Below are 57671 nucleotides of genomic sequence, written 5' to 3' on the forward strand. Positions count from 1 at the left end.
TATCGGCCAGTTGGTCAAAACCCCAGAGCGGCACCTCCGCGAAGGTCAAAATGCCGCGTTCATCCAGGTAATCCAGTGCTTCCTTCGGCAGGGGCAGATGTGTCAGACGGGCCATCGTGGTACCCAGTTCTTTCAGCTTGTCAATGTCTTCTTTGATGCGCCAGAGCGGAATCGTATTGCCCGTAGTTCGGTCGTCCGGCACCAGATTAAACCCCATTGGCCGGATGGATTCCCCGTTGAGTTTGACCGTGTACTTTTTGTTATCAACCTCAATTTTACGCAAACCGAAGCGGTCAACTAGTGGTTCGTCACTACCTATCGTCACGGCAGAGGTATACAGAAACGGATCGTCAAAATGCCAGAGGTGAACCAGTTTGCCGGTTAGATTTGTGCTAACCATAACCTCTTGCGTCTGTTTTGGAGGCATCGTTGCCGTAAACGGTATTTTCTGTTGATAACCGTTCGGCGCCGACAGCGATACCTCTCCCTGAACCGTACCGGGTGTCGTCCCGTGGTTTTGCAAGCGTACCTTAATGCGCACCGTAGCCGTTCGTTTGGCCAGGTCAACGACCGGGGTGATGTGCTGCCGGACAATCCGTACAGCTTCGGTTACTTCGAGCGTAACCGGACGTCGAATGCCGCCCCAGTTCCAGATGGCCCCTCGCCGAAATGTGTTGTCAGCGCATACCACAATGGTATTGGGACCGCTGTAGTCAAGCAGCGACGTAACGTCGAACTCAACCGGCAGATAGCCGCTGTTGTTGGTGCCAAGCAGTTGGCCATTCAGCCAGACTTTACTGTCGTGGTAAATGGCTTCGAAACACAAGCGTATGGTTTTGCCTTTCAGATTGGCTGGCACCGTCAGTGTTTTTCGGTACCAGCCTTTGCCCACGTAATGCGCGTATTCATTTCGTAGATCCCAGTTTCCGGGCACCGGTAAGGAATCCCACGCGGCCGTGTCGTAAGCCGGTCTGAACCACCCAACCGATTCGCCCCGCCCGTTCGGGTCGGTGTGGAAGGACCAATTGCCGTTAAGAGACAGGCTGTTTTGCCCGAAAGCGATTGAGTTGATGAGCAGCAGCAGGAGTACGATTCTATTCATAATGGCTTAGGTGCTGGCTTAATGATTGACCACATCCTGGGCCGCCCGCCAAGAAATTAGCGCGGACGGCAGGGCACAACCGAAACGCCGACTGTTGATCTTGCTCCGGTTGTGGCCCACGGCAGTACGATCACTTGTTTTTTGTCAGCGTTGTTAAATAAGCCGCCAAATCGGCCAGTTCAGGGGCAGGCATTGTTTCGTGCAGGCCGTTGGGCATCAACGAGCCATCCAACTGCTTGATTGTCTTCACGTCGGCCATTTTATACGATTGCACGACGCCACCGGGGAACTTCATCTGCAAATCCGTCTCGGTTCTGCTTGAGACTATACCCGTTGTCGTACTGCCGTCTTTGAATGTTACCTCCCAACCCTCATAGCCGAAGCTGATGCCTGCGTCGGGATATAAAATAGCCAGATAAAGGCCCTCTTTCGGTAATTTTGAGCCGATTTCGGTCAGCTTCGGGCCAAAGTCCATGCCTGTCTCGCCGACCATGTGGCAGATGGAGCAGTTGTTTTTATACACCGTTAAACCGCGAGTAGCCTCTCCATTGAGTGCCAGCAAGTCGGTCATGGTGGGCATCTTTCCGGCCGAGGTCGTGGTACCTCCGTCTAAAAACCGGGCGGCTTCAGTGCGAATGGTTTTGCGCCACGCCCCAGCTACCCCCTGCACAGCCACGGCCTTGTAGTCGCCTTTAATCTGCCCCGATTTAAGCAGGTAAATTACTAAATCCTCCCCTTTTTCGCTACCACCAAGAAAACGGGTGGCCTCTTTCCGAAGCAGGAGCGGGCGCTTTTCGTCCAGCGCCACACCGCTGAGCATCTCCAGCGAGGTTTTGCTGCCAATCGTCCGTATCGACGTCAGCGCAGCTTTTGCCGCGTCAACATCGGGGCCGTTGATAGTCTGCCAAAGTAAATCAGCACCATTCAGGGCTAGTAATTGCCTGGCAGCCTGCTGACCCAGACTTTCGTACGGTTTCGCCAGGGCCAACTGGCGCAGCCGGACATGCTCAGTGGTTGGCTCGTAGCGGGCGACCAGTTCGAGGTATTCGGCCGTCCCGTAGGTTTGCTCCATCAGTTTCGTCAAGGCCGATGAAGCCGTTGGGCTGCTTTTCACAAAGGCTGGGTCGAGATGGTTCAGGGCCAGCCTGGTCACCGCGTCGTTGTTATGGCTGGTTATCAGGTTCAGCAACGCCTGCGATTTCTCTTCCCTGCCGGGGTTAAAATCAAACGCCCGGAAGTAGCGCAGTCGGCTGCTGAGCGGTTGGGTGTCATCGCCCGCCAGGTTAGCCAGCATCGGTATGGCTGCGGCCGTGCGTGCCCGCCAGACAATGTCCCGCCCCCAGGCAGTAGCCAGTGGGCTGTTTTTCAACTGCTTCAGATACGCCGGAAAATACGCATCCCAGTTGCCGTCGGCTCCGATACCGAGGGCTTCCAGATACCAGCGGTCAGCACCATCGTGCAGGGCGGCCAACTGTGCCCATAGCCCCGGTGCTTCGGGCGAGGCAGCATGACGTAGCGCAATGGCACATTCCCGACGTACCTGGGCATCGTTCAACCCGCTGTTCCGGTCGTTGAGGAGCTGCTTCACCGCCGACAACGTTGCCGCAGCGCCCATCTGCCGTGCGGCCCGCAGCGCCGTAATGCGCAGGTTTGGGTCGTTATCAGTCAGCGCTTCTGTAACATAACGTTGCCCTTTACCGTCCGGCAGTTTACTCAACAGCCAAAGGGCGCGGGCTTTCTGGCGCGAATCCGTACTTTGCTTATAAAATTTTGCCAGCGGCTTTTCTGCTTTGGTGCCAAGGGAATGCAGTGCCTGCCATCCCGCGAACCGAACGTCCATATTCGGGCTTTGCAGGGCCGCCAGGGCACCTCCAACCGAGGCCACCTCCACGATTGGGGCGGAATAGGGCGTTTTAGGCGGGGCAACCCGGTACATGCGGCCCTTGTTTAAATCGCCAACCTGATGACCGCCCACAGCGGGGTCATACCAGTCGGCGACTATAAGCGAGCCGTCCGGTGCGACGCAGACATCGGCCGGCCGGAACCACTGGTCACGCACGCCTTCCAGTATGTTCACAATACTGGCTTTATAGCCTGCGCCGTCGTTCTGGACCGGATAGGATCGCACCACGTTTAGCCCGGCATCGCAGTGGATGACCTGATTGCGGAATACCTCAGGCAGTAGCTGGCCTTCGTAGACAACAAGGCCCGTAGGCGACCCCGCACCGGTTTGCAATACGTTTGGCACCACGCCGGGATCGTTCAGATGCCAATGGCGTTTGGGGATCTCGGTTTCGAGGTTGGTGCGGTTGGCTTGCCAGCCTGCGCCGGTCATCTCGTCGGTGTACCCATAGTTGCCGTACTCCATCACATAGTTGATGCGTACGCCCCGGTTCCCATCGTCGTCGTTGTCGCTCTGCCACAACGTACCGTACGAGTCCACCGCTACTTCGTAGTTATTGCGGAAGTTCTGGCCCAGCACTTCCACGTTAGTGCCGCCCGGATCGCAGCGAAAAACGATGCCCTGCCTGAAGTTTTGTTTGTTGATCACCTTGCCGGTGGCCACGTCGATTACCGGTTTGCCGGTCTTATCGTTCAACTGCCCGCCTTCGTTGCCAAAATTGAAGTACCATTTACCATCCGGCCCGAACACAAAGGTGTGCATCCCGTGGTCGTGCTGCTCCCCGCCGATACCGGTAAAGAGCAGTTCCTTGCGGTCGGCCTTGTCGTCACCGTTGTCGTCTGTCAAAACCCAGACGTTAGGACTATCCGAAACGATCACCTGATTCCCCTGAACCCAGATGCCCAGGGGAGATTCGATGCTGGGATCCTGGTAAAACGTCTTCGATACGTCGGCCTTGCCGTCCTTATCGGTATCTTCCAGAATCACGATGCGGTCGCCCTCCTTACGGGTGGCGTTCCCCGTGATGGCCGGACGGTAATTGTAGGCTTCACAAACCCAGACCCGCCCCCGCGCATCGACGTCAATATTGGTGGGGTTGGTGAGCATGGGCTCGGCGGCAAAGAGCGTAGCCTCCAGTCCCGGCGCTACGTTCAGGCTGGCCACGCCGTTTTTAGGGTCGTGCTTGTCGTCATCGTTCAACTGGCCGAAGTATCGGTTCAGAAAGGGTTCGGAAGGACCCGTACGCTGATAAGCACTCAGCAGCAGTACAAGGGCTATTACGTGAGGAACAGATTTTAGGTTAATCTTACGTAGACGCTTCATTCTACCCGAAAACATAGTCAACTAAATTTATGTGATAACTTAAGTGCCGCTAGGCTCCCGGTAGCAGGCCAGAGCCTGGCCTACCAGCCCGGATTCTGCTGCAGTTTTGTGTTCTTGATCAGCTCATCCTGCTGAATGGGAATCAGGTAATCCTTGGCTCTGAATACCCGGTCTTCCACTTTGAAGCGGGTGAACGTTTTGCCATCCTGACTGATGCGTGTGCCGTAGATCGGCGCGCCAATTACCTGCTCAGCCAGTTTCCAGCGCCGGAGGTCGAAAAAGCGGTGCTCTTCAAACGCCAACTCGACCACCCGTTCCCGCCGAATCCGCTCCCGCATATCCGCTTTCGACAAACCGGCTGGCAGAGCTGGCATTTTCACTCTGGCCCGCAACGTATTGACCGCATCATATACGCTTGCGTCGGGGCCAACCGCTTCGTTCTGTGCTTCGGCGTAGTTCAGCAACACTTCGCCGAGCCACAGCAGAATCCAGTTGTTGTAGCCGTTGGTTGGGTTCTTCAGAAACGCTTCATCGATATACTTACGGAGGTAATAGCCCGTCGTGGTGGCACAACGCCCATCAGCAACAGACCAGTCGGCAGAGACTCACCCTGGACAAGCCTGGAAACTGATTGCCGAAACGGGGAGAGCTACGACTCGCCGAAAAGAAAGCCTGAGCAGTCAATACATAAAAAAGGGTTATATTTTATACTGGAATCGCTCAACAAAAGTCGGAAAAGCGAAGCCGATGGCCGTTCACTGGGTTTGCAAACTGTTGTCCTCAGTTTACATTAGGCACATTTTTGAGGGTTTACCTCCTTTTTTCATGAAGTACCATGGCTAATTCCAAAACCATCACCGTTTCATACGAGTGTTGGTAATGCGCATCAGTCAAACGATGGAGTTGCAATAGTTGCCCAGCCTCCCTCCTGCCCTTTCTCAAAAGTAACAGGTATCGACTCATTTGTGACAGCCCTTTCAAGCGATGATGCCGACCTTTGATTCATTCAAACGGACACAAAAACCAAACGTCATACGCCATGAAAACGCTCATCAAATCCTTGCTCGTTGCTTTTACCCTGACTGTCATTACCTTTTCTGCCTCGATAGCTGAAAGCCATAAACCCATTGGAAAGCCCAAGAATGCAGCCACATTCAAAAGCAGCATGTACACCAATAACGAAGGCAAAGTTCAGATTGCCATCAAGAAACAAACCGGTGGTACGGTTGAAGTACGGTTGACCAATAGTGCGGGGAAAGAGTTCTTCGTTCAGCAAGTTGGCAAACGCCAGGAAGCCGCCCGGCTAAGTCTGGATGTCAGTGCCCTGCCCGACGGCGTTTATCAGGTAACCATTTCCAATGGCATCGAGACCACCACCCAGGAATTGACCCTGGCCACCCAGCAGCCTAACGTTGCAGCCCGATTTGTCGCGGTTAAGAACTAGACGGTCAACTCAACTACTTCTGAAAATCTATCCCGCCTGAAACCGGCTTTTTACTGGCATTCTTATGAAGAGTTTATTTCTATTTTTGTAACCAGACTAAGCAAGTGATTACGGAATTACAAAGAAATCAATAGCGTTTTCCAACACCTCCTCTTGCCAGTACTCCCGTTTGAGAAAAGGACGGATACCAATTGCTTTTTCGAGTTCCTCACGCATAATCGTTTCTACAAAGGCTTCATTTTCCACCGTGGTGACGATCGAATCGTGAATGGTAAAAATTGGCAGATCGGGTCGTTCCTGGGCAATACGACGGGCGATGCGATTGAGGAAGATTTCAGATTCGAGGTTCTGGAGCAACAACGACAGCGTTCGGTGCTGATGCGACTTGATGAGTTCAAACAGCCGCATCACACTCGGAAACAAGTCCCGAAAGATTTCCTTTCGTTTTTGCATCAAGCGGCTGGTGGTCTCATTCTCTGAGAAGAAAACGGTGAATACCGTTTTTTTCATCAGTTCCCGGGTTAGCTTGGTTTTGCCCGTCGCCTTGACGGCTTCCTGAAGCAAATACTCGTAGACGGTTCCCTGTTTTACCTGCTCAATCAACAATTGCCAATCATTATTCCCACGGTTGACCCCCACTGATTCAACTATCTCGTTACCAGACTCGTACATAGGGAGAGAGGCCCCTGTGGCTGTGGAATTGGTGATTGATTCTATTGGAGCTCGCCAAAGTCTGTCCAGTTCAGCTATGAAGTCCAAATCGCGCTGGGTCATATTTTCGGTGTTCAACATTCTGCGTCCAGCCTGAGGCTGGACGATAGCAGGACTTAAAGAAGCAGTATTGGCTGCCAGTAAATACCGAATGTCCTTGATTAACGGCTCCACTAACGACTGTACATTGGGGGCTAAGTCTCGCAGAGCGATTCGGCCATCCGTATGCTTTACTTCGTAAAAGGATGGTTCAATCAGGCGAACGGATAAATAAATCTGGGAGGAACTCAGGTCGATACTGACGAGCGACTGCCCCTGGTAGGCCAGCGCATGCCGTAAATCACTTTTGAGGTTGGTTAGCACCGTATGGAGTCGATGACCACTGTCATCGACGGTAAAATAGTGATCACCCCGACGGATTCGATCAATTGATTGGTAAAGATTGGCGTGGCGGCAATACAGCTTCTCACGTTGGGTTTTCGGGTTTAAGCTCTTCGTTTTCGCCCTCTTGCGTTTGGGTTTCGATAAAAGGATCTGTTGGCCATTTGCCAGGAAAGCCTCAGCGTATGGATAACCCAATTCGGCCTTTATTTTCAGTCCACTCGCGACGGTTAAAATAGGCCGAAAGACATTTACGGACATGATGTTAAATGAACTGCTGGTCAGTAAGGAGGCTGTGGCTGCTATGCTGGGCCATACGACAACGGACCACGTAAAACACTATGGCCGCGTTGATGAACGGCGCATTGCCAGCGAAGTGAAGTGGTAAGGGGTACTTAATAGTTTTAGGATGCCCGGTCACATTGGCCGGGTATCCTGATATTCATTCTTCCCGATTCAATTGAAACGAGTCAATTAATCCCGGTCAATCAACTACCGTTTTCCGTACTTTGAATGATTGACCAGGTTTATATTCACTATTGAGATATCAGAAGTTAGCTAAAGTCATTTTTTTAATCCCACGTTTACTGGACTCATAAACTTATTATAATGACAACTTTATAAACCTGATCAAATGTCATTTAGCATCTACCAAACATTTTATTGATTCTTGAAGGATGTCTTGATTTTCCGGTTTCAAGGAAACAGCGAACCGATGAAGTTTATAGTCCGTCATGCGGTGAGCGGTTAGGAGTTCTAAATCATTTTGTGACAAACTTATAGCTATATGATAAACTTTTTGGGGATCATTTTGAACGCTGGAATTAGTTACACTTCCTGCTAATTCTGTCTGGTTCCTTTCAATTTTGGCTCCATTTTCAAATTTGAGAGTTAATGAAAAGGTGTCAGGAAGCTTTGATTTGCCTAACACCTCCAATCTAAGTAAGTATCTCGTATTGCTGTGATAAATGGATTTTATGGCTTCAAACGACTGATTTTGCGGCATAGTTCGAAAGCTGAGAATACCATCCTTTTTGTTTTCATTTCGGACAAGCAGATTGCTACAGTGCTGAGCTGTAGCCGTTAAATAAATAAAGGATAGGATGCTGGTAAGGGTGAAAGACTTAAGTAGGAGTGTCATAGCTATGAGAGTTAGGATAAATAGAAAGTTAATTTAGAAAAATATTTTCTACAATCTACTGTAAACAAAACGTCCGAAATGAAAACGAAAAAGTTGAAGCTGACCAAAGAGGAACGATCCGCAATTCTGAAAGAGAAGATCGCTAAGATTAATAGTGGACTGTACGGTTACGATAGAAATATGAATCTGGTACTGTTGTCGGAAAATCCCAAAGCGGTACCCGCAAAAGTCAACATCTAACAATCACACGTTTTATAGACTCCAATAATTCCAACATTAACTTCTTTCTTCGGTTGCCGGTCTTCAATTATGATGACCAAACGAATGGTTGGCAGGTAGCAGTCGAAGACCTGATTTTTCAGCTAAGACAAAAAGCCAAATTAATGAGTGAACTAGCGAGTCAGTCTATAAAAATACTTTACGGTATCCGGCTTCGTATCGACTACTGGAAGATAGGCCGAAGCTTCCATCGTTCGATTTTCGCCCTTTCCTGAAAGCTTAAAAAATCGCTTTCGATTATAAAAGTAAAAGACCGTAATTGTCATGTTTTTTGAACGAGCTACTGGTGCAGGAGATCGTAACCACGTATCAGTAAAAAGGAGAGAATCATTTCGAAATAGTTTATCATAGTTATCTGATCCATCGTTTCCGATTTCCACGACCTCTGAATACCCAATTTGAGAGCCTACTTTTGTGCCAGATGGCGACACGACCCGTTCGAGTTCCCATCTACCAAATAAATATTGGCTAATAGGTCCTTCTGCATCAAATCCATTGTCTTTTTTGCAGCCACTGGGTAACCAAAGTAGGAGCAATAAAAGTGCTACGGTACCGAAAGGATGTCTCATCGCTCATCAATTTTTATTAAGACCCCGGTAACTAACTATCAGTTGCCAATTAGTATAAATTATTTATTAAAATACGAATTCGTCCAGTAAATAAAACCTCCGTTTTCTAGACTAGTAACTACCTCACTTTTTTCGTCCTTTCCTGCCCAAGCCCTGCGCCATTCTTTATTGGCGAATGCGTTGCCCAAACAAAATCACCCCTTCATTCTCCCGGATATATGCCACGGTACAAAAAATCTGAGCGCTAGCCAAAAATTGACTCCTCAAATTTCTGCTGGCCGACAGGGTCCTAAGGTTCGTAGATACCAGCTCCCCCATGTCTTTGATGCGCTTTGCTTCGTGGCCAATCCCAGGCTGGCCGACTGCCCCGGTTTGAAATGCGGTTGTCGAAAAGTAGGAACCTATACAATGATCTACGTCCGTTAGCATGATCTGAATTACTTTGACAACAGCTTACAATTTAGGGTGTTAAGTGACTTTGGCTTTAACGGAAGAGCGCAGCTTACGGGTACTTCACGTAGATTTAATAGAGTAAAAACCGGGAAAAACAGATCAGCTTCTGTTTATCAAAAAACCGCACAGAGGTGTGAGCCAGCTCAATCCTTAACCGTCCATGCTAGTTCTTCTTTATTTAAACAGATTTGCCGGGTTAAGCCCCATGTACAGCAACACCCTCCCCAACGGGCTTAAGCAAAAATGACATTCATGAAAACAACGGTTCTCTTTCTTCTGCTGCTCGCAACAAATGCGCTCGTTTCTGCCGCAACCTGGCATGTTTCGGGTATAGGAAACGATGCGAACGATGGTAAAACCCCTGAAACCGCTTTCCGGAATCTGCAAAAAGCCGCCGATCTGGTGCAGCCCGGTGATGTCGTCCTGATCGGCAACGGAACCTATACCAACGCTGGGCAGTCGAACGGAAGTGCCGTCCTGAACATCACCCGCTCCGGGACTTCAGACGCCTGGATTACGTGGAAAGCCCGTCCGGGACATCGTCCCGAAATTCGACCGGTCGGTTGGGCAGGCATTCAGATTTCCGGCTCCTACACCATCATCGACGGACTGCACATCATCGGTCACAACGATTCCATCGTGTTGCTGAAAGCCCAGGAAGACAGCAGAAAAGCGACACCTGACCCCTACTACAATACAAACGGGATTTTCTTCAATGGCCGGGGCAGGAAACCGGACGAAAAACCACACCACCTGATTATTCGCCATTGCGTCGTTGGGAAATGTCCCGGTGGGGGCGTCGTTGGCATCGAAATCGATTATTTCACGGTCGAGGATTGCAAGGTTTTCGAAAATGCCTGGTTCATGCGCTACGGCGGCTCGGGCATCACAACGCTGAACAACTGGGCCTACGATGACGCGCCCGGCTACCACATCGTAATTCAGCGCAATTTTGTCTGGAACAATAAAACGCTGGTTCCCTGGGAAAAAATCGGGAAACTGAGCGACGGGAACGGCATTCTGCTGGACGTAACCGATCAGGAAGGACCCGGCGCTACGAACCCCAACGCCGATGCAGTGCTGAAACCAGCTTCAACGTCGGCAACGGCAACTCCTCAAACGGTAAAGCGCGGCAGCGGCCGACCGCCCGAATGGAAAGGGCGGGCGTTGATTGCGAATAATGTCACTGCGTTCAATGGCGGTTCGGGGATTCACACCTTCCGCACAAAGCATGTCGATATCATCAATAACACCACCTACTGGAATGGCGGCATTGTGGGGTATCAGGAACTGTTTCCCAATCGGTCAGAAGATGTGGTGATCCTGAATAACATCATTGTGCCCCGGCCGGGCGGAGCTGTAACTTCCAACAACCGCAACACCAGTATCCGGTGGGACTACAACCTGTATCCGGCTGCTCAAACCGTCTTTGTCGGCGTCAATGACATCGTTGCCGACCCTGGCTTTATCGATATTCAGCCCGACCCGACAAAAGGCAATTTCCGACTGGCGAAACGGAGCCGTGCCGTCAATTCTGGTAGTACTGAGGTTTCCCTGCCCAACGATATCCGGGGTAAAGCCCGACCCAAAAATACCGGACGGGATCGGGGTGCGTTTGAACAATAAGTACAGATCGGCTCAACTTTTCAGATAGACGCAGCATGCTCAACTACCGGTATATCAGCCTATTGCTATTGGCAAACGTCGCTTTGGCAAACGCTCAGACTTCATTGCTGCCCACTGAGTTGATTCCTTTCAAAACCAGTGCAAAAAATTCGTCCGTCTCAACGCTTACGCCCATAGAAGTAGACGGCCAGCCGTTTACAAAAGCCTATCGGATCGTTACCCGGGATCAGACGGGCAGTGATCGGTTTACGCTGCGCTATACCCTTGATTCTGTGGTTCATAAAGGCGATGTGCTGCTGTTGTCTTTTTATAGCCGCTCACTTCAAAGTAAAAAGGAAACGGGGGAGTCTTTTATTGAAATTTCGCTGGACCGGATCATTGAAGGCAAGTATTCGTGGCCCCCTTTGCTGGAGCGGGGCATGTCGTTCGGCTCATGGTGGCAATTGACCCAAATACCGTTTGTGGCTGCCCATGACGTGGCGAAGGGCGAGTTGTCACTGGTTATTCAATGTGGCCGTTTTCCGCAGCAATTTGAGCTGGGCAATTTCTCTCTGGTCAACTACAAACAGTCGGCCAGCGTAGCCGATCTGCCACGGAGTATCGTTCATTATGACGGCGACGCGCCCGATGCGCCCTGGCGTAAAGCAGCCGCCGAACGGATTGAAAAATACCGCAAGGGCGACCTGATGGTCACCGTGCTCGACGGTAGCGGCAAGCCCATAACCGATGCGGCTGTTGCAGTTCGGCTGAAGAAAATTGCATTCGGCTGGGGCACCGCGACGAATTCGGCCCTGGTGTTGGACACGCTAAATCCCGATGCAAAAATCTACCGTGATACGCTGCTGCGGTATTTCAACAAGGTAGTTTTCGAGAACGAAATGAAGTCGAAGAATTGGGAAAGAGCAAACCACAACCAGACGAAAAAAGCAGCCAGTTGGTTTCGCGCGCACGGTATTCCGGTACGTGGTCACGTCATGGTTTGGCCATCCTGGCAGCACTCCCCCCATCTCGTCAGATTCAGGCATGATACGGCGGCTTTGGGCGCATTTATCCTGAATCAGATTGCGAACCAAACAACCGTAATGAACGGCCAGTTTACGGAATGGGATGTGGTCAACGAGCCCTACGCCCACCACGCGATCATGGATTCATTGGGCGGTAAAGCTGTGATGATCAACTGGTTTAAAGCAGCCCGAAAAAACGCCCCGGACGTAAAACTATTCCTGAACGAATACACCATGTTTCATGCGGATGGCGCTGGCAGCGACAGTTTTTACAACTATGTAAAATTCCTTCAGGAGCAAAACGCCCCCCTTGATGGAATCGGTGAACAGGGGCATATCGGCGGAACGCCACCCGGTATCGACCTGGTCCTGAAACGGCTGGATCATTTTGCCGGATTTGGCCTGCCTATACAAATCAGTGAATTCGACATTACCAGTGATGACGACGATTTTAAAGCACGGTATATGGGCGATTTTATGACGGCAATTTTTAGTCACCCGTCCACCATCGGCTTCATGCAGTGGGGCTTTTGGGAAAAAGCGCACTGGATACCGGCGGGTGCTTTGTGGGATAAAAACTGGAAATTACGCGCTCACGGAAAGGTATTTACCAACCTCGTATCCAACGTCTGGACAACGAATGCCCATGGCAAAACCGGGAAAGATGGACGGTTCGTAGTTCGGGGTTTCAAGGGCGAGTATGAGATCATTGTCAGCAAAGGGAACCGGGAAGTGATTCAACGGGCGGTTCTTGCTTCTGATACCCAACCGATTACTGTTCAGTTAGGTGATTCGAAACCTTAAAACCACATTAATCCATGAAAATGCTACTCACATCCTTCCTTTGTCTGCTGATTCGAGTTGGGCAAGCGTGCGCTCAGGACGTATTGATTGTTGCCGACGAAATTCCGGCCATGGAGGTGCTGGCCAGCGGGATTCAACGACAGGAAAGCCTGACTTCTAAAATTGTGACACAGGCCGACCTGCCCGCAACCCTGGCCAACTTTCGGGCGGTTATTGTCTACATCCACAAAGATCTGGACTCGATACCCGAAAAGGCGTTTGTCAACTACGCCCGGAATGGAGGTAAGTTACTTTGCCTGCATCACTCCATTAGCTCGGCAAAACGAAAAAACAAGTGGTGGTTTTCGTTTTTGGGTATTGATCTGCCCAAAAAAGACGCATCGGAAGGCGGCTACCAATACGTGGGCGATGTGGATATGGCGGTCGTCAATCTGGCTCCTCAGCACTTCATTACAACGCACAAGATTACCTATCCCGCCACGATTGCATACACGCAGGAAGGAGGGCAAAAAGAGAGGCTGTTTCCAGGCTTTGTTCTGTCAAAAACGGAGGGCTTTCTGAACCACCAGCTTCTTAGTCCCCGAACCCGTTTGCTGGGCTTTAAATTTACGGATGCCTCCGGAAAAGTATGGATGCAGGATCGTTCGGCCTGGTGTATGCCCGTCGGGAAAGGATGGCTTTTCTACAGTCAGCCGGGCCACGCGACCAGTGATTTCGGCAACCCGATGTATACCCAACTTATTGCGAATGCAATCATCTATAACCCTTAGCGGTTTTATCACCCGCCTGAAAGACGGTTAAACAAACATACAGGGTATTGAATTAGACAGGAATTCGGGTTAATCCGGTGCAACTACCCCTTTCGTTGAATCCCTTCACTTTTCCGGTACTCGGCCGGCGAAATCCCCATCTGCTTTTTGAAGAGCCTCGAAAAGTAGAACGGATCGTCGATGCCCAGTTGAGAGGCTACTTCGTTGATGCGTAAATCGCTGAAATGAAGTAGCTGACAAGCCTTCTGGATGCGGAGGTGATTAAAATACTCAATGGGCGAATAACCGGTATCCTGTCTGAATTTGCGGGAGAAAAATGAAGTTGACAGGTTGACGAATTGAGCAATATTATCCAGTGTGACAGCGGTCGACAGGTTATTCTGCATGTAGAGTATAGCCCGGTTTGTCGGAGTGGCGGTGCTGCTGACAAGGATTTCTTTCTGAAAGTTTTCCGGCAAAATAAAGGAGGCTAAAAAAAATGGAAGGGTCAGGTTCGCAAATAGCAGGTTCGTGGTACTATAGCCCTTCAAAAACGTATCGAACATCTGGTCGAATAAGGCAATGCGATCGTCGGAATAAGGAACACGGACGGCCTTTGGGCCATTGTCGCGCTCTTCCATCATCGCGCGCACCACGTCGTGACAATGCGTACCACTAAAGTGAAACCAGTAAATTGTCCAGGGATTATCAGCGTCTGCTCCATAGGTATGCGGTTTTCCGGGCGAAATGGCGAAAACTTCCCCCGCCTGTATGATGATTCGATTGGTTCCCAGTTGAAGCCACCCCTGTCCGTCGGTACAGTACAGCAGAATCACCTGTGAAATACCAGCCGGGCGCTGATAATAGTGATGCAGGGCTTTCGGGTAAAAACCCATCCGGGTAATGTAGAGACTGCTAATCAGCGGCATCGACAAACATTTTTCGATGGTTTCCTTCGGAATCTCAATGATTCGCTCTCCGGCGAATCCACGGCTTTTACGGGTTAATGGGCTCATTCAATAATGCTTAATCGATAAAACGATTCAAAGATAGAATAATCCATGTTTATGCTAAAATACTTCATCTGCGTCTTCTTGGAAAAACCGAATTTTGGTAATGATAAATACAATTAAACACCACCGGTTTACTCGCTGCTGCTGGTTTTGAATGTCCTTTTATGAAGCAACTTCTTCTCCATCGATTACGAGATTGTCTGAGGTCGGGCATCATGCTCGCGGTTTCGGTGGCCATCACGATTGTACACGCGCAAAGCCCGCCCTTTGCCAAATGGACCCGTTCGGAACTTGCCCTCAACAACGGAATCGTTCAGCGCACCATCAAACTACCTGATCCCGACGGCCACTTTCTAACGACGGTGTACAAACCGGTTGCGGGCGGGTTCAAATACTTACAGAAAACGAACCCCGACTTTCAATTCGAAATCAACGAGACCGTTTATTCGGGTACCGGCGACTGGAAACTGGTGACGGTTCAGCCAATTACCGACACCAAACAGGGCGACGGAGCGGCTGTGACACTGCAAAGCAGCGATGGAAAAGTGGAGCTCACGGTAAACTTTTTACTCTATCCCAACCTGCCCGTTATCCGTAAAAGCCTGGCGATTAAAAACCTCACCAAGGAGCCGGTTCGACTGGAATCGGTCGATGTCGAAAAGTTGGTGGTAACCAATTACAACGCCACTACGTTTAGCTGGATTTGCCACGATTATGGCCGAAGACGCTCAATCGGCCCCTACGACGGTAATTTCCAGGATGCCTTGATAACGGTTCACAACAGTGACTGGGAACAGGGAATCGTGGTTGGCAACGAGGCTGCTGGGGTCGTTAAACATACCTCGGTTTTCTGGGACGAACCGGCCATTCTCAGCGGACTGACACACCGAAACGCGCGCTTCCCCTTTCGGAAATACCTGGCAGCAGGCGAGTCATATGCGACTCCGCAGGTATTCACGATGGTGTATAACAACCACAAAGATCCGGACGAAATACTGAATACGGCGGTTCCGGATTTTGTACGGAAACACATGGGCATACGTCTTTCCGAATTGGAAAAGAAACCCACCTTCGTCTACAATACCTGGGTTCCCTTTCGCAGGGAAATCAATGAGAAGCTGGTCATGGAACTGGCCAAAGCGGCAGCAGATGCCGGAATGAAAGAGTTTATCATCGATGATGGCTGGGCCGACAATTATGGCGACTGGGTTATCGACAGAAAGAAATTTCCAAATGGCCTGAAACCCTTATTCGATTACATCAAATCACTGGGCATGAAGCCGGGCCTCTGGGTTAGCGTGGGCAGTGCTTCCCCGGATAGTAAAGTCTACAAAGCGCACCCGGACTGGTTTGTTCTGGACGAAAAACAGCAACCGGCCAATCTGCACGAAGATGACCTGAAAATGCGCACCGCCTGCTTTGGTACCGAATGGCGGGGCTACATCAGGGACGTCTTGCTAAAGCTGGCGTTGGAGTACGGCCTGGAATACTTGAAACTGGATTTTACGGTCGTAACCAGTACATACCGGTTCGGAAACAAGGTAACGGGCTGTTATGCCAACCACCACAAAGGGCATAAAGACCACCACGAATCGTTATCCGCCAATTATGAGGAGGTCTGGAAACTGTTTGACGAATTGCATGCTGCGAAGCCCGGGCTGTTTATCGACTGTACGTTTGAAACGATGGGCGGTTTGCAATTGATTGACTACGCCATGCTGAAACATGCCGAAGGCGACTGGCTGTCGAATTTCTACGGTCCACCTGATGCCAATGTGGATCTGCGGGTCCGGAATATGGCCTGGTGGCGTTCTCCTGCCATACCCGCCACGGCACTGGTCATCGGCAACCCCGAAATGCAGGATGCGGGTTGGGAAATGCACATCAAATCATTGGCCGGTGCCTTGCCCATCATGCTGGGCGATCCCCGAAAACTGGCCCCGGCTGACCTGAAGAAATACAGAAACTACGCAGACTGGCTGCAAATGATGGAAAACAAGTACCAGATTATGAGCTACCGCCAGGATCTTCCCGGTTTTGGTGAACCCATGGACGGTATGTGGGATGGTTTCCAGCGAATCAATACAGAGACAAAATCGGGCGGCATGATTGGTGTGTTCCGGCACGGCGCAACGGAGCAGAGTCGGCAGGTGACCGTCCGGTATCTTGATCCTGCCAGACGTTATCTGATCAAATCCATGGACGGGAACGTGGTTTCGTCTTTAACGGGGCAGGCCCTCCAAACGACAGGCTTTACCGTCAGTCTGACCGGACCGTATTCCGGAGAACTTTTTGAGATTAGTACAAACTGAGAAAAACTATTCATCGATCACCATGACAAACAAAGCCTTAACCCCGGATCAGATTCGGCAGTATAATCAGGCTGGTTACCTGATTGTTACCGATTTTTTGAACGCCGACGAAGTGGCAAAACTCTACCACGTAGCCATTGAGGATCGTGCGATCAGCAAGCATGCCATCAATATCAACGATAGCGCGGGCAAACGCAGTAAACTGTCGCTCTGGTACAAACCCGGCGATGATGTGTATGGGTTGCTCACCCGGAGCAAACAGCTCGTCGATTCCGTTGATTCGTTGCTGGACAATCGGAATTCTCCGGTTTGCCATTTTCATTCAAAACTCATGCAAAAAGAACCCCGCGTGGGCGGTGCGTGGGAGTGGCATCAGGATTACGGCTACTGGTATAAAAACGAATTTCTGTTGCCCGATCAGATGATGTCGGTGATGGTGGCTATCACCGATGCGAATCAGGAAAATGGCTGTTTGCAGGTGATCAAAGGATCGCACAAAATGGGACGCGTCGAGCACGGTTTCGCGGGCGAGCAGGTAGGTGCCTCCCAACGCTACGTCGATCTGGCGCTGAAAACGATGGATCGGGTTTTTGTGGAGCTGAAAGCGGGTGACGTGCTGTTTTTCCACAGCAACCTGCTCCACCGCTCCGAAGCCAATTTATCGGACAAGCCCCGCTGGTCGATGATTTCGTGTTACAACCGCCAGTCCAACATTGGCTACAACGAATCGTCGTCTTCGTCGGCGAGCATCACCCCCATCTCTGTGGTTCCCGACGAAGCCCTGCTAACCTGGGATGCAACGGGCCTGGTTGAAGAGGGTGCCGGTTTCCTGCGTAAAGAAGCTGACGTATCGCTGAAATAACCCGACGGTCATTGTAGCGCAGATAACCTTCCTTTCTAAACCTTTACCGATCCGATCATGGCAGTTAGTATTCACGCCCGGCCCGAAGTTAGCGGGGTCGATGCAGCGGTCAACCGCCGTTACGTCTATCTCATCAGTGCGATTGCGGCCTTGGGTGGCGTTTTGTTTGGTTTCGATTTGGTGATCATCTCCGGCACCGTCCCTTTTTTTACCAGCTATTTTCAACTGGATGAATTTGAGACGGGCTGGGCAGTAGGCTGCATCAATCTGGGGGCGGCCATGGGCGCCTTGATTGGGGGCCGACTGAGCGATACGCTAGGCCGAAAAAAGCTGCTGATGGGGTGCGCGGTGCTGTTCGCCCTGACGGGTGCGGCTACGGGCTGGGCCGGTAGCTTCCCCTGGTTTATCACGTTTAGAATGCTGAGCGGGATCGCTGTGGGCGCTGCGGCTTTGGTGTGTCCGATGTATGTAGCCGAGATTTCGCCCGCTCCCATGCGGGGGCGCATGGTGTCCTTTTACCAGCTCTCGATTGTGGTTGGCATTCTGCTGGCTTATCTGTCCAATTACCTGCTCCTGAATACCGGCGTAAACAACTGGCGGTGGATGTTCTCCTCCCAGTCGGGGCCTTCGCTGTTGTTCTTCCTGGGCTTGTTTTTTGTCGCTGAAAGTCCGCGGTGGCTCATCCGGAAACACCGTATCGATGAAGCTGAAGCGGTTTTAACCCGCATTGGTGGCCAAACGTACGCCATTGCCGAAGCGTCGCAGATTAAGGCCAGTTTCTCGCAGGAAACCCGCGAATCGGTCGGCGATCTGTTTCGGAAAGACCTGTGGCCCATCGTCTTTATTGGCATCGTGGTAGCGATTTTCTCGCAGGCCGTGGGGCAGAACTCCCTGTTTTCTTACGCTCCGGAGCTCTTCAGACAGGCGGGTATGGCCCAGGATTCGGCCTTTTTGCAATCGATCATCATCGGTGTGATCAACTTCATTTTTACGTTCATCGCCATCGGTACGATTGATAAAATCGGGCGGAAGAAATTGCTGCAATACGGTTCTATTTTACTATGTTTAGACGCGCTCGCCTTGTCGGCGGCTTTTTACTGGCAAGTACCGGGTGCCTGGGTACTGGTTTTCGTGCTGGCCTTCATCGCCATTTATTCGGCAACCTTAGGCCCCGTTACCTGGGTTTGTCTCTCGGAAATCTTTCCGAACCGCATTCGGGGTAATGCCCTGGCGCTGGCAACACTGGCGCTTTGGATTACCAACTTCTTCACCACGGCCTCTTTTCCGGTCATGAAACAGTACTGGGGATTGCCGCTAACGTTTGGTTTTCACGCCATTTTGTGTTTTGCCTACTTTCTGTTTATCTGGGGGCGGATTCCGGAAACGAAAGGAAAATCACTGGAAGAGATCGAAAAAGAGTTGACTCAGCCATAATCATCTGCATGAATTCTCCACTCACTCCTGCCGAACACACGCTGCTCTGGAATGACTTTCGGAACGGAAGCCAGGCTGCTTTCTCCCAACTCTATGAGTTGTTTTCGGCCGATCTGTACCGGTATGGGTACAACCTGATCCGAAACCGGCAACTGGTGGAAGACGGTTTGCACGAACTATTCCTTCATTTACACGAGAAACGCCATCGGCTCGGCCCAACCGACAACATCCGGTTCTACCTGTACCGGGCCTTACGGCGTCGGCTTTTAGATACCGTCAGCCGATTGAACAAGCTGGACTCCGACGATTACCTGTTTAATCAGGCCGAATTTCTGATTCAGCCGTATGAGCAGACGCTGGTTGAAGAACAATTGATCGAGCAGCAAAAACTGTTGGTCATTGCGCAATTGAATAAATTACCCAAACGCCAGAAAGAAATTTTATACCTGGTCTACATGAAAGGCCTGACGTACCAGCAAGCGGCCGAAGTCATGGATATTACCATAAAAAGCGTTTACAATACCGTTAATGTTGCCCTGACGACACTGCGAACTTATGTGCGTACATCGTTTAATCAGGGTGGTGCGTTGTGGAGCCTGATGATAGGCGTTCTGATTTACTTTACAAAGATTTTATTGGGATAACGCCGGGAAAAAATACATTGTGGCCTGTTTTACGAGTACGACCATGATTACACCTGCACGATGCCGAATCCCGCTTTTACCGTAGAAGATTTTTGCAAAGACCCTACCTTCATTCGCTGGGTATTGACCCCCACCGACGAGTCGAACCGGTTTTGGCAAACCTTTATGGCCGATCATCCCCATAAAGTACCCGATATTCAGCTTGCTACCGAGTACATCAAAACCATTCAGTTTAGCGAAACCGACCCTTCTCCGGCAGACCTCGCCCAGTTAAAGCAACGAATCTGGAATGATATCGAAAACCCGGCGCGCCATCCAGACCGCCGTGCGGAATTTCGTCCGGACTCCCCGGTTCGGACTACTGCCTGGTATCAGCAACCGTATTGGGCTGCGGCTGCGGCCATTGTGCTGATCCTGTCGCTGGGTTTGGGCTGGTGGGCGTATGATTCAACGACCGGATTGACCTACCGGACGGCTTACGGGAAGATTCAGGAAATAAAACTGGCCGATGGGTCAATCGTGACGCTCAATGCCAACTCGTCGCTGAAAGTTGCCGACAACCTGGGCGATCGGGCGATCCGGGAAGTGTGGTTGAGCGGTGAAGCCTATTTTGACATTGCGAAACGAAAGGGTTCAAAATTTATCGTTCATACCCCCGAAGCCCAGGTCGAAGTGCTGGGTACGGAATTTAATGTAAATACCAGACGGGAGCAGACGAATGTGGTTCTACACGAGGGAAAAGTGCAGTTAAGCACGGAAAACCAGTCGTCGCTGGTGATGAAGCCTGGCGATATGGCTATTGTTTCTCCCAAAAACCAACAGATTCAACTGAAACGGGTGCAGCCTGAGCTTTATGACGCCTGGAAGAAATCATACCTTATTCTGGATGGAAAAAGCCTCCCGGAAATCATTACCAGTCTGGAAGACACCTTCGGTGTAACGATCAGACTGGCTGATGGAAAACTGGCCGAAAAGACCCTGACCGGAAAGCTTCGTACGGATGTGGCTGACGACTGCATTGACAACCTGGCCATTATTCTGGACGCCAACGTCAAAAAAACCGGTGATGCCTATGTGTTTGAATAGCTCAAATCAGGGTTAAAGACGAGGTGGTTTGCTGGTACCCCTGCGCGGATGGATCATCCGCGCAGGGGTATTTTTTTGCGCCTGTAAGAGCCTGCTACCTGCTATCACCCCTGCACTACGATGGTTTTCACTCCTGATAAAAAGATTTAAAAATTAACAGAAAATAATGATAAAAAAGACGGGAAAAACGGCCATACCGTCTGTTTGACTAGCAACTACGGCAAACCAACCAACGACCTTTTTTAACTTATGAAAAGACGTATACTCTTTTTTACAACCCTGTGGTTATCCTGTTTGTGCGTGACTCAGGAGAGCGTTGCCCAACAGACCTTTGCCTCTGTTCAGAGGGCCACTGAAGGGATACAGGTGCAGGAGAATAGCACGAGTATCATCGCACTGCTTAAAAAACTTGAGATAACTCATCGAACCAGTTTTGTATACCAGAAAGAATTACTGGAAAACAAGACCTTTACGGGGGATATCAATGAAAACGATAAACTAGAACACGTCCTCGATCGTGTATTGACGCCCGCAAATCTGCGTTTCCGTAAACTCAAAGGGGGCGGCTATACCATATTACCCCGGAAAGCTGCCAGAATCATACCGGCAGAATCTGAATTATTAAAAACATCAGGCAACCCGTCAATCGAACAAGAGACTGACAGAGCGCCGACCCTGGATTTACTGGCCTTGAGAGCCGATCTGAAAGCCACGTCCGCTGAAAAACCGGCTGATATAGTCATAAAGGGGCGCGTAACCGACAGTGAAAAAGGGGAACCCATTCCCGGAGCCAGCATTGTACTCAAAGGGGCGACACGGGGGACAACGACCGATGCCAGTGGTTCGTATTCGCTTTCCGTACCCAATCAAAATGCCGTTTTAGTCTTCAGCTTCGTCGGGTTTGAAAAACAGGAAGTTACGGTCGGAAACCGCACGCAGATCAACGTGGTGTTGAAAAATGACCTGAATGAACTGAATGAGGTGGTGGTGGTGGGCTTTGGCACCCAGAAAAAAATCAATGCCACGGGTGCCATTTCAAGCATTGGAACGAAAGAACTGGTCCAATCGCCGGTAGCCAATATCAGCAACTCGCTCGTGGGCCGCATGCCGGGCCTGTTTGCCACCCAATCCGGTGGCGAACCGGGAAATGATGCATCGAAACTTAGAATCAGAGGGGTTGGTACGTTTTCGGGAAGCACCGACCCGCTCACCCTGGTCGACGGTATACAGGTCGATAATTACAACAACATCGATCCCAACGAAATCGAATCGGTGACAATCCTGAAAGATGCTTCGTCGACGGCGGTTTACGGCATCCGGGGTGCCAACGGTGTCCTCATTATTACGACCAAGCGGGGAAAGGTTGGGCCACCCAAAGTGAGCTACACCTTCAATCAGGGTTTTAACTCATTTACCGACCTGCGGCAGATGATGAACAGTGGCGACTATGCTACCCATTTTAATGATGCCCTCAAAGCCGATTCCTATGTAACCGGTACCGTTTATGTGCCAAGATACACAGACCAGGATATCGAACTCTACCGGAATGGACAGGATCCGGTTTTCCACCCAAATGTGGACTGGTTCGACGAGATGTTCAGGAAAGTGTCCAAACAATCCCAGCATAATGTCAACATCAGTGGGGGGCAGAACAAGGTACGGTATTTCGTTTCGGCGGGGTATTTTAGTCAGGAGGGGCTGTTTAAAGACACCAAAGAGGTGGTCGACGCGTTTTCGCCCCAGTCGCTTTTTCAACGGTATAACCTTCGGTCTAATTTTAATTTCGACGTAACCAGCCGTTTACGGATGACGCTCGACCTGTCGTCGCAGACGGAGGTGAGGAGCGGTAACAATGGCAGCAGTACCGAGCGGGTCGTTGGCGATATTGCCCGGGCCAGCCCATTGAGTACGCCCGGTGTGGTGGATGGGAAAGTGGTCAATATTCTTACGGGTGCACAAAACAACCCCTACGTCAGTCTATTGTATCCAAACCAGGCCGGTGGGCTCAAACGGTCTTACCGAAATTACCTGAATGGTAATTTTAGGATGGATTACGACCTCGACTCCTGGGTCAAAGGACTGTCTGTTCACGGAAACGTGGCCCTGCAAACCTACAATGACCAGCAGATCGTCAACACCAAAACGCTGATCACGTATTTAGCGGTAAAGCTTCCCGACGGTTCTATTAATTATGTGCCGTCGACAACCGAAGCGCAGTTTGGTTTCAGCCAGACAGGAACCTTCAACCGACGCATTACGGCCGAAGCGGGTATTGATTACAAACGAAGTTTTGGGGTCCACAACCTAACGGGCTTAGTCCTGTATAATCAGCAAAAAACCTTTGATCCATCACTGGCTTTTCTGGTTCCGAAAGGCTACCAGAGCTATGTCGGCCGGGCGACGTACGATTATAACGGCCGTTACCTGGCCGAAATAAACGTAGGATATAATGGGACAGAAAATTTCGCTCCCGGGAAGCGTTTCGGCCTTTTTCCCGCCTATTCGCTGGGTTGGGTTGCGTCTCAGGAATCGTTTTTTCCGAAGTCGGGATTCGTAACCTTCCTCAAGGTCAGGGGCTCTTATGGCGAAGTGGGTAACGACAACATTGGCGGAACCCGTTTCCTGTACCGGGAAACCAGCTACTCATCGGTGGCCAATATGTATTATTTCGGAAATGTGGGGTCAACATTCAGTGGCTTTCCGGGCATCCGGGAAGGGGCCACCGGCAATCCGAACGTCACCTGGGAGCGGGCTGTCAAGCAGAATCTGGGCCTGGAGCTGTCGCTGTGGAAAGATAAAATCAAATTCACGGGCGACGTATTCAGCGAAAAACGCAGTGACATTCTGGCAACGCCCCAAACCATTTCGTCCATCGTAGGCCTGTCGCAACCCGCCAGCAACCTGGGTAAAATGCAGAACAGAGGGTATGAGGCCGATATAACGTATATGGATCGGGTTGGAAATTTTGGTTACCGCATTTCGGGTAATTTTAGTTTCGCCCGCAACAAGATCCTTTTCAGGGATGAGGTACCCAATCAATATGCCTACCAAAACCGTACGGGTCAACGGTTAGGGCAAAACTTCGGACTGATTGCCGAAGGTCTTTTCAATACCCGTGAAGAGATCGATGCCCCCGGTCGACCGGTATATTCTTACTCGAATAACCGAATTCAACCGGGCGACATCCGATACAAAGACTACAACGGGGATGGTATCATCAACAACTTTGATGCGGTTCCGATCGGCTTCTCCAATTTGCCGGAAAAAACGTTCGGGGCGTCGATAGGACTCAATTACAAAGGGTTCGATTTCTCCATCCTGTTTCAGGGCGTCGGTAACGTGTCGCATTATTACACCCGCTTCCAGCGCGGTACGGGTTACGGTTCCGCCCCGCCCGAAGGGTCACCGAGCTACCTGAACGAAAGCTGGACCCAGGAACGGTATGATGCCGGTTTGCCCATCCGGTTTCCCCGTTTTTCGGTGAATAGCAGTCCCAATAATGAGGGATCCTCCTACTGGCTGGCAGATGCCAGCTATCTGCGGATAAAAAACGCCGAAATAGGCTACCGACTTAGCGACATACTCGTCAAGAAGCTGGGGATCAGTTCATGTCGCATTTATGTGAACGCGAATAACCTCTTTACCTGGAAAAACATGTATCCGGGCATTGACCCGGAAAACACCGCCACCGGAGATACCAATACCGAGCCTTACCCACTGGTTCGAACCATCAATACCGGGATAAACCTAAGCTTCTAATGATCGCCGATATGAAAAAAATAGTATCCTTTACTGCTATACTCTTCTGCTGCCTGATTACCACCTCCTGTAATAAGGACTTTTTGGATAAAGCACCCGGCGTGGATCTGACCGAAGACAATGCCTTTCTGAATAAAGCCAATCTGGAGACCTTTATCACCACGATTTACCGCTATGGTGTTCATTCCAATTTCCGGTACCGGGTTCAGGGCGAAGGGGTTACCTCTCCTGACAGGAACTACATTCCATTTTCGGGCGTAAACGCCACCGACTGCATTCACCCCAGTTCCAGTATCAGCGACGAAGGAGATGCCTCGGAGGCCGCCTTTGTGAACAACAACCGCTGGAATGAAGGCACTGTTCTGCCATCTACGATCGTGAATGTTGAAGACTTTCGGTATTATATCCGGTGGATCGCTTTGCGTCAGATCAATCTGGTGCTGGAACGAATCGACGAAGTGCCCGATGCCGATGCGGTTTACAAAAAACAGGTTGTCGCCGAGGTCAGAACCCTGCGCGCCTTGAATTATCTGGAAATGCTCAAGCGATATGGGGGCGTTCCGATTGTCGACAAGGTGTATGACGCCGGCCAGAGAGTGGATGTTCCCCGAAGTTCCTTCAGTGATTGCGTCAACTTTATCGTAAAAGATATTGATGAATCGGTGCCCAATCTGCCAGCCGCTTATTCGGCTTCTCAAACCGGCAGAGTCACGGCCCTGGTCGCTTTGGCCATCAAATCGGAAGTGTTGCTGTATGCCGCCAGTCCGCAGTACAATACCGCAACCCCCGTGCTGGGGATGACCAATGCGGCCGATAATGCCCTGATCTGCTACGGTAATTTTGACCCAAACCGTTGGCAGCTAGCCGCCGATGCGGCTAAAGCAGCGCTCGACTACGCCCTGGCAAATGGCTATGAACTCATTGATGAGCCTGCGAACAGGAATCCGAAAGAACTGGATAATGGCACCGTAGGCCCCCTGGGCAATTACCGGGTATCCTGGGAAACCAATAACAATAAAGAACTGATCTTCATGTATCAGGGTGGCGCTAACAATGCAAATGCCATTACGAATATTGGCAATGCGCCCCTGACCTTCTGGAACGCATCCTGCTTTGGATCGTTCTGGAGCGGAATCAGTGTGCCGCTGAATTTTGTGAAGAAATACGAGAAACTCGACGGGACGCCCCAGACCTGGGACGCTGCCGGTGGAACCGACCTGCTGGCAAAATATGCGGAGCTGGATCCCCGATTCAAGCAGTCGGTGATCTATACGAACGGGTATTATACGGCCCGCGATCCGATTGCCCAGATCTACAGCGGTGGCAAAGATTATGTGAACTGCAAGGGCGGTTTCTGGCTGCGGAAATACATCCCCAGAAATGCGACCAGCGCCAATTTTGTGATGAACGATGTGCTGTTTCGGGTGAACGAATTGTACCTCAATTACGCCGAAGCCTTGAATGAAGCAGCGGGACCGGTGCAGGCCGCCTACGACGCCATCAATGCCATCCGCACCCGTTCCGGCATGCCGAATCTGCCGCAGGGACTCACCAGGGAGCAATTCAGACAGCGCGTGCGCAACGAGATCGCGATCGAAATGCTCAATGACGATCACCGGTTTTGGGATGTCAAACGCTGGTTGATTGCCGAAGAAGAGGGCGTGATGAAGGGAAATATGGAGGGGTTGCAGATTACCCGGAGCGGTACCGCACCTAACTATAAATATGCCTGGAAACCGTACACCTTTGAAACCAGGACATTCAACAAGAACATGTACCTGCATCCTTTCCCATTGACTGAAGTACTGAAAGGGAATTTAGTCCAGAACCCCGGTTGGTAAGCGTGGAATTTGCCGCTGGGCGACAGCACGTTTGCTCCCTCCATTTCGAACCAATTTCCTTCGCTGCCATGAAACGACACTATACCTTAACCATTTTTCCTGTCTTACTTTTAACCCTGCTCCTGCGTAAAAACGTACAGGCGCAAGCGGGTAACGGTCAACGGTATGCCCCCGATACCGTTACCGTTCTGCCCAGGTCGACGGTCAAAAATATTGGATTTGGCACCCAGCCTGCGCAACGAATTACGAGTGCCATTTCAACCGTATACGGAGCCGATCTGGAAAAAAACTTTACCCTGAATCTCGGGAACACCCTCTATGGGCGTTTGGCCGGTTTATCGGTTACACAGGGGGGATCGGAGCCGGGATCTTCTACCCCCGGACTCTTTGTGCGGGGCGTCAACACGTTTGGGGCTGCCGGCAATTCCCCGCTGCTGGTGATCGATGGTTACATCAGCAATGGTGCCGGTACGTCGAATGCTTTTATGCAACTGATACCCGAAGAAATCGAGACCATTACGGTTTTGAAAGATGCGTCGGCAACGGCCATCTACGGGGCCCGGGGAGCCAATGGGGTGGTGTTGGTAACGACCAAAACCGGTCAGGAAGGGCCACTGAGAATTTCGTTTTCCACCAAACAGGGTTTCAATCAGGCGCAATACCTGCCGAAGTTTTTAAACGCCTACCAGTATGGGATGTTGTATAACGAAGCACTGGCAAACGATGGGTTACCCGCCCGCTACACGGATGCCGATCTGGAAGCCTACCGGACGGGCAATGATCCCGTTTTTCATCCGGACGTCAATTGGTATGATCAGGTATTGAGGCCCACGGCCCCCGTTTCCAGTTACAACCTGACCTTCGGCGGGGGCGATACATTCGTGCGGTACTTCGTTACGCTGAATGCGATTCAGAGCCAGGGGCTTTTCAAAAAATTCGGCGATATGAACGAGGAAAGTTCCAATTCAGACTACTCCAGATATAATTTTCGGACCAACCTGGATGTAAACCTCACGAATCGGCTGTCGGCTGAATTTAAGATTGCCGGTTCTTTCGAACAGACCAACAACCCGAATAACTACACCACCGGCTCGACTTTTAATTTACTGGCCCAACTCCCTCCCAATGCCTTTCCGGTGTATAACCCCAACGGGAGTTATGGCGGCAATGCGTTGTATGCCAACCCGGTGGCCAATCTGCTGTCGACGGGATTTTACACCAACAATTCCCGCACGGTTTTGTCGTCGTTAAAGCTGACGGAGCAACTGGATATGCTTGCTAAAGGGCTGAGTGTTTCCGTTGCCGTTTCGCTCAATAATTATTTTGAGTCGGGGTCCCGGAAATCCAAGCAATACCCCCGTTATTCTATTTCAAAAGGCGCGGCTGGCGACACCATTTATAGCCCTGCCGTCGGGCAGTTAACCGCCCTGGCCGGTGCCGAGGAAACGCTGGATCAATACCGGAATCTGATCGTTCAGGCTTTCCTGAATTATAAGCGGACCGTTGGCAAAAGTGACATCTCGGCGATGCTGATGTTCAATACCGACAATGTAACGGTTTTTGGTCCGGCTTCGGACCCCTCCACACCGACGGCCAACTCCACAGACCCTTATAAGCATAACAGCGGAGCCGGTCGGTTTACCTATGCCTACGACAACAAATACATCGCTGAATTCTCGGCGGGGTATATGGGGAGCGAGATTTTTGCGCCCGGCAAACGCTACGGTTTTTTTCCGGCCGCTTCGTTGGGCTGGGTGCTGTCGAGCGAGAAATTCCTGACCAATCACAAGGCGATCGATTTTTTAAAACTGAGGGGTTCCTACGGCCTTGTCGGGAACGACAACATTGTGTCACAGGGTCTGTCGACCCGCTATGCCTATACCCCAACATTTGGAGGTGGGGGCTACTTTTTCGGAACGGGTAATGCGGCCGTCGGCGGATTAGCCGAAAACGCTATTGCCAACCCCAACGTTACCTGGGAAAAAGAAAAATCGCTCAATGTGGGCGTCGACGCAACGCTCTTCAAGCACTTCGACCTCTCGTTTGATTATTTCAATCGCGACCGTTACGACATTATGGTGGCTTCGGCCAGCACAACACCGTTGTTTGCCGGGATCGTTACCCCGAACCTGAACAACGGGAAAGCAACCAATAAAGGGTTTGATTTAGCGCTGCGGTATACTACCAGCCAGAAAAAGAACCTGCAATTCTTTGTCGAGAGTAATCTGTCTTATTTCAAAAACAAAGTGGTTTTCAACGCTGAAGCTGTTCAGTTAAACACCCGGTTATACGCTACCGGTGCCGCCATTGGTCAGCCGTTTGGCCTCAAAGCCATTGGTTTTTACAGCCTGGAAGACATCGCCCAGCGACAGAACGACCCCAGAAGTGTTCCCGGCGTGTTGAGTGAGGTCATAAAAGCCGGTGATATTAAATACCAGGATGTTGGCGGACCCGACGGCAAACCCGACGGCATCATCGATGCCAATGACCGAATGCCCATTGGCAACCCCGGTTTGCCAACCCTGTCGCTTGGCCTGCACACCGGTTTCCGCTACAAAGGATTTGATGCGGATCTGGTTTTTCAGGCGGTTACGGGCAACACGGTGTATTTAGGCGGCAATTATTTTCAGGCATTTCAGGGTAACGGTCAGGTCGCTCCCATTGCACTCACCCGCTGGACTCCGGAAACGGCGGCCACCGCCGACTATCCACGGCTGTCGTCAAAGGATAACCTGAACAATTATCAGTTTTCGAGTTTCTGGCAACGCGATGGCAGTTTCGTCAAGTTACGCAGTGCCGAAATCGGCTATTCGCTCCCGTCGGGCCTATCGGATAAAATGCGACTCAAAACCGTCCGGTTCTTTGTCAATGGCACGAACCTGTTCTCACTCGACCGGATTCCCTACGGCGACCCCGAATCCCTAACCGGTTATCCGGTGATCAGGACCGTTACGCTTGGCCTGAAAGTCCAGTTGTAATTCATTCAAAACGAAGCTGACTTATGAAAAAATATACCTATACCCTAACCGTTTTGGCTGCGCTGACGATGAGTGCCTGCCAGGACCTTGACCGGGAATTTGTAACCACAATTGGGCAAAAGGAAATTGAACAGTCATTTGGAAATGTCCAGTCCTTACTGAATGCCATTTACGCTGATATCCCCGATGGCACCCTTTATATTGGTGGGGCAGCCATGATGGCTTCGGCGACGGATGAAGCCGAATTTACGGCCGAAACAAACCCGGTTCAGAGTTTCAATACCGGTAGCTGGAATGCCGTCAACAATCCCGACCTGGTTTGGGGCACCTATTACCGCAGCATTCGAAAAGTAAATCAGTTTCTGGCCTCCACGGGAAAAATTAACCTCGACCCCTGGAAACTCGACCCGTCGGCTTCGGCCCAGCAGGTTTACCAGACCAACCTGGCGGCTATCAAGCGGTGGACCTACGAAGCCCGGTTCCTGCGGGCTTATTATTACTTTGAGTTGGTGAAACGCTACGGGGGCGTGCCGCTCATCAACCGAGCCCTGTCGCTGGACGAAGATTTCTCAAAAACCGAGCGCAACAGCCTCAACGAATGCATCCAGTTTATTACGGCAGAGTGTGACTCGGCAGCCGCCCAATTGCCCCTCAATGCTTCGACCTTTCCGTATGTTGCCGCCACCGATTTGGGAAGGGTAACGAAACTTACGGCGCTGTCGCTCAAGAGCCGGGTTCTGTTGTATGCCGCCAGCGATCTATTCAACACCCCCGCCTGGTCGGGCGGTTATGCCAGGCCGGAACTGATTTCAGTATCGGGTAGTGACCGGATGACCCGCTGGAAAGCCGCTTCCGATGCCGCCAAAGCCGTCATTGATGCGGCTGCCTTACCGACGCTGGGGGCTTATAAATCGCTGTTCAATACGTTCAACAATGCCGAAATTATCTTTACCCGGAGTAATGCGGCCAGTAATCAGTTTGAAAGAAATAACTCACCCATTGGCTTCAATTTAGGCCAAAGCGGCAATACGCCTTCACAGGATTTAGTGGATGCCTACGAGGTCAAAGTCAATGCGACAACGGCGGCTAAATTCGACTGGAACAACCCGGCTATGGCCGCTGATCCGTATGCCAACCGCGATCCTCGTTTGGGATTCACCATTGTGGTCAATAACACGCCATTCGGTACACCAGCCCGAAATGTGCAGTTGTGGACGGGCGGACTGGACGCCAAACCGATTCCATTTGCTTCCAAAACCGGCTACTACCTCCGAAAATACCAGATTGAGAGCCTGAACCTGATCAATGGCAATACCGGTGTACACAGTTGGATTCTGTTTCGGTATCCCGAAATCTACCTGAACTACGCCGAAGCGTTAAACGAGTGGAGCCCGGGCAATGCCGATATCAAGGCCTATTATGACCGGGTCAGAAGCCGGACGGGCGTCGCCATGCCCCTTTTGCCGGCCGGCTTGTCGCAGGCCGATGTGCGGGAAAAAATACGGAATGAACGACGGGTGGAATTTGCTTTTGAAGATCACCGCTTTTGGGACGTCCGCCGATGGATGCAGGGTCCCACGTATTTCAATACGCCACTCCGCGGAGTCGACATCACCAGAAACGCTGATGCGACGTTCAGCTACAAGCCCGTTCCCGTTGAAGACCGGGTATTTACCCCGAAGATGTATCTGTATCCCATTCCGCAAAGTGATATAAATATTGCCGGGGCATTGGCACAAAACCCACTTTGGTAAGTGCCTAAAGGAAGCTACCCCTGAATTCTTGCTCTCCGGATCGTACTACGGCTCAAACCGTAGGTAGGGAATCTTTGCGTTTGACTAAAAACAAAACTCACGATGATGAAAACTCTACTTTTCGCTGAATTGCTCAGAATTTGCCAGGTGGCCAGTCGGGTGAGGTTGCTGGGCAATCCGATCCGGGGTGATGCGGTGGAGCTAGAGGTATCGGGTGTGGAAGGACAGCCCCTGCACGTGGAACTAACCGACATTCGCGGGCAACTCACGGCAAAGCATCAGGTCGGGCAGGCTGGTGCGGTGGAGCATATCCGGCTGCCGGTTAACCGAACGACAGCAGGCGTATTGGTGCTGCGCGTTAGTACGTTAACGGAAAATCAGCTATTCAAAGTAGTAAAACCGTAAGCTACTGATTCAGGCGCGTGCCGTTCGGTGTTTTTCAAGAAAAACTGTCAACCTTATTCAAGCTGTGTAATACAGGCTTTCAGTTCATCAAGATAACGGCCATACAGTTGGTAAATATACCATTTGAGCATAAAATACGTACCAATGACCAGCGCCACCGACAACAGCAGACACAATACGGCAAAGAGGATGCCGGGGTTTTCAGGGAGAGCTGAAAAGGCAGGATCGGTCTGATCTCCGGTTATCCCAATAAAACCGCCGAGCAGTAGACCTACGGGAATAGAACCCATACAATAGCGATAATAAATCCGCACAAATCGACTAATCATAGCTTCCATTTCCTGTAAATTCTGCCGGACGGACCCTGGGGGCCAATTCAGTCGGTTGCTAAGCTGACGGGATTGCCAGGTGAACCCAACCACCTGAGCAACACTCAGAACGAGCAGACCGCCACCCACCCACCGGAAAATCGTTGATGACCAGATAACCATCACAAAGGCCAGGACCAGCATGATGACCAGGGCCGCACCGACTTCCCACAACAGATTTCGCAGAATACGCTCGATGGCGGTGTGAGATCGCTTCCGGAGCATCTCCTCCAGCGCAGGCCCCGACTTGTCGGGAATCAGTTCGAAATGAGCCTGGTAAATGGCTTTAAACTCGTCCAGTTCCATTGGCTAGTTTTGTTGTACGGTTTGTTTGAGCTGCTGCCTGATCCGATTCATTTTTACCGCTACGTAATTCGGCGTAATCCCCAACAGTTGACCAATAGCCGCATAATCGTACTCATCCAGATAGAGCATCACCACCGCTTTATCAATTTTATCCAACTGGCCGATGGCTTGATAGAGCGCGACAAATTGCTGTTCGGTAGTGTCATCATTCAGATCAGGAAGTTGAAGTATGCTCTCAAGCCCAGCTTGAGTTGGTTTCCGTTTTGTTTTCCGCCAGTATGAAATCGCCGTGTTCAGCCCGATTTGATAGAGCCAGGTGGTGAACAAAGCCTCCCGCCGGTAACTGCTGTTGGCTTTCCAGGCATTCAGCAGAATTTCCTGAAACAAATCTTCGCGATCTTCCGGTTTGTCCGCATAGAGGTGACAAACTTTATGAATGATTTTCTGATGCTGGCGAATCTGTCGGATAAATTCCTGCTCGGATAACATGAGGACCGGTAGCGAAGGGAACTAGTAGGAATACGCGATCAGCCGAAGGTTTTCCAGTAAACCAAACCGATTCCTGCCAGGATCAAAAGATGGACAATCAGCCAGACGCGTTGCCAGCGCGGGCGGTTATCCCAACGCACCGTCTGATCGAAAGGGTCGAAAATCAGGGCGATTCCCAAATTGCTGGCGGCATCCCCATACGAGCCCGTCAAAAAGAAGTAGAGGCTCAACAGCACAAAGGCCCCGTACAGAATACGGTTAAACCGGTTTGACAGGATTTTTTCCCTAACGGATTGATTGGTAGCATGCATCGTTTTTTAGTTTTATCTTATTAGTCGCAGGGGCCGGCGAAATATTACAGATAAGTTCCGTTTTTTTTGTAAAAAACCGTACGCGACGATTTACCTAACTACACATCCAGATGGAGAATGTATTTCGAAAATTCATCACCCGATACCTGGGTCAGGAAGCAACCGATGCCCGTACGGGTCGACAAGTTTCCGGTTTTCTGAGCCAAGATGCTTATCGCTGTAGCTCAAGGCGGTAGGTATTGATCTGAAAAGGAGTAAATTCAAAAGCCGGGCTACCCTGCGTCAGATTCAACCGGCGTTCATTCGTTTCGAGGTGCGTGGTTTGCCAGACGCTGCGAATCGGTTGAAAGAGGTGAACCTGTGGCCTGATGGCGGTATTTTTCAGGTTCCAGAACCGGGCAATCAGGCCCGCATCGGCACCCTCTTCGCCCGGTTTCAACGCCCAGAGAATAACGTTTTTGTCTGATATCCGCAGCAGTGAATGCGTCACTGGGGGAAAGTTGCCGATAGAACCGGTGACTTCTCCCGTTGCCAGCGGGTTCTGGTGTTCAAGGGAAAACCGCATAGCCGCCAGCGGGTCAAAAGCGGTCGTGTGAGTAGTCAGGGCAAACTGATATCGGAACGCGGTGGCTCCGTTCTGCTGCTGAATCCCCAGGTTTTCACCATCGACTTGCCCACCCGCCAACGCATTCAGTTGGGACGACTGTTCCCAGAGTGAATCAGGTGTACTCTGCCCTAATTTGAAAAAACTGCAATCCTGGTTGGACAGCGTTACGCCGTAATTCGATTCGCTCAGATCAGCAAAGTGGTTGAACGTCAGCCAGTCATAGCGCGCGTTTTCGTTGGCGTACTGTCCTCCCCGCACTTCTTTTCTGGCCGTCAGAATGGCACCCAGTTCTTCGTGGTGCGTGGTTGGCTGGTCGAGATTATACGAAAACACCCAGGTTTTCACGTCACCAAAATTGGCATCGATGCGGTTTTCAATGTCGATCCGGGGCGGTCCGGCGTCCCGGCTATTTTTAAACAGCGTCACCCGGACCGTGTGCGCAATCGGATCATTGGAAACCGCCTTCAGCGTGACCGAAACCGGCCCTGCGTTTTCAATCTCCAGCGGGTTTCCGGCATCCGGGTTGCCCGATCCCAGATCATTGAAAAACCGCCCATCCATCGGCCTGACAACGGCCCGGTTTCCAGCCCGGAAATCGACCAGCTCACTGATAACCCCCGACTTTCGCAGCCGAAGCCGGTAATACGCATTCTGGATGAACTCACCCTTTACCTGAGCCGCCACCGGTTTGCGCGCCGGAACACCGGGCTGAATTTCAAACACTTTGTAGCCCACCGACGGGATGTTCTCCGCCCAAATCCGCAGGTACGATTTCCCTTCTTTGCGAATCACCTGACTGGCAACCTCCTTATTCGTTTGTAAATCAATCACTTTAACCGGATTGGTTTCTGAATACAGGAAATCGGCCACATCGCTGCGAACCCAGCTCAACGGATTGAATACATAAAACCGGGTTTGTTTGGCGGCTTTTAAATTTTTGCCCAAAGCAGCTACGGAGCGATTGTAAAGTGTATCCACGTAGCCCGTGATGGCCTTCTGTTGTCTGATCTGCCACGCGGCCCGTTCTTTTCGGGAAACCGGTCCGTCGGCGGTCCAGTCGTGCTCCCAGTATAGGCCGTAGGCTGCCCAGGCTGCGTTTCGTACTGCGGTTAAATCCGTTGAAAACGTACTGTCTTTCAAGGAGATGAGAGCCGCCAGGGCTTCTGCCGCGCGGAGCTTTTCAGTGGCCCGCCGAACCTCGGCGGTGGTTTCGTTCATCGACGCCGGATACAAATCCCATTCATTGCCAAACGAAACCGACTGCGCCGGGATATTGGGGTAACTCCGCTCCACATCCCGGAAGAAATCTTCTTCGTTCGACACGCGAACCTTCCGCGTCGGGGTGGTCGTGTTATGGGCAGCCGCGACAAAGGCAGGTGCCTGAAATGTGGCCAGATCGTCCCAGCCGTAGCCAAATGCCCCGGCCACGTTGTAGGGATAGGCGGATTGGGGTGAGATCGTATCGCACAAAGCGTCCAAAACCGGAACCCGGCTGCTGATATCAGGCAACGGATGCTGAATCTTTTTCTCGGTACGGGCTTCGGCATAGCCCCCCAGATCGACCGACAGCGGGCTCCGGTTGTACCATTTCATCAACACGCTGCGGTTGTCGAAACCCCGATACCGATACAACTGGTGCTGGCGAACCTTGAGCTTCGATTCGATTTTTGACGCACAACTGCACACGCCCCGCCAACTGTATCGGGCTCCCGAACCCGCCCAGAGCGAACTCAACCCAAACGGCAGCGTCTGATTTTCCATGCAAACCGCCAGCGGAAAACGCAGGTCGTGCTTCCGTTCGAGCTGCCCGGCGTAGTACATACCCCGCAAAACGGCCTCGGTCGGCTGCCCTCCGTAGGTGCTGACCAGCGTATTTAACGGACTGCTGATGTGCCCCGATTTGATGTACTGAATGAGCTTGTTAAACTGGGCCGGACTCCGGTATTTCTGGTAAATTTTCAGCCAGAAACTGCCATCACAATTGAAACGGGTCTGAAAATCAGCGGGATTGTTTTTCGTCGAATCGATTTGCCGGATGTTATAATCCAGCATCCGGACAAAAGCCGTATCGTATTGCGCTTCGTTGCCCGTCCACATGTAGTCGGTGTGGTCGTCGTTGGCCAGATAAATGCGTTTGACGGGCTGGGCGTGCAAGGCGGAAAAGCAAGCCAGCAAAAAAACCGTGTGGAATACTTTTTTCATGCGCTGCTGATTGTCAAACCACTTCCGTCACTTTGCCGCCGACCACAAAGGTTTCGCCGATGTTCAGCTTCAGAGCCAGGTAATACGCCATAAAATTAAACGGAATGATGTTGTGCAGAATCGACCAATTTTCGTCCACATCCGGTTCTTCGATCATCAACACATGCCCCCCCGAACCGGCGATCAATTCCGACAGCCGACGGGTTCGTTCGTAGGCCGGTCCCTTCGCCAGAATCTGAATCACGATGCTGTTTCTGGCGGTTTCTTTGGGGCCGTGATCATACTGCGCCATCGGCAATCCGTGGAAATTCAGCTTGGTGCTTTCGCTCAAAATCAAAGCGGCTTCGCAGGCCGTCGCGATGTTGGGGCCACTTCCCGTTACATACATGCCGTGAACGCGGTGTTGACTCCATACACGAAAAACCGCATCCGCCAGTTGCTCGCCCTGTTCCCGGTAGCGGTTCATGGAATTAGTAATCCGCTCTACGGAGGCCGCAGGCGACATACCGAACCCTTTGAACAGCGTAATCAAGGTGTTGACGTACGTTTTTGACGAAGAATACTGCTCCGCTCCCGCCCGAATCGGCACCACCTGCGACACGTTCGATGCCGTACACAACGCACTGCCGGTGTCATTGGAAACCGCCACGTACTGATCGAACAATTCCCGACACCAGAGCACTTCGCTGCTCCGGCCCGACTGCGACAACAGAACCGCCAGCGGTTTTTTCGCCCCTTTTGCCAAAAAGTAGAAATAGTCGGAAGCCAGTTCGGGGTAAATGGGAAACCCCATGTATTTAAAAGCCAGCGGGGCAAAATACGACGAGCCCATGCCCAGATACGGAACCTGCAACGGAAGCGGTTCTATCGCGCTCTTGAGCACATCGGCTGCCCGGGTCGGTATTTCTAAGATCTCACGCAAAATTGCATCCATAGTCTAGTTTTGAAGGGTTGAAAGATGGGAACACGGATTCAGCAGATGGAACGGATTTTCACGGATAAAATCTGTTTTAATCCGTGAAAATCCGTGTTCCCATCCCATTGCTTGAAAATCTCGTAGTTAAACGGGTTTGATGGCAGGCTTCGGGTCTGTTTTTTCTTTTTCATACGATAACGGCAATGCACCGACGATGGCGAGCAGAATGCCCAGTGTTTCGATCAGGGATAAACTTTCTGATAGGAAAATCAGGGCTAAAATAATGGTAAAAACCGGTTGCAAAGCACCGGCAATCGTCGTGACTTTCGAGGCTTTTCCTTCAGCACTGTAAGCCGCAAAACTCGCCAGAACGCCCAGCCCGTTGAGCATGCCGGCCAGCGAACCAAGCACCAGCGTTTTGGGCGACATCGCAAAGTCAGCCCAGCCGAATCCGACAAAAACCAACGCGATCAAAACCGATGACACGATGAAACTGATGTAGGACCATTCCGCCGAAATGTGGTTGGTCGTCTCTTTCTGGGCCGCACTGAAAACACCCCAGAAAAACAGCGCCACCAGCGAATACAGCAGCCACCGGCGGTCGGCCCCGGAATTCAGCCCGATGGTCTGGAAAAAAGCCGCCGGATTTTCAAACAACAACGACTCGCCCGACAGCATCACCACCGCCGGAATAGCCAGCAAAATACCGATGGCATTGATTCCGTTCAGTTTCTCCCTGAAAACCAGCAACGCAATGACGATGGTAACGAGCGGATACAGATTGGTTACCGGAATGACGATGGCCGCCAGACCGCCCGCACTGAACGCCTTGTAAACCGCCACATTGCCCGTCACGGCCAGCACCCCCGCCACCAGTCCCCAGCCAATGCCTTTGCGACTCGGCTTTTCGTTTCTGACTTTTTTAACCACCAGTGGCAGGGTCAGTAGCATGCCAACGCTGAATAATACGTGGTTCGTAAACGGGCTGACCTCGTCCGAAATCAGTTTCGCCACCACGCCCCAGGTTCCCCAGAAAAAAGCTGCGGCAATCGAGAACAAAATCCATCCTTCGTATTTCGTCTTCATCGTTTCAGTGACTCGTTGACGTGTGACAATCATCCCAAAACCGCTACTTGAATAGCGCAGCACTGCCCAGAATACCGGCCTCCTCTTCCAGAATGGAAAGTGTCAGTACGGTTTTATACGCTTTGTAGGGATTTAATAAACCGGGATTGTGCAGCGCATTGATTTCCGGTTTCAGCCCTTTGGCAATGCCTCCGCCCAGCACAATGCAATCAGGCGCAAAAAGGTTGACGAAGTTGTCGATCCCGGTTTTCAAATAGCCGGTGTATTCCCGCACAATTGCTTCGGCATCGGGATTTCCGGTCTGTTTTTCGGCAAAGATCGTTTCGGCGGTCATCGGCAGATTCGGATATTTCTTCGGCCAGCCCAATCGGTTGGCCATCCGCGCGATACCGGAAGCGGAGACCAGGGATTCGAGACAACCGGTTTTACCGCAGTAGCAAACCGTCTCGTTCGTGGTGATTGTCAGGTGGCCGCCCATGTGGGCGAACGGCAGCGATCCGTCCAGCTTGCCATCGATGGTAAATCCCAGGCCCAAACCGGTGCCCAACGTCAGCACCAGAACGCGACGATAGCCCCGGCCCTGCCCATACAGCGATTCACCCAGGGCCACCAGCCGCGCGTCGTTGTCGACCCGGCAGGGCAACTGGTGCTGCTCCTGAATCCGACCGGCCAGCGGATAATCTTCCATGAATGCGAGAAAACCGTAGGTCGAATCGACGGTTCCGTCGGGAAAAACAAAACTGGGGACGCCGATACCGACCCCGGCAATCGACGCCTGTTCCGTTTCCGCTTTGGCCTTAAACTGCTGAATGGCTTGGCCGATTTCCTGCAAAAACCGCGTGTCGTCCTGAGTTTCGGTTGGCCGGATCACCCGATCCTCGACCAACCCGGTTTCCAGATTGACCAGACCAATTTTGGTGCGGGTTCCCCCGATGTCGATGCCAATGGCCAGTTTTTTCACATGGGAATCAGTTAGCAAGCTGAAGCCGGTACGAGTTGAGTTGATGCGGGGCAAACCGGATCGGCAAGGTGCGGTTGTCGGGTTTCAAAAGCCGCTCGTTGGTTTCGATGTGGGTGGTTTGCCACGCCCGGCGGATCGGTTTTGCTACGGTAATGGTTGGCGCGACCGGCTTTCCATTGAAATTCCAGAACCGGGCCATCAACCCCGCCCCGATTCCGTCTTCGCTGGGTTTCAGGCTCCAAAGCAACACGTTCGGATCGCTGGTGGTCAACAGCGAAAAGATTGAATTGGGATCGGAATTCCGGTTACCCGTTACCGTTCCCGTTACCAGCGGGTTCTGGTGTTCCAGGGCAAACTTCATGGCGGTTACCGGCTCAAAATCAGCCTGATGCGGATGGATGGCAAACTGATACAAAAAATCGGTTTGGCCGTTCTGCCCATCAATACCCAGTACACCTCTGTCTTCCCGCTTCGTATCGACCTGCCCACCGGCCAGCGCATTCAACTGCGGAGATTGCTCCCAGAGCGAATCGACCGTACTGTGTCCCAATTTAAAAAAACTACAGTCTACATTTGACAGGGTTACGCCATAATTTCTCTCACTCAAATCGGCGAAGTGATTGAACGTCTGCCAGTCAAGCCGGGCGTTCTGGGCCGCGTAATGCCCTCCCCGCGTTTCTTTTTTGGCGGTCAGAATCGCGCCCAGTTCTTCGTGGCGGGTGGTTGGTTTGTCCAAATTGAACGAAAACGCCCAGGTTTTCACGTCGCTGAAATTAGCCTGAATACGGTTCTCAATTTCGATGTTCGGGCTGTTGGCGAAAACCGTCACCCGAACCGTATGCGGTACCGGAACCGGCGAAACCGCTTTCAACGTCACCGACACCGGACCCGCGTTTTCGACCACCACCGGACTGCCTTCGTCGACGTTCAAAACACCCAGATCATTCAGATACTTCCCATCCATCGGTTTTACCAGTTGCCGGTTTGCCAGACTGTCAAACAGGTCGGTGATGGCTCCCGACGGGCTCAGCCGAATGCGATACCGGGCCGTTCGGAGGGTTTCGCCGGAAACCATAGCAGCTAGCGGCAAGGACGGTGATCGACCAGTTTTGATCTCGAAAACTTTGTAACCAACCGACGGAACCCCTTCGGCGAAGATGCGAAGAAACCGCTTCCCATCTTTCGCAATCAACTGACTGGCAACGGGTTTTCCGGTAGAAATATCGACCACCTGAACGAAACCCGAACCGGCATAAACAAAATCCGCGATGTCGCTCCGGCTCCAGCTCAGTGGATTGAACACATAAAACCGCGGGTTTGCACTTTGGCGGATTTGCCTGCCCAGCGTTTTTGCCGAAAGCGAAAACAACGAGTCCACGTATTCACTGATCTGCCGCTGAATTTTGATCTGCCACTGCGCCCGCACCGGCTGTTTGACCGGGCCGTCGGCGGTCCAGTTGTGTTCCCAATATAGCCCGAACGACTCCCAGGCCAGATTCCGGGCGGGCGTCAGGCGGCTGGCAAAACCGGGGGTCTTCAACGCCACCAGCGAAGCCAGGGCTTCGGCGGCCCGGAGCTTTTCGGTCGAACGGCGAACCAGGGCGGTGGTTTCGTTCATCGACGCACAATATAGATCCCACTCGTTGCCGTAGCTCACCGATTCGGAAGGCAGCTTCGGGTAAGTCCGGGCAACGTCCTGAAAAAAGTCTTCCTCGTTCGAAATCCGCACCTTTCGGGTCGGCGTCGTTTCGGCTTTGGCGGCATCCACAAACGGCTGAGAAACATAGGTATCCAGATCATCGTGCCCATACCCAAACGCGCCCGCGACATTGTAGGGATAGGCTGAATTTGGCGAAATGGTATCACACATCGTATCTAGCCCGTTGACAATTTGCCGCAGTTCCTTCATCGTGTTGACCGATTTAATGACCAGCCGACATTCCGCATAGCCTCCGAACGGCGTGTGGGTTTTGGGCCGTCCGTCATACCGGTACCATTTCATCAACACGCCGGACGAATCCAAACCGGCGTAGCGGTACAACTGGTGACGGCGGTTGGCCCGGTATTCGTAGGTCATCTGGCTGCCGTAGCCACCAATCCCCTTCCAGCTATACTTCGCGCCCGACCCGGCCCAAAGCGAGCTTAAGCCCAACGGTAAGGTGTTGTTCTCCATCGCTTCGGCTAAAGTAAACCGCAGGTTATGAGAACGTTCCAGTTGCCCGGCATAATACATCCCCCGGATTACGGCTTCGGTTGGCTGGGCGCCATAGGTACTGACCAGGGTGTTCAACGGGCTGCCGATGTGGCCGGAACGGATGGCCGCGATGAGCCGATTAAACCGGGCCGGGCTGCGGTATTTCTGATATGCCCGCAGCCAGTAGCTACCGTCGCAGTTGAACCGCGCCTGAAAATCAGACGGGTTCGACCGGGTGGCGTCGATCTGGTCGAGGTAATAATCGAGCATCCGGACAAAAGCCGTGTCATACCGGGCTTCATCGGCCGTCCACATGTAGTCGGTGTGATCGTCATTGGCCAGATACAGGCGTTTCACCGGCTGGGCGTTTGCGGCCGAAAAGCAAAGCAGCGTTAAAAAGAGGAGGTATCGCACCAATGCGGGAGGTTGTTCCACTGTAAAACGGATTCCGGGTTCAATATCCCGGGTTTTGGGTTAAAATTGATTTCAGACTGATTTCCCGGAAAGGAATCGGAAACAGTTTGCGGTCGGCCGTAACGCTCATGTTCGTCAGGGCAATGTCGAGCGAAATGTATTTCGCCTTGAAAGCCTGCATGGTGGTCACCTCTTTTCCCCACCGAATCAGATCATGCCAGCGGTGGCCTTCGAAACACAATTCCAGGCGTCGTTCTTTCTCAATCGCCAGTTGCGCATCGGCTTGGGAAAGACCGCTTAAACTGGCCAGAGCCGCCCGGCTTCGGATGCTGTTGACCTGCGTCAGCGCCTGGGGTGTTTTGCCATTCTGATTGAGCGCTTCGGCATAGAGCAAAATCACATCGGCATACCGCAAAACCGGCCAGTCATTCTCCCCTTCGTTTGTAGGCAAACGAGTTCCCCTCGCCAAAACCGCTGCTGACGTACTGAACGGCGAAAACGATCTCGTCGTTGTTGTCTTTCCCGATGCCAAACACATCCGCCAGACTGGGCAGAATCCGGTACGTTCCGCTGCTGATCACCTCGGCCAGTTTGGTTTCCGCTTCGGCGTATTTCTTCTCCTGCACGTAGACTTTCCCCAGCAGGGATTTGGCCGCTCCGGCAGTGGCCCGACCCACATTGACACCCGTGTAACGAACAGGAAGTACTTTTTCGGCGTCCAGCAAATCTTTTTCGATCTGGGCATACACCTCCGCCGTTGTGTTGCGCGAAAACGTATAAGACTTGGCTTCGGTGGCGATTTCGGTCAGAATCAGCGGGACGCCGTTGAACAACCGAACCAGGTTGAAATACATCAGTGCCCGCAAAAATTTGGCTTCACCGATGTACTGGTTTTTCAGCGTCGCGTCCATCGTCACCCCCTCAATCCGCGCCAGAATCACGTTGGCCCCCGCAATGGTCCGGAGGCCAGCCAAAGTTCCGCTACTTCGGTGTCATTGGGCATACCAGGTTAAAACTGGACGAGCTTACTACTACAATAGAAGGGAGTACCGCTGTTGTACTGAAAAAGTTTGCTAAAAATTTAACCTGTATAAGAGTGGTGAACCACCATTGAAATGTACAGACGCCTGAAACAGGATTGGTTGAATGACAAGCGTGATTTTAAAGTAGCGTTAGCAAGCCATTTGGGGTAGTCCGGTTTTGGTGGACAGTATCTAATGATCGTACGCTTCTTTCAATGTACAGATCTATCAGGCAAGTCTGGATCATGCCACGCTGCATAAGCCAAGGCTGCGTATAATTCATTCCCAATTTAATAGAAAAACGCTTGTTTTAGCAATAAAGAAACCGGAAGGATTACTGGTATGAACGACAAGGATAAGCAACTCAGGGAGTGGCTGTTACAACTGGCTCAACACAACGATCACCGGTCATTTCGTCTGCTCTTCGAATCACTCTACCCGGAACTGATGCGGTTTGCCCTGTACTATGTAAAAATTCGGGAAAGCGCCGAAGAGATTATTCAGGACGTCTTTCTCAAGATCTGGCAGATCCGCGCCACCCTCCTGACCATCCTGAATTTTCGCGCCTATCTGTTCACCACCACGCGCAACTTGTGCCTGAATTACCTTCAAAAAAAAAGCCAGTCGGTACCCATTTATTCGGATACCGCAGCCGAATCAGACCTCGCGGTCTCCGACAATGACCCCCAGCAGGCACTCGAACTGGTTGACATGCAGCACCGCATCAAAACCGCAGTGGATACGCTGCCTCCCCAATGCCGATTGATTTTTCAGTTGGTAAAAGAACAGGGTTTTTCGTACCGGGAAGTCGCTGATCTCTTGACCATTTCACCCCGTACCGTCGAAACCCAGATTGGGATTGCGCTCAAGAAAATTGCCGCTGCCCTGGGGTCTTATTGAAATTGTAGAAAAAAAACTAAAAATTTTACTGATCCGCTTACGGGGTCCGGCCTGAAAATCGGTCTTTGCTTTTGAAACCCCAAAAGCAATGCACAATTCTATCGACTGGACGCTGGTCGGCAAAATAGTTGCCAACGAAGCTACCGATGCGGAACGGCAACAGTTCGACGACTGGCTGTCGGCACATCCTGAGCAAAAACCACTCCTGGACAATCTGCGCCGGTTCTGGCTGACAGCAGACGCGAAACTGCCCAATGACCCATTGGACATGGCGCGTGCTTTCGAACGCCTTCAGCAACGTATCGAGAACGAAAAAGTGGACGAATCACCTGCGGGATCACGCTGGCGGGTGCGCCGGTGGGTTGGCTGGGCGGCAGCGGCTTCCGTGGCTATTGCGGTAGGCGTGTGGAGCTGGCTCCAGATCCAAACACCCGCTCCCCAGGCGGCTGCGCTGGTGGAGCAGATTAACCAGAAAGGAACCCGGTCACAAATTCGGCTGGCCGACGGCAGTGTGGTCTGGCTCAATGCCGACAGCCATCTCCGGTTTCCGAAAGCATTCACGGGCAACCTGCGCGAGGTAACGCTGGAAGGCGAAGCATTCTTCAAGGTTACCCCTAATCCTAAACAGCCGTTTGTGGTTCGACTTGCCACGGGTTCGGTGCGGGTACTGGGTACATCGTTTAACATTCGGGCCTACCCGGGTGACACCACCGTTGAAACGTCGGTTGTGACCGGCCGGGTGGCGTTTATTGCCAAGCCCGCAGCAACCGAACAGAAGACCGGCAGCAAGTCGGCTACGACGCAAAAGGATACGCTACTTCTGACGCCGAACACAAAAGCCATTCAGTCGTTGACGCGACATTCCGTTGCCACTGAACCCACCGTTGCGGTTAACCAGATCGCCTGGACGGAATCGAAACTCGTTTTCCGGAACACGCCAATGGGCGAGGTCGCCAAAACCCTCGAACGCTGGTATGGAACCCCCGTCACCCTCGAACGGGAGTCGTTGCGGCATTGCCCGTTGACGGGTACATTCCAAAACCAGAGCCTGCGGGAGGTAATGAACCTCATTGCCATGACCAATCGGTTTCAATATGAACTAACCCCGTCGCAGGTGACCATCAAGGGTCCCGGCTGCGACGGTCAGTGATCCGTGCCCTTGTCTTGTTCTCTAACTCTGTTTCATAATGAAAAAGCTCTTCATCTGCTGGTTACTGCTCGTATTATCAGGCCATAGCCCAATTTTATCAGCGCAGGACATCGCCAATGCCAGTGCGGTGGTATCGCCCAATGCGGTTACAGACGTTACCCTCGTGACGGTAGCGTCAGAAGGTCGAACGCTGGATTTGATCCTGCGCGACCTCGAACAGCAAACCGGGTATACGTTTGTTTACAGCAACGAGCAATTTCGGCAGCTAAAGCCATCGGTAACCGCCGTTCGCCAAACGCTTCTGACGGTACTCTCCTCGCTTCTGAAACCGCTGAACGTTGCCTATCAGATCGTTGGCACCCAGATTATCCTGTCGAACGAAGAGCGGGTGATTCGCGGCCGGGTAACCGATGCGGCCACGGGCGAAGGGTTGCCGGGCGTCAATATTACCCTCAAAAACACCAACCGGGGCACCACGACGGATGGGCAGGGAGACTACCGGATTAACCTGCCCGACGAACGCATTACGCTGGTGTTCAGCTACGTCGGATACGTACCGCAGGAAATCATTCCCGGCAACCAGACGACCCTGAATGTGCAATTGGCGGCCGATGAGCGGTTGCTCCAGGAGGTGCAGGTGGTGGCCTTCGGTGAACAGCGCACCCGCGATCTGACGGGCTCCATTTCGTCGCTCAAAGCGGCCGACATCCGGCTCAACACGGCGGTCAGCCCCGATGTAGCCTTTCAGGGCCGTACGCCCGGTGTCCAGATCACGCAGGCGGGCGGAACACCCGGCGGGGCCGTGCGAATCAACGTGCGGGGCGTGGCCTCGATCAATTCCAATTCCCAGCCGCTGATTGTGATCGACGGCGTTCCGGTGCTAACGGGGGCTTTTGGCGCCGGGGGCGTGGCCATGAACCCGTTGTCGGAGATCAACCCCGATGATATCGAGAGCATGGAAATCCTGAAAGATGCGTCGGCATCGGTGCTGTTTGGATCCAGAGCGGCCAACGGCGTCCTGCTGATTACGACAAAGAAAGGCGTAAAAGGCAAACCCAAATTCGATGTTTCCTACCAGGAAGGCGTCAATACGGCGACCAACCGCGTCGATCTGGTCGACAATGGCGCCGACCACCTGAACATTTTGAAACAGGCCGCCCGCAACAACGTACGTGCCGGGCTGAATCCACAATCTTCCAATTTGTCCAGTCTGCTGCCCACGGGCATTCTGCGCGGTTCCCTGACCCCGGCCCTCGACCCGCTGCTGGTCGACTCGACCACCCTCTACAACACCAGCACCAACTGGCTCGATCAGGTGCTGCGACAGGGACGGTTCCGACAGGCCACGCTGGGCGTAAGTGCCGGAACCAACAAACTGACGGCTTACCTCAGCGGCTCGTACCGGGGAGAAGATGGCATCGTGGTCGGGCAGTCATTTCGGCGGCTCAGCAGCCGGGCCAATCTGAAATACACGCCCACCCAATTTCTGTCGATGGGTGTCAATCTGTCGGCCAATGGCATTGAAGTCAACACGGTTCCGATCAACAACTCGTTCCGAACGGCCCTGAGCAACGCACTCCCCGCCTACCCCTTGCAACTGGCCAATGGTTCACTTTTCAACGGCATCGCCAACGGCACCAATAATACCATCAGCATTGGGACCAATCCGGTTTTTTATCGCAACAATTACAGCAATGTGGCCAATACATTCCGCAGCACCAATACCGGTTTCATCGATCTCAAACCGCTGGCCGGGCTCAGCATTCGAACGGAAGTGGGGTACGATTTTCAGCGTACCCGCAGTGCTGTTTTGCTCAACCCAACGCTGTATCCGGCGGGTATCACCGGAGCAGAACGGGGCGGAAACGGGCGCGCTGAAAATCAGGAAATCAAAAACCGGACGTTCAACATCAACAACCTGATCAGCTACACCCGTACGCTCGGCAAAGATCACCGGCTGACGGTTCTGCTGGGCAACAACCTCCAGAGCACCCGCTCCGACAACGGCACCTACATTACCGAAAACGTACCGGATGGGGCCAGCCGGGGCCTGGACACGGCCCGAACGGTGGTTTACGACAATGAGCTTTCATTCCGGTTTGTGTCGTATTTTGGCCGGGTCAATTACATCCTCCGGGACAAGTACCTGTTCGAGTTCAGTGCCCGTACCGATGGGTCGAGCCGTTTTGGGCCGGGAAACCGCTGGGCCACGTTTCCCGGTGCTTCGGTGGGCTGGGTCGTGAGCGATGAGCCCTTCCTGCGCAACTCCACCGCCCTGAATTTCCTGAAACTTCGGGCGAGCTACGGTCTAACGGGCAATGCGGAGATTGGCAATTTCTCCTGGCAGAAAGTCTTTACCTATGTCGGCTACAACGCAGCGATCTACGGCGGTGTACAGGGCGGGCAATTCACCAGCCCCGGCAACCGCGACCTGGGCTGGGAATCGACCCGCCAGCTCGACATTGGTGCCGACTTTCAACTGCTGGGCAAACGCCTGAGCGGGACCATCGACTTCTACAACAAGGTCTCCGATGGCCTCTTGCTCGACTACTCGCTGGGCCCACTGGCCGGCACGATCAGTAACGTGATGACGATCAACCTCGGGTCGGTGCGCAACCGGGGCATCGAGATCAGTCTGAGTTCGCGCAACATCGACCGGAAAAACCTGCGCTGGACCACCGATTTCAACATTGCCCGGAATGAAAACCGGGTGTTGAGTACCTATTCCGCCCCGTTTCTGAACTTTCCGTCGCAACTGATCAATGGGCCAAACATCGCCACGCCGGGCTATCCACTGGGCAACTACTACATGGTGCAGTTTGCCGGTTTCGACCCCGTAACGGGCAATGAACTGTTTTATGAACGCGACCGCTCGGTTTTTTCGAATACCGGACAAACCGTTCGAACAGGTAACCTCTGGGATGGTACGGTGAGCAATCAGGCGGGCAATAACCAGTTTATCCTCAGAAATCGCACGCCTTATCCGGTATTTTTCGGTGGGCTAACCAATACGGTGCAACTGGGCCGCTTCGATTTGAGCGCACTGCTCTATTTTCAGGTCGGCAACTGGATTTATGACCAGGGCGAACGAACACAGAGTTATCCCTTTACCGGCCAGGTGTTGCGCCAGAACATTCCCGGTATTGGCAACGTGCAGCAGATGATCGGTCAGGGCGAAAACGCGACGCTGAACCAACTGCAGTGGGCTTCCAATATGCGGGGTGTCGAGTCGACCCGGTTCCTGCACAATGGCTCGTTTGCCCGGCTGAAGAATGTTCAGGTTGGCTACAGCCTGCCCGGTGAAACCGCCCGCAAGCTGAAGCTTCGCAGCCTGCGGGTGACGCTAACCGGTCAGAACCTATTCACCATCACCAAATTCAACGGGTGGGACCCCGAGGTGTTCCGGAACGGCGGAGCCGGGCAAGCCGATGCCAACCTCTCTCCGGGCCTGACCAACAATGATTTGCCGCAGGTGAAGACGTATCTGCTGGGATTGAGCTTCGGCTTCTGACCTACCGAATAACCACAACGAACCACACCCTGCCCACAGGCACGGTTTCATTAAAATGACAACGATGAAATATCCATTTTTGATAGTCGTCCTTTTCACCCTCGCTGGTTGTGAAAGCTATCTCGACGAGGTGTCGTCCAAGCAATTGATTCAGGCTCAGAACGTCAGAACCGTTCAGGAACTGGAGATTCTGTCCACGGGTGCCTATGCGGGCATCGCCCGGAATGTGGCATTCGGCGGGAATGCGCTGATAATCGGTGAAACGTTTGGCGATCTGGTGGCCGTCAATAACACCAATTACCGCAACAGCCCCGGCCGGTCGTCACGGGTGTATACCTGGACACACCGCGAAGAAGATTACGGCTTTCAGGCCGAGTTTTTACAGTGGAGCACATTTGGCCTCACCAACGCCAACAACGTGCTGGAGATTTTGCGAACCGGGCAGATCCAAACACCCAACGAACCCGACCCCCGGCGCGACATCGCCCAGCAACGAAACCGGCTCGAAGGCGAGGCACGGTTTATCAGGGCGCTGTGTGTTTTTGAGCAAATGAGGCTGCTGGCCTACCCCTGGGGCCATACCACCGACAACAGCCATCCCGGCCCCATTGCGGCCTATAACTCCCTGTCGGATTTTGGCGACTTGACCTACCCGCGTCTGAGCGTTCGGGCCGCTTACGACTCGGTGCTGACCGATCTGCGCCTGGCCGAGCGGCTACTGCCCGAAAATTACGACCCGGCCCGTCACCTGCCCGACTACCAGCCCCGCGCCAACCGATACGCAGCCTTGGCACTGATGGCCCGCGTGTATTTTCAGCAGGACAATGTGGATAGCTGTCTGGCGGTCTGTAACCGGTTGTTGGGTACGGGAACCGGCTATCGCTTTCCGCTGGCGACGGGGAATCAGATGCTGGCCAGCGTATTCCAGCGCACCGGCATTTCGCCGACGACCAATTCGGCCAACCGCGACGAGGTCATTTTTGAACTGGTCAATGTAGCGGGCCGCAACGTGCAAACCACCAACGCGGCTCCCATCCGGACCCATTACGTACTGCAATCGCCCTATACACCGGCTCAGCTCGCCAACGTCAACACGCTCACCAGCGGGCCGAACCTGCGCATGAGCCAACGATTCAAAACCCTGGCCAACTTCGACCGGGCCCGTGACCTGCGCTACCGGACTCTGATCGACACCAGTTCGGCGGCAACCACGGCTACCGACTGGAGCAGCCCAAACCGCCTGTGGTTCAGTCGAAAATGGGGCGTTCAGGGTACCACCAACCTCGGCCCGGCGCAGGGTGTCAACACCAATGTGGTACTGTACCGATCGGCGGAATTTGTGCTGATGCGGGCCGAGATGAATGCCCGAAAAGGAAACGCAGCCGCATCGCTGGCCGATCTGAACGCCGTTCGGACCCGGGCCGGACTGGCAGCACTGACGATGGGACCTGCCAATCTGCTGACCGAAATCCGGACGGAGGTGGTGCGTGAGTTGTTTACCGAAGGTCAGCGGATTCATGACCTGAAACGCCGGCGCGAAGCCGTTGAACCCGCCGACCGCACAGCCTCGCCCAATCAGGCCGACTGCGCCATTGCCGGCTGCCAGCCGATACCCTGGAACAGCCGCTTCACGGTGTTTCTGATCCCGCAGACCGTACTGGATCGCAACCCGCTGATGGTTCAAAACGATTAAAACACGATAGCTAACCGACAACTCCGATGAAAGTACTCCTCATCATCCTATTCACGCTGGCCGCATTGTTTGCCTGTCAGGACGACGCCCTGCCTACCCTGGCTCCAGGCACGGATGCCCTCAAAACCCAACTGCGTGGCATCTGGCTGCCCACCCAGCTTCAGATCAAGTATCAGGTTGGTATTATTCCCGGACAGCGCGATACCGTCGTTACCCTCACGCCCGGTACGGCCCCGCTGCTGGTGCCAAACCGGGCCAATGTGATCATGCCGTTTACCGATACGCTCTACATCGGTACGGTAGCGACAGCCCGTGTCGACACCTTTTTTACCCGCAACCGGGGTCTCCGTCAACAGGGCAATTTCTTTTTGACAACCGGAGCGGATGAGGGCGCATCGGTGCTGCGGATTGGCCGCCCTACCTACACGCAAGGCCGATTGATTCGCTGGAATTATGACTTTATCTTCCACGGGACGGTTTTGCCCAATGCCCAGAATTTACCCGCCTATAGCTACACCAGTTACCCCAATTACCCAATCACCATTCGCGAAGTAAGCAGCAACCGGCTGGTGCTCAGTTTTCAGACAATCGGCAGCATTGGCAACCTGCCGCAGGTTGCGGTAACGCCGGCCAACCAGGGACTGAATACGACCTGGGCAGGCCGGGTGGGATTGATTACGGCGGTATTTACCAGGCAATAAACTCAAAACCCGTTGCAGGAGCTTAGGACCGGAGAAAGATTAAAAGTCCTGCTAATTTTATGGTCTTCAAAATACCGAGTCTTGCCCAAAAAGTGGACGACACTCCAGCATTCGGTGCAAACAGGACCGATTAAGTTCAAACAGCCTCATCATAATCGGAAACAATTGTTGAAAGATTTCTGAACGTCTTTGCATCAAGCTGCTGATTCGCCCGATGGTTTTTTGTAGCAAATACTCATAGCAGATACCACCTTTTGAATAGCGATCTTCACTTGCCAATAGCAATCCACTTTGCTGCCATTCTACAAATCACCATACTCGTACATAGCCCCAAATCTGAAAACCCGGTTTCTTTTATTTGTGTCTTTGTATCGCTGGGGCTATTTCAGCGGGGATATACACTGCGGGCGTTCTGACTATCTTTTTGAAGTGTTTGACCGATGGGAAAAAGCCAGTAAAACCATCGTCCATCCTGACATTGCTTCATTTATTTACCGATAAATTGTAGTATTACAGGATTACTTTTTCAGACATTAATGTTAACCCCTGAAGCTCAAGCTCGTAAGACCATCGACCGTATGCTCACCGCTGCCGGGTGGTGTCTACAGGACATGAAAACGTTGAATTTGTCGGCTGGAGCGGGTGTGGCTGTCCGGGAATACCCCACAGATTCCGGCCCGGCCGACTACCTGCTTTTCGTCGATCGAAAACCGGTGGGCGTTATCGAGGCCAAAGCAGAAGGCACCATCCTCACTCCCGTCGAGGAACAATCCAGTCGCTACGCTACCAGCCGATTAAAATGGCAGAAGGCTGGTGAACCACTCCAATTTCTTACAGACGATCAGCCAGTATAATCACAGGTGTTCAAAAACAGCATTAATCGAATCTGTTTCAAACTCCGAAAGGTAAATTTAGGTCGTTCGTTTATCTGTCAGTAGCTTAGCCGTTACAAAGCTCACCGTACATGAAAATCGTCACGATTCAGAATCAGAACATCGTCACCGGTGATTTTGGCCGCGTTAGCGGTAACTTGATCCTGCAATTGCTGCAACTCCACATCAGCAACGAACCCGGTGACAGCTACAAAGACGGTTGGCAGGATTACACCATTCCATTTACCACGAACGGTTTTGACGGCCACCTGAATTTTAAGTTTGTGGAGGAAACCGATGACCGGCTGATCTTTCGCTACCGGGGTAGAGCCTAAATTGGGTTACGCTGGCCAGAAGGCAGCCCAGGCAACCGATACACGGGTCCAGGCAAAGAACGACGGTTTCTACGAATGGCGGCACGAGGGTAAAGCCCAAATCCCCTATTACATCCCCCTGACGGACCAAAAACCGTTGGCACTGGGCTGTATCTATTCGGTCTGGAAAGGACAACCGACGTTCTCGATTGTGACGACGGCGGCCAACCCGATCATGGAATACATCCACAACACCAAAAAGCGCATGCCGCTGATGCTCAGTCACGAAGAGCAGCATCGCTGGATCGACCCGGAGCTGACCAAAGCCGAAATCAAAGAACTGATGCAACCGCTTGACGAATCGTTGATGAAAACGGAGGTGATAGAAAAATAAATTCTTTATTCGTGTGACTTTTCGGATCGTTCATCATCTCAATAGTAATGATGATGCTATTTTCGTCTACAGCTCCGTTTTTATCCAGTAGAAACGATCAACCCGCAGGTTCACGCCAGCGTACCGATCCAGCCTGGCCTGCTCCCTCAGCTCCTTAAGGAATGAGAACCCGCGATACGGTAAACGGCAAAACGGGCGGTGTTGGCCCCATTCGCCGGTTGAGCTGGCCGTTGACAACCAGAAAATACGGCCCCGCTTTCGCCATCGTGGTGTTGAACAACAGATTGTCGCCAAAACCCGTGCCGACGGTTCCCTGCAAATAATCGTTGCTGAGCGTGACCGGGAAAATCTGGTTCAAAGCGTTGCGGGAAACATAGAGCGTGTTTTGCTCCAGCCACAGCCCATCGCCCGCCGTTACCGGCGTGGATAATTGAATTTCAGCAATGCTTTTGTCGGCGATACCGATCCGGTATAATTTGCCGACCGGCGAGATGACCAGAATCAGGTACTGGCCGTCCTCAGTCATCTCGATGCCGTTGGCGTTGACGCCAGTGGGAGCGTACGGAATCTGGGCGTTGGTGAACGTCAGCCACCGCTCGATCTCGCCCGGCTGGCTGGCGGCCACACTGGTCCGGTAGACCTGCTGATTCCACGAATCGGTGAAATACACGTACTGGTCGTCCAGAATGCAGTCATTGATAAACCCGGTTGCCGAAAAAGCCGTCAAATCCCAATTTTTAAGCAGGGAGCCATCCGGATTCAGCACCTGGATTTTGTTCTGGGTTCCCCCGCAGACCCACAGGCGACCTTTGGCATCCAGTTTCAGGCCATTGCAGGTCGGGCGCCCCTGGGCGGGACCGGACGCAAACAGACTGGTATTTCCGGTCTGGACGTCAACTTTCAGAATATCGCCATTGCCAATGCTGCCGGTGTAAAAGACACCCTGGTGGGCATCGTAGGCAATGCCTTCCGGGAAAAACGTATCTCCGGGAATGGGGTAGCTTTCCAGTTTGATGGCAATGGGAGCGATGATGTGGTCATTCAGGCAGGCGCTGCAGAGTACCAAAAGCAGAAGGACCAGCGTAAAGGAGCGATTCATAGGATGTTGGGTTAGCGATCAGACAGACTATCCCGCTAACTGCCAAAAGGCGCGAACTGTTGCTGAATATTACCAGCCGGTCGGCATCAGTTCTTGGAAATGAACGATCCTGTGAAATTTCATACCGGGTTGAACGGGCTTTTTAGCCCGTTAGCCGGGTTGAAGTCCACCTGGTTGCGTTTGATGGATCCGGAACGGAGCTGCGAATAGCTTCTGCAGATACGAGAAAAGAGCGGGATTCGTGTAGCCAACTCCACACCAGCTTATATAACCATCGGGCCGGATCAGCCAGCAAGCTTCGTTCTGTGAGGAATAGGTATTCGTAAACGATCCGTCGGGGTCATGCACCCAGGTGATTTCAGGAAGAGGATTGAAACGATTCATCAGGGGGCTAATCGCAATAATCCGCAGGTCTAATCCAATCGCTTCGCCCAGTTCACGGCGTACTCGTGCAGCTAATGAATGCAGAGCATCTTGACTATCTTTTGTCGGATCTCGCAGATCGATGAGTAAAACATGCGCCGTCCCCCGGATTAAATCAAATAAACGGCATGGATAGCCGACTCCCTGTCGACGTAACCCCGGGCAATCCGGGGCCCGATCTCCGGGCCGGAACTCCGACGGCCAGTTCTCTTCTGAAAAGGGAGCAACCCAGGGGCTCGTGCGGTACGAAACCAACAACTGCGTATCCGCCAGCCGGTCGGTTTTAAAGCCAGCCTGTCCGGTGTTCATCGAGGCCCGCAGCGAGCGAGCGATTACCTTTTCACCTTCCTCCCGACGCTCAATCGTATAGCTCCCGAGCAAACTTTCCGGTGACTTTCCCTTCAAAACAAGGGCCATTTTCCAGGCCAGATTATAGGCGTCCTGAATACCCGTATTCATACCCTGACCTCCGGTTGGGGGATGGAGGTGAGCCGCATCGCCAGCGATGAATACGTTACCCACCTGATAGGAACTGGCCAGCCGCATACTAATGCAGAAAATAGACGACCAGCGTAAGTCGCTTAACCGGGCGGGTTCACCCACCAGTTGGTCCGCTTTGGCCTGCAGCAACTCCAGGTCCGGTGCCGGCCGCATGGCTTGGATTCCATGATCGGTCCCTTCGTGGAGTACGGTCGAATCGGTGGAAGCCAGCATGGAGACCCGATACCGATTGGGTTCGGGCATGGGAATGGCGACAAAAAAGTCGGGTGCTGCGTTAACGGCGGGGTAGATTGACTGGAAGGCGTACCCCCTGGGGAGTTGCCAGTCGATTTGCACATCGCCCAGCATAAATTCATAAGGCAACCTCTCTCCTTCAAAAGCAATTCCGGCAGTCCTCCGGACAAGGCTGTGCGCTCCATCGCAGCCCACCACGTAACGAAACCGGGTTTCTTCGGTTTTTCCGTCAGCCGAGATTAACCAGACCGTTACGATTTCATCGGCCTGCGTCAGGGCGGTCAGGGTAACCCCACGCTCCGGTACGATACCAAAGGACGCCAAATGCCGGGTCAGGATACGCTCGGTCTGGGGCTGTGGAATGCTGAACGAAGCCTGGGCATACGGAAACCCGCTTAAATCTTCCCGCATATCCTGGGCAGGCCCACCAGCAATAGTGACCCGCCTGCCGCTGATCCAGATTCCGGCCGCAAGGGCTTCCCGCAGGATTCCCATATCTTCCCAAACTTCGAGTGTACGGGTTGTTACGCCCAGGGCCCGGCAGGAAGACGAGGGTTGGCTAAGTGCGTCGATAATTCGACAGCGAATGCCATGGCGTGCCAGTTCAGTCGCCATCACTAAGCCCACGGGACCGGCACCCACAACAAGAACAGTATGCATTTTAAGTAGTAAAGAGAACGTGATTTACATTGACTTATAAAGAAAAAGCCGGATAGTTGGTTGCCTTAGCGGGATCGTAGAGAACGATGGCCGGATCCGTATCGGTGGCAATAATCTTGGTCACCTGGGCCGTGGCCAACGTGGAATCCGCGGTTACCGGCATTATTACTTTTCCTTCATCAAACGTTTCAAATAGGCTGACCAATGTTTGATTTCCATTAACGGCTCCTCCGAACAGGATATGTTTAGTGTTATTGGGATCGATCCAGATTCCGTATATGTAGGTATAGGGTAATGTAGGATTGTCTTCCTCCGCTTTGAAAATAAATAGGGTATGGGTCCCGGTTACTTTGCTCAAGGCCCCTTCCTGACCCACGTAAATGCGGTTGCCTGTGTACGCGGTGGTCTGAAGTTCTACTGGTCGTCTATTGCCAAAAACGCTCCGATCCACCACTTTGGTAAAATTAGTCAGTAACACCGGATCGCTGGCATCAATATCGTATCGGCCCAGCCAGGCATCATCCAACGGATTTTCACTCCCCTGAAAGAGTTGATTGGGGTTATCGGGCAAAAAAACGATGGTACTTCGGTACCCCCACCGGGAATCCGTCTCATGGTTCATTCGTTGCCAGTTGATTCCCCCATCGGTCGAAACCGCTATCATGGTGCCTCCTTCCAGATTGGCATAGATTTGATCGGGGTGAGTGGGACGCACGGCCAGACAGACATACGTTTCATACCGATTATCCAGCTCATCGTGAACCGGTGATTGGGCCGCCTTCCAGGTGGCTCCGCCATCGGTGGAGATGAACAATGACTTTTCACCGGTATTTTCGGCGGGGACAACACCGGCAAAAAGCTTGTTTTCAAGGGTTGGATGGCTGAAAATACAGGAGACCTTCCGGCCCTCAAAACCGCTTCGGGACCACTTTTTGGTCAGCAGATTGTTTTTCCATAATCCATCCGACGTGGCCACGTAAACAAACTGGTTCTGGTAGGCGGCCAGTTGAAATTCATTGGAAGCAAAGTCGGAATGGCCCTGGACCGGTACCGAAATCGATCCGTGGTCAATCAGGGTACCCTTGCCCGGGCGCGAACTCACGTCATCATGGTCTGTACAGCCTAGGCCCCCCATGAGGAGCAAACTAAACAGAACAAGTTGATGGATACGTTTCGGTACTATTTTGTTCATGGTAACACGTAATGAAAGGATGAGTCTTCGGGGTTTTTCAAGTCGTTGCCTTGCGGTTCGGGGAGAGGCAGCAGGGCATCGGAACCGACGTTATCATGCGGCAATTAGTTTGAAATGGCATCAATGACCGCTTGCGGAAACGCAAAGGCGTCCAGGTAATACGCCATCACATGCTGATACTTAGCCTCCTGGAAAAACGTCCCCGACCCGTCTGGGTACCCATTCGCCCGGCCCTGGAAGACCAACTCCCGCTCGGGGGCAATGCGCTGATACGTTTTTGCATCAATCACCAGTTTGAGTGCATCAAACGCCAACTGCTCTTTGAGCGGCAACCGAAACCCCGCCGAACCGCCCGGGTTGAACGGGGGCGCGTTTTGGTACAGCGACGGAATCTTCGCGAACATATCCTTTTGCCAGGCATGGGGAACGATGTCGTTGGCGTTGATGACCGAGTGGTAACCCTCCCCAAATTGCCCGGCCGCATAAAGCGCGAACTCCCTGTCGCCGGGGGTGGGTCCGGCAATGGGGTAAACGCTTACCTGGATAGCCGGGCTACCCATCTGTTGCTTCCACTCAATGTAGTTGAGCGCCATCAGGGGTGAGAGGGCTCCGCCCAGGCTATGGCCCGTAAAGGCGACCTCGGTAGGCTCGTCATCACTGAGCGTACTGAGAAACTGGAGGAGCGTTTTTCCCGTGACAGGGTCGGTCATGGTGTTGAGGATGGTGAAGCCCAGCGCGCTGCCCGCACTGATTTTACCCTTGTTGGGCGTCTGCCAGGCCTTCTCGTTAATGACATTGAAATCTTCTGAAAGCGCCCCTTTGCGCGAGACCGCATTGGTGCCCGCGATGGACACCACATACAGCCGCTTTCCCGTAGCCGGATCAGTACTTCGGGCCACGTACATCGTATTATCGGTGACGAAACTGTCGACTTTGCTGGTGGTGGCTTTTCTGATGCTGTTCGAAATCGCCGGTCCCCAAACGACCTGCCAGTCGGTGCCCAGATAAGCCCGGATGGCGGGGTTGTTTTGCAGGGCGTCATTGATTTTGAGCGTGTTCTGATTCAACGCCTGCTCCGACGCGGCCACCAGATCGTAGTTGACATTCGAGAGCATGCAAAGCAAGGCAATGCGTTTGTGGCCGTCGCCCAGCGAGGCACCCGCTCCGATATCCGGCAGCAACTGATGGTCGCTACAGGCTGCGAGGTTCATGACGCCCAGCAGCAACAGGGCGACCAACGGACTTTTCTTTTTCATCATGTTAATTTCCTAAGGATGCTTATGCCGCCGGGCGTTCGTTGGGGCTTGTGAGCGGTCAACCGCCAACCTCTATTGGTGAAACGGCCAGGGCACAAAGCCAAACACGATGCAGTTGATACTTTTACCCGGATCCCAGTAACTGGTTCCCTGCACGTAAATGCTGGAGAGGGCATAACCAGCATACCCGATGGAAAATAGCTTGGAATCTCCAGTTGTTTTGCCCATCATCCCAGTACTTGTGCCGTCGTTAAAGATGAACTCAAGCGTGTCAGTAGCCATTTCGTTACCAGTGGCGGGGGAGTGATACGTGTTAAT

At 52.4% G+C, this 57671-nt stretch carries 44 protein-coding genes and 1 pseudogene (2 of these 45 running past the window's edge); 23 read left to right on the forward strand and 22 right to left on the reverse strand.

Features of this window, described 5'->3' with window-relative positions; all coding sequences use genetic code 11:
• The 3 genes and pseudogenes from ACS5NO_RS14645 to ACS5NO_RS14655 all read right to left on the reverse strand — a co-directional run.
• On the reverse strand, nt 1-1102 hold the start of the coding sequence (locus ACS5NO_RS14645; protein ID WP_439415845.1) for a glycoside hydrolase family 2 TIM barrel-domain containing protein. The gene continues 1718 nt to the left of window position 1, outside the view; 1102 of the gene's 2820 nt are visible here — the first part of the coding sequence; the start codon lies at nt 1100-1102; its stop codon lies beyond the left edge, outside the window.
• A 130-nt stretch (nt 1103-1232) separates the two neighbouring features.
• Nucleotides 1233-4328 carry a PVC-type heme-binding CxxCH protein gene (locus tag ACS5NO_RS14650; protein ID WP_439415846.1) on the reverse strand — a complete coding sequence of 1032 codons (3096 nt, stop codon included), beginning with the start codon at nt 4326-4328 and terminating at the stop codon, nt 1233-1235.
• An 80-nt stretch (nt 4329-4408) separates the two neighbouring features.
• Nucleotides 4409-4885: pseudogene (locus ACS5NO_RS14655) on the reverse strand (RagB/SusD family nutrient uptake outer membrane protein); the annotation flags it as partial.
• A gap of 482 nt (nt 4886-5367) precedes the next feature.
• Between ACS5NO_RS14655 and ACS5NO_RS14660 the strand changes: the two are divergent.
• The gene (locus tag ACS5NO_RS14660) at nt 5368-5772 is read left to right on the forward strand and encodes a T9SS type A sorting domain-containing protein (protein ID WP_439415847.1); all 405 of its coding nucleotides are present in this window, start codon (nt 5368-5370) and stop codon (nt 5770-5772) included.
• Nucleotides 5773-5880: 108 nt separating this feature from the next.
• On the opposite strand, the gene ACS5NO_RS14665 is transcribed toward ACS5NO_RS14660, so the two are convergent.
• Entirely contained in the window at nt 5881-7125 is a 1245-nt protein-coding gene (locus tag ACS5NO_RS14665) for a hypothetical protein (RefSeq protein WP_439415848.1), read from the reverse strand.
• Between ACS5NO_RS14665 and ACS5NO_RS14670 the strand changes: the two genes are divergently transcribed.
• A complete protein-coding gene (locus ACS5NO_RS14670; RefSeq protein ID WP_439415849.1) occupies nt 7124-7252 on the forward strand; it encodes a hypothetical protein in 129 nt (42 codons plus the stop codon). The genes ACS5NO_RS14665 and ACS5NO_RS14670 overlap by 2 nt on opposite strands.
• A 249-nt stretch (nt 7253-7501) precedes the next feature.
• Here ACS5NO_RS14670 and ACS5NO_RS14675 read toward each other — a convergent pair whose 3' ends face one another.
• Nucleotides 7502-8005 (reverse strand): hypothetical protein, encoded by a 504-nt coding sequence (locus ACS5NO_RS14675; protein WP_439415850.1) that lies wholly within the window; start codon nt 8003-8005, stop codon nt 7502-7504.
• A 392-nt stretch (nt 8006-8397) separates the two neighbouring features.
• Nucleotides 8398-8853, reverse strand: coding sequence for a hypothetical protein (locus ACS5NO_RS14680; protein ID WP_439415851.1), 456 nt, complete (start codon nt 8851-8853; stop codon nt 8398-8400).
• 705 nt (nt 8854-9558) lie between these two features.
• Here ACS5NO_RS14680 and ACS5NO_RS14685 point away from each other — a divergent pair.
• The 3 genes from ACS5NO_RS14685 to ACS5NO_RS14695 are packed head-to-tail and all read left to right on the forward strand — an operon-like array spanning nt 9559 to nt 13510.
• Nucleotides 9559-10932 carry a right-handed parallel beta-helix repeat-containing protein gene (locus ACS5NO_RS14685; protein ID WP_439415852.1) on the forward strand — a complete coding sequence of 458 codons (1374 nt, stop codon included), beginning with the start codon at nt 9559-9561 and terminating at the stop codon, nt 10930-10932.
• Nucleotides 10933-10967: 35 nt separating this feature from the next.
• A complete protein-coding gene (locus ACS5NO_RS14690; protein ID WP_439415853.1) occupies nt 10968-12740 on the forward strand; it encodes an endo-1,4-beta-xylanase in 1773 nt (590 codons plus the stop codon).
• A gap of 14 nt (nt 12741-12754) precedes the next feature.
• Nucleotides 12755-13510: a ThuA domain-containing protein gene (locus ACS5NO_RS14695; RefSeq protein WP_439415854.1), complete on the forward strand. Its 756-nt coding sequence runs from the start codon at nt 12755-12757 to the stop codon at nt 13508-13510.
• 83 nt (nt 13511-13593) lie between these two features.
• Here the strand turns inward: ACS5NO_RS14695 and ACS5NO_RS14700 are convergent, their stop codons facing one another.
• Nucleotides 13594-14505 (reverse strand): AraC family transcriptional regulator, encoded by a 912-nt coding sequence (locus ACS5NO_RS14700; protein ID WP_439415855.1) that lies wholly within the window; start codon nt 14503-14505, stop codon nt 13594-13596.
• Nucleotides 14506-14666: 161 nt separating this feature from the next.
• Here ACS5NO_RS14700 and ACS5NO_RS14705 point away from each other — a divergent pair, with 161 nt between their 5' ends.
• From ACS5NO_RS14705 to ACS5NO_RS14750, 10 genes are all read left to right on the forward strand, one after another.
• Entirely contained in the window at nt 14667-16814 is a 2148-nt protein-coding gene (locus ACS5NO_RS14705) for a glycoside hydrolase family 36 protein (protein WP_439415856.1), read from the forward strand.
• A gap of 22 nt (nt 16815-16836) precedes the next feature.
• Nucleotides 16837-17676, forward strand: a complete 840-nt coding sequence (locus ACS5NO_RS14710) for a phytanoyl-CoA dioxygenase family protein (RefSeq protein WP_439415857.1) — start codon at nt 16837-16839, stop codon at nt 17674-17676.
• Between the two features lie 57 nt (nt 17677-17733).
• On the forward strand, nt 17734-19110 hold the full coding sequence (locus ACS5NO_RS14715) for a sugar porter family MFS transporter (RefSeq protein WP_439415858.1): 1377 nt from the start codon (nt 17734-17736) through the stop codon (nt 19108-19110).
• Between the two features lie 8 nt (nt 19111-19118).
• A complete protein-coding gene (locus ACS5NO_RS14720) occupies nt 19119-19754 on the forward strand; it encodes an RNA polymerase sigma factor (RefSeq protein ID WP_439415859.1) in 636 nt (211 codons plus the stop codon).
• Between the two features lie 60 nt (nt 19755-19814).
• A complete protein-coding gene (locus tag ACS5NO_RS14725; protein ID WP_439415860.1) occupies nt 19815-20840 on the forward strand; it encodes a FecR family protein in 1026 nt (341 codons plus the stop codon).
• Nucleotides 20841-21089: 249 nt separating this feature from the next.
• Nucleotides 21090-24599, forward strand: coding sequence for a SusC/RagA family TonB-linked outer membrane protein (locus tag ACS5NO_RS14730; RefSeq protein ID WP_439415861.1), 3510 nt, complete (start codon nt 21090-21092; stop codon nt 24597-24599).
• Nucleotides 24600-24610: 11 nt separating this feature from the next.
• On the forward strand, nt 24611-26440 hold the full coding sequence (locus ACS5NO_RS14735) for a RagB/SusD family nutrient uptake outer membrane protein (RefSeq protein WP_439415862.1): 1830 nt from the start codon (nt 24611-24613) through the stop codon (nt 26438-26440).
• Between the two features lie 68 nt (nt 26441-26508).
• Entirely contained in the window at nt 26509-29418 is a 2910-nt protein-coding gene (locus ACS5NO_RS14740) for a SusC/RagA family TonB-linked outer membrane protein (RefSeq protein WP_439415863.1), read from the forward strand.
• Between the two features lie 23 nt (nt 29419-29441).
• Nucleotides 29442-31172: a RagB/SusD family nutrient uptake outer membrane protein gene (locus ACS5NO_RS14745; protein WP_439415864.1), complete on the forward strand. Its 1731-nt coding sequence runs from the start codon at nt 29442-29444 to the stop codon at nt 31170-31172.
• 105 nt (nt 31173-31277) lie between these two features.
• Nucleotides 31278-31577, forward strand: coding sequence for a T9SS type A sorting domain-containing protein (locus tag ACS5NO_RS14750; RefSeq protein ID WP_439415865.1), 300 nt, complete (start codon nt 31278-31280; stop codon nt 31575-31577).
• Nucleotides 31578-31630: 53 nt separating this feature from the next.
• Here ACS5NO_RS14750 and ACS5NO_RS14755 read toward each other — a convergent pair whose 3' ends face one another.
• The 10 genes from ACS5NO_RS14755 to ACS5NO_RS14800 form a co-directional block, all read right to left on the reverse strand.
• The gene (locus ACS5NO_RS14755; RefSeq protein ID WP_439415866.1) at nt 31631-32251 is read right to left on the reverse strand and encodes a DUF8845 family protein; all 621 of its coding nucleotides are present in this window, start codon (nt 32249-32251) and stop codon (nt 31631-31633) included.
• Between the two features lie 3 nt (nt 32252-32254).
• A complete protein-coding gene (locus ACS5NO_RS14760) occupies nt 32255-32740 on the reverse strand; it encodes an RNA polymerase sigma factor (protein WP_439415867.1) in 486 nt (161 codons plus the stop codon).
• Nucleotides 32741-32778: 38 nt separating this feature from the next.
• Entirely contained in the window at nt 32779-33051 is a 273-nt protein-coding gene (locus ACS5NO_RS14765) for a hypothetical protein (protein ID WP_439415868.1), read from the reverse strand.
• A gap of 211 nt (nt 33052-33262) precedes the next feature.
• Nucleotides 33263-35860: a glycosyl hydrolase-related protein gene (locus tag ACS5NO_RS14770; protein ID WP_439415869.1), complete on the reverse strand. Its 2598-nt coding sequence runs from the start codon at nt 35858-35860 to the stop codon at nt 33263-33265.
• Between the two features lie 13 nt (nt 35861-35873).
• Nucleotides 35874-36794 (reverse strand): SIS domain-containing protein, encoded by a 921-nt coding sequence (locus ACS5NO_RS14775; RefSeq protein WP_439415870.1) that lies wholly within the window; start codon nt 36792-36794, stop codon nt 35874-35876.
• Nucleotides 36795-36920: 126 nt separating this feature from the next.
• Nucleotides 36921-37862 carry a DMT family transporter gene (locus ACS5NO_RS14780; RefSeq protein ID WP_439415871.1) on the reverse strand — a complete coding sequence of 314 codons (942 nt, stop codon included), beginning with the start codon at nt 37860-37862 and terminating at the stop codon, nt 36921-36923.
• A gap of 43 nt (nt 37863-37905) precedes the next feature.
• Nucleotides 37906-38823 (reverse strand): ROK family protein, encoded by a 918-nt coding sequence (locus ACS5NO_RS14785; RefSeq protein WP_439415872.1) that lies wholly within the window; start codon nt 38821-38823, stop codon nt 37906-37908.
• 7 nt (nt 38824-38830) lie between these two features.
• Nucleotides 38831-41431 (reverse strand): glycosyl hydrolase-related protein, encoded by a 2601-nt coding sequence (locus tag ACS5NO_RS14790; RefSeq protein WP_439415873.1) that lies wholly within the window; start codon nt 41429-41431, stop codon nt 38831-38833.
• A 40-nt stretch (nt 41432-41471) separates the two neighbouring features.
• On the reverse strand, nt 41472-41882 hold the full coding sequence (locus ACS5NO_RS14795) for a RagB/SusD family nutrient uptake outer membrane protein (protein ID WP_439415874.1): 411 nt from the start codon (nt 41880-41882) through the stop codon (nt 41472-41474).
• Complete coding sequence (locus ACS5NO_RS14800) at nt 41857-42405, reverse strand: RagB/SusD family nutrient uptake outer membrane protein (RefSeq protein ID WP_439415875.1); 549 nt, start codon at nt 42403-42405, stop codon at nt 41857-41859. Before ACS5NO_RS14800 ends, ACS5NO_RS14795 begins: the two co-directional genes overlap by 26 nt.
• A 390-nt stretch (nt 42406-42795) precedes the next feature.
• Here ACS5NO_RS14800 and ACS5NO_RS14805 point away from each other — a divergent pair, with 390 nt between their 5' ends.
• The 8 genes from ACS5NO_RS14805 (at nt 42796) to ACS5NO_RS14840 (ending at nt 51988) form a co-directional block, all read left to right on the forward strand.
• Complete coding sequence (locus ACS5NO_RS14805) at nt 42796-43353, forward strand: RNA polymerase sigma-70 factor (RefSeq protein WP_439415876.1); 558 nt, start codon at nt 42796-42798, stop codon at nt 43351-43353.
• Between the two features lie 88 nt (nt 43354-43441).
• Entirely contained in the window at nt 43442-44503 is a 1062-nt protein-coding gene (locus tag ACS5NO_RS14810) for a FecR family protein (protein ID WP_439415877.1), read from the forward strand.
• 37 nt (nt 44504-44540) lie between these two features.
• The gene (locus ACS5NO_RS14815; RefSeq protein ID WP_439415878.1) at nt 44541-48014 is read left to right on the forward strand and encodes a SusC/RagA family TonB-linked outer membrane protein; all 3474 of its coding nucleotides are present in this window, start codon (nt 44541-44543) and stop codon (nt 48012-48014) included.
• A 64-nt stretch (nt 48015-48078) separates the two neighbouring features.
• Nucleotides 48079-49707, forward strand: a complete 1629-nt coding sequence (locus ACS5NO_RS14820; protein ID WP_439415879.1) for a RagB/SusD family nutrient uptake outer membrane protein — start codon at nt 48079-48081, stop codon at nt 49705-49707.
• A gap of 26 nt (nt 49708-49733) precedes the next feature.
• Nucleotides 49734-50408 (forward strand): hypothetical protein, encoded by a 675-nt coding sequence (locus tag ACS5NO_RS14825; protein WP_439415880.1) that lies wholly within the window; start codon nt 49734-49736, stop codon nt 50406-50408.
• 578 nt (nt 50409-50986) lie between these two features.
• Entirely contained in the window at nt 50987-51262 is a 276-nt protein-coding gene (locus tag ACS5NO_RS14830; RefSeq protein ID WP_439415881.1) for a hypothetical protein, read from the forward strand.
• Between the two features lie 110 nt (nt 51263-51372).
• The gene (locus tag ACS5NO_RS14835; RefSeq protein ID WP_439415882.1) at nt 51373-51615 is read left to right on the forward strand and encodes a hypothetical protein; all 243 of its coding nucleotides are present in this window, start codon (nt 51373-51375) and stop codon (nt 51613-51615) included.
• Between the two features lies 1 nt (nt 51616).
• Nucleotides 51617-51988 carry an SOS response-associated peptidase gene (locus ACS5NO_RS14840; protein WP_439415883.1) on the forward strand — a complete coding sequence of 124 codons (372 nt, stop codon included), beginning with the start codon at nt 51617-51619 and terminating at the stop codon, nt 51986-51988.
• Between the two features lie 154 nt (nt 51989-52142).
• Here ACS5NO_RS14840 and ACS5NO_RS14845 read toward each other — a convergent pair whose 3' ends face one another.
• The 5 genes from ACS5NO_RS14845 to ACS5NO_RS14865 all read right to left on the reverse strand — a co-directional run.
• Nucleotides 52143-53087 carry an SMP-30/gluconolactonase/LRE family protein gene (locus ACS5NO_RS14845; protein ID WP_439415884.1) on the reverse strand — a complete coding sequence of 315 codons (945 nt, stop codon included), beginning with the start codon at nt 53085-53087 and terminating at the stop codon, nt 52143-52145.
• A gap of 150 nt (nt 53088-53237) precedes the next feature.
• Nucleotides 53238-54905 (reverse strand): FAD-dependent monooxygenase, encoded by a 1668-nt coding sequence (locus tag ACS5NO_RS14850; RefSeq protein ID WP_439415885.1) that lies wholly within the window; start codon nt 54903-54905, stop codon nt 53238-53240.
• A gap of 34 nt (nt 54906-54939) precedes the next feature.
• Nucleotides 54940-56097: a WD40/YVTN/BNR-like repeat-containing protein gene (locus ACS5NO_RS14855; RefSeq protein WP_439415886.1), complete on the reverse strand. Its 1158-nt coding sequence runs from the start codon at nt 56095-56097 to the stop codon at nt 54940-54942.
• A gap of 104 nt (nt 56098-56201) precedes the next feature.
• Nucleotides 56202-57353 carry a lipase family protein gene (locus tag ACS5NO_RS14860; RefSeq protein WP_439415887.1) on the reverse strand — a complete coding sequence of 384 codons (1152 nt, stop codon included), beginning with the start codon at nt 57351-57353 and terminating at the stop codon, nt 56202-56204.
• A gap of 72 nt (nt 57354-57425) precedes the next feature.
• Nucleotides 57426-57671: the final stretch of an insecticidal delta-endotoxin domain-containing protein gene (locus ACS5NO_RS14865; protein WP_439415888.1), read on the reverse strand. It continues 1134 nt past the right edge of the window; 246 of the gene's 1380 nt are visible here — the last part of the coding sequence; its start codon lies off the right edge, out of view; the stop codon is at nt 57426-57428.

This window comes from Larkinella fluvii, from assembly GCF_051857545.1.
GTDB lineage: Bacteria > Bacteroidota > Bacteroidia > Cytophagales > Spirosomataceae > Larkinella.

What these genes read in the sequence shown, in the direction of transcription:
- ACS5NO_RS14775 (WP_439415870.1), bottom strand. Translation starts at nt 36,794, where the DNA reads ATGGATGCAATTTTGCGTGAGATCTTAGAAATACCGACCCGGGCAGCC.
- ACS5NO_RS14750 (WP_439415865.1), top strand. Translation starts at nt 31,278, where the DNA reads ATGAAAACTCTACTTTTCGCTGAATTGCTCAGAATTTGCCAGGTGGCC.
- ACS5NO_RS14715 (WP_439415858.1), top strand. Translation starts at nt 17,734, where the DNA reads ATGGCAGTTAGTATTCACGCCCGGCCCGAAGTTAGCGGGGTCGATGCA.
- ACS5NO_RS14740 (WP_439415863.1), top strand. Translation starts at nt 26,509, where the DNA reads ATGAAACGACACTATACCTTAACCATTTTTCCTGTCTTACTTTTAACC.
- ACS5NO_RS14680 (WP_439415851.1), bottom strand. Translation starts at nt 8,853, where the DNA reads ATGAGACATCCTTTCGGTACCGTAGCACTTTTATTGCTCCTACTTTGG.
- ACS5NO_RS14815 (WP_439415878.1), top strand. Translation starts at nt 44,541, where the DNA reads ATGAAAAAGCTCTTCATCTGCTGGTTACTGCTCGTATTATCAGGCCAT.
- ACS5NO_RS14660 (WP_439415847.1), top strand. Translation starts at nt 5,368, where the DNA reads ATGAAAACGCTCATCAAATCCTTGCTCGTTGCTTTTACCCTGACTGTC.
- ACS5NO_RS14860 (WP_439415887.1), bottom strand. Translation starts at nt 57,353, where the DNA reads ATGAAAAAGAAAAGTCCGTTGGTCGCCCTGTTGCTGCTGGGCGTCATG.
- ACS5NO_RS14850 (WP_439415885.1), bottom strand. Translation starts at nt 54,905, where the DNA reads ATGCATACTGTTCTTGTTGTGGGTGCCGGTCCCGTGGGCTTAGTGATG.
- ACS5NO_RS14835 (WP_439415882.1), top strand. Translation starts at nt 51,373, where the DNA reads ATGAAAATCGTCACGATTCAGAATCAGAACATCGTCACCGGTGATTTT.
- ACS5NO_RS14670 (WP_439415849.1), top strand. Translation starts at nt 7,124, where the DNA reads ATGATGTTAAATGAACTGCTGGTCAGTAAGGAGGCTGTGGCTGCTATG.
- ACS5NO_RS14755 (WP_439415866.1), bottom strand. Translation starts at nt 32,251, where the DNA reads ATGGAACTGGACGAGTTTAAAGCCATTTACCAGGCTCATTTCGAACTG.
- ACS5NO_RS14780 (WP_439415871.1), bottom strand. Translation starts at nt 37,862, where the DNA reads ATGAAGACGAAATACGAAGGATGGATTTTGTTCTCGATTGCCGCAGCT.
- ACS5NO_RS14735 (WP_439415862.1), top strand. Translation starts at nt 24,611, where the DNA reads ATGAAAAAAATAGTATCCTTTACTGCTATACTCTTCTGCTGCCTGATT.
- ACS5NO_RS14710 (WP_439415857.1), top strand. Translation starts at nt 16,837, where the DNA reads ATGACAAACAAAGCCTTAACCCCGGATCAGATTCGGCAGTATAATCAG.
- ACS5NO_RS14675 (WP_439415850.1), bottom strand. Translation starts at nt 8,005, where the DNA reads ATGACACTCCTACTTAAGTCTTTCACCCTTACCAGCATCCTATCCTTT.
- ACS5NO_RS14665 (WP_439415848.1), bottom strand. Translation starts at nt 7,125, where the DNA reads ATGTCCGTAAATGTCTTTCGGCCTATTTTAACCGTCGCGAGTGGACTG.
- ACS5NO_RS14810 (WP_439415877.1), top strand. Translation starts at nt 43,442, where the DNA reads ATGCACAATTCTATCGACTGGACGCTGGTCGGCAAAATAGTTGCCAAC.
- ACS5NO_RS14695 (WP_439415854.1), top strand. Translation starts at nt 12,755, where the DNA reads ATGAAAATGCTACTCACATCCTTCCTTTGTCTGCTGATTCGAGTTGGG.
- ACS5NO_RS14730 (WP_439415861.1), top strand. Translation starts at nt 21,090, where the DNA reads ATGAAAAGACGTATACTCTTTTTTACAACCCTGTGGTTATCCTGTTTG.
- ACS5NO_RS14650 (WP_439415846.1), bottom strand. Translation starts at nt 4,328, where the DNA reads ATGAAGCGTCTACGTAAGATTAACCTAAAATCTGTTCCTCACGTAATA.
- ACS5NO_RS14805 (WP_439415876.1), top strand. Translation starts at nt 42,796, where the DNA reads ATGAACGACAAGGATAAGCAACTCAGGGAGTGGCTGTTACAACTGGCT.
- ACS5NO_RS14830 (WP_439415881.1), top strand. Translation starts at nt 50,987, where the DNA reads ATGCTCACCGCTGCCGGGTGGTGTCTACAGGACATGAAAACGTTGAAT.
- ACS5NO_RS14745 (WP_439415864.1), top strand. Translation starts at nt 29,442, where the DNA reads ATGAAAAAATATACCTATACCCTAACCGTTTTGGCTGCGCTGACGATG.
- ACS5NO_RS14765 (WP_439415868.1), bottom strand. Translation starts at nt 33,051, where the DNA reads ATGCATGCTACCAATCAATCCGTTAGGGAAAAAATCCTGTCAAACCGG.
- ACS5NO_RS14690 (WP_439415853.1), top strand. Translation starts at nt 10,968, where the DNA reads ATGCTCAACTACCGGTATATCAGCCTATTGCTATTGGCAAACGTCGCT.
- ACS5NO_RS14760 (WP_439415867.1), bottom strand. Translation starts at nt 32,740, where the DNA reads ATGTTATCCGAGCAGGAATTTATCCGACAGATTCGCCAGCATCAGAAA.
- ACS5NO_RS14700 (WP_439415855.1), bottom strand. Translation starts at nt 14,505, where the DNA reads ATGAGCCCATTAACCCGTAAAAGCCGTGGATTCGCCGGAGAGCGAATC.
- ACS5NO_RS14720 (WP_439415859.1), top strand. Translation starts at nt 19,119, where the DNA reads ATGAATTCTCCACTCACTCCTGCCGAACACACGCTGCTCTGGAATGAC.
- ACS5NO_RS14820 (WP_439415879.1), top strand. Translation starts at nt 48,079, where the DNA reads ATGAAATATCCATTTTTGATAGTCGTCCTTTTCACCCTCGCTGGTTGT.
- ACS5NO_RS14825 (WP_439415880.1), top strand. Translation starts at nt 49,734, where the DNA reads ATGAAAGTACTCCTCATCATCCTATTCACGCTGGCCGCATTGTTTGCC.
- ACS5NO_RS14855 (WP_439415886.1), bottom strand. Translation starts at nt 56,097, where the DNA reads ATGAACAAAATAGTACCGAAACGTATCCATCAACTTGTTCTGTTTAGT.
- ACS5NO_RS14705 (WP_439415856.1), top strand. Translation starts at nt 14,667, where the DNA reads ATGAAGCAACTTCTTCTCCATCGATTACGAGATTGTCTGAGGTCGGGC.
- ACS5NO_RS14725 (WP_439415860.1), top strand. Translation starts at nt 19,815, where the DNA reads ATGCCGAATCCCGCTTTTACCGTAGAAGATTTTTGCAAAGACCCTACC.
- ACS5NO_RS14770 (WP_439415869.1), bottom strand. Translation starts at nt 35,860, where the DNA reads ATGAAAAAAGTATTCCACACGGTTTTTTTGCTGGCTTGCTTTTCCGCC.
- ACS5NO_RS14685 (WP_439415852.1), top strand. Translation starts at nt 9,559, where the DNA reads ATGAAAACAACGGTTCTCTTTCTTCTGCTGCTCGCAACAAATGCGCTC.
- ACS5NO_RS14845 (WP_439415884.1), bottom strand. Translation starts at nt 53,087, where the DNA reads ATGAATCGCTCCTTTACGCTGGTCCTTCTGCTTTTGGTACTCTGCAGC.